A 56,572-nucleotide genomic window follows, 5' to 3' on the forward strand; every position below is an offset into this window, starting at 1 on the left:
AGCGCGCCGTGCTCCCGCAGCACGCGGGAAACGGCCGCCGTGTCGGTCAGAATCCCGGTCACATTCGAGGCCGCCGAAAAACTGCCGATTCGCAAAGGCCGATTCGCGTACGCCGTGAGCGCGCGCCCCAGGGCATCGATGTCGACATGCCCCGTGTGGTCGGATTCGATCTCCACCACGTCCGCGATCGACTCGCGCCACGGCAACTCGTTGGAGTGGTGCTCGTAGGGCCCCACGAAGATCACCGGGCGCTCCGCAGCCGGGATACGCGCGCTCAGGTCGTACGCGTCATCAAGGGCCTCCGGAACGCGGAGGCCGAGAATGCCGACCAGCTTGGCCACCGCGGACGTCGCCCCCGACCCGCAGAAGACGACCACGTGCTCCGGCCCCGCGCCCACGCTGCGGTGAATGATCGACCGGGCCTCCTCGCGCAGCGCCATCGTCTGCGCGCCGGTCGCGGACGCCTCGGTATGCGTGTTCGCATACCGCGCGAGCACCTGATCGCGGATGAAGTCCTCGATGAAATCGAGCGCCTGCCCGGACGCGGTGTAGTCCGCGTACGTGATGCGCCGCGGCCCGAACGGCCCGTCCAGCACCTGCCCGGCCCCGATCAGCCCGTCCCGGATGCGTCCCAGCATGTCTCCCACCCCGGAATTGAACGACGGTTAAGCCCATCAGGGCAACTCTTGCGGCGGCCGGCGCCCGCCCGCGATCGCGCGCCGCGGTCGATCCCGGCTCTGCCCTATGGCGCGGTGACGGGTGATCGGCTGCCGCCGTGGGAGGCGATCAGGGCGTCCGCCACGGCCGCGGCGTCCGCGTCGGCCACATCCGGCGGGTACTCCGGCAGGAGGTCGTCCCAGACGACCAGCCACGAGCCGTACAGCTGAGATTGACCCTCCGGGCGGGCGAAGAACCACAAATGCAAGTGCGCGGCGCCGTCGCCGATGCGGTAGACGTGGGCCCGGGTGATGTGCGGCAGGGCCTGCATGTGCCGGACGACGCGCGTGGTCAGCAGGCCCAGCTCGGCGGCGAGCTCGTCGGGCAGGTCCGCCATGTCGTGGTGGTCGCGCGGGTAGAGCATCAGCACGAGCGGCACGCCCACGCCGGGAATCCGGGCCAGGCGCCAGTTCTCGTCGAACCAGATCCCCTCGTCCCGCTCCCGGCAGATCTTGCAGTCCGCCGGATCCTCGCCGTGCCGCGCGGGCTCCGGCAGCACCGGGGGACGCAACGGCGAGGCCCGCAGGCCCTCCGCCTCGAACGGGCTGATGTCCCAGCCCGTCATGCGCGCCAGCGGTAGCCGGCGCTCGCCGTCCGCGGCGGCGAGCGCGCGGTCGTAGAACTCGTCGGGTGCCAATGCCATGGCGCGAAGACTAACGGGCAGCGAGTTGCACGCATTTGCAAGTGTCTATGCCAGGCCGGGAGGGGCCCGGCACGGGAGGCACCTGATGCGTCGACGAAGACTGCATGCAGCACTGCTTGTTGCGACACTCACCGTCACCGCAGTACAAGCGCCCGCGGCAGCGGCGCCGTCCACCGCCGGAGCAGCGACGGGAACAACTGCCAGTCAAGCAACGTCCGTCAAGCCGGCCACGGTCACGCTGATCACCGGGGACCGGGTCACGATCCGCGGGAAGAACGCCTCGATCACGCCGGGGCCGGGCCGCGGCAAGATCCGCTTCATGAGCCAGATGATCGACGGCCATCGGTACGTCATCCCGTCCGACGCGCTCGGACTGCTGCGGGCCGGGCAGATCGACAAGAGGCTTTTCGATATCGGCCTGCTGGAGCCGAACGGGGATCTGCGCCTGCTGATCTCGTACGGTAAAAACAGCGCAAGCGTCGCACGCAGCGCGGCCACGGCGGGTGGAGCGCGGGTGACGCGCGACCTTCCGGCCGTCACCACCCTCGCGGCCCGCGCGAACCTCACCGAGCGTATCTCGCTCTGGTCGTCGCTCACCAAGGGCGAGACGCTGCGCCCGGGCATCCGCAAGGTGTGGCTGGACGGCAAGCGCAAGGTCAGCCTGGATGTCAGCGTGCCGCAGATCGGCGCGCCGACAGCATGGCAGGCCGGGTACGACGGCGCCGGCGTGAAGGTCGCCATTCTGGACACCGGCATCGATCAGACGCACCCGGACGTCGCGGGGCAGATCGCGGCCACCCAGAACTTCACGACCACGGCGACCGTCGACGACGAGGTCGGGCACGGCACGCACGTCGCCTCGATCATCGCGGGGACGGGAGCCGCGTCGGGCGGGCGCTACAAGGGCGTCGCGCCGGGCGCCAAGCTGCTGATCGGCAAGGTGTGCGAGACCGAGTTCTGCGACGACTCCGCGATCCTGGCCGGCATGGCCTGGGCCGCCGCGAACGCGCCCGTGATCAACATGAGCCTCGGCGGCTTCGACACGCCGGAGATCGACCCGCTCGAGCAGGCGGTGCAGGACCTGACCGCGCAGTACGACACGCTGTTCGTGATCGCGGCCGGCAACGACGGCGGCAAGGGCACGGTGGGCTCGCCGTCCACCGCCGACGACGCGCTCTCGGTCGGGGCCGTCGACGACGAGGACCAGCTGGCCGGGTTCTCGAGCCGTGGGCCGCGCGCCGGGGATCACGCCCTCAAGCCGGACATCACCGCGCCGGGCGTGGACATCGTGGCGGCGAAGGCGGCGAACGGGTTCATCGGGGACCCGGCGCCGGTGGACGGGTACGTGTCGCTGTCGGGCACCTCGATGGCGACCCCGCACGTGGCCGGCGCGGCGGCGATTCTCACGCAGGAGCACCCGGCGTGGTCGTCGAAGCTGCGCAAGAACACGCTGATGGGCTCGGCGAAGCCGACCGAGGGCGTGAACGCGTTCGACCAGGGCGCGGGGCGGGTCGACGTGGCCCGGGAGATCACCCAGACGGTGACCGTGGATGAGGGCAGCCTCAGCTTCGGCCTCCAGCAGTGGCCGCACGGCGACGACTTGCCCGTCACCAGAACAGTGACATATCGGAATTCAGGCGATAAAGCTGCCGAGATTTCTCTACCACCGCCAGCCGCTCCCTTCGCCGTCGCCGACACCCACCTGACCGTGCCGGCCGGGGGCACCGCGTCCACCACGGTCACCGCGAACACCAACAACGCGGCCATCCCGGACGGCGCCATCGGCGGCTACCTCACCGCCACCGGCAGCGGCGGCATCCAGGTGCAGACCCCGCTCGGCGTCGACAAGGAGGTGGAGAGCTACGACGTCAGCATCGCGTTCACCAACCGCGACGGCACCCCGAACTCCGACCACTACATGGCCCTGTTCAACCTCGACGCGTTCGAGGCCTTCGACGTCTTCGGCGCCGAGCCGGTCGCCAAGCTGCGCCTGCCGAAGGGCCGCTACGGCGCCTTCGCCTGGATCAACAACGGCGAGACCGACACCAGCATGGTCGTCGCGAGCGAGCTGGTCGTCGACAAGGCCATGACGATCGCCGCGGACGCCCGCAAGGCCAAGCCGGTGCGGGTCACGCCGCCGCAGTCCGGGGCGGGCACGCTGCTGGCCGCGGTCAACGGCGACTGGTCGGGCGACGACTTCGGCGTCTCGGCCAGCCTGGTCAGCTTGACGTTCGACTCGGTCTACGCGGGCCGGATCAACGAGGTGTCCAGCCCGCTCTTCGTGGGCAGCGTGAACGGCTCCTTCGCCGACCCGGGAGCGGACGAGACCTATCGGAACAGTCCCTACACGGTGGATCTCGCCTACTTCAGTCCCGGCCGCATGTTCGCGGGCCTGGTCAGGGCGCCGAGGCTCAAGGACCTGGCGATCCTGAGGACGACGTTCGCCGCGGAGGCCACCGGCGCCGAGGGCGCGAAGGCCAACATGGCGCAGTACACCGAGAACAGCGGCGGCTGGATGACCTTCGTCCCGTTCGACCTGCCGTTCCGGCGCACCGAATACGTCAACACGGAGGCGCCGTGGATGGGCGACTTCATGCAGCAGTTGCCGGCCGTCGGCGACGAGTTCCCGGAGTGGCTCAGCGAGCAGACCAGCGGCCGCACGGCGTTGCGCGCCGGCCGCACCTACCCGCAGGCCTGGAACGGCGCCGTCTTCGGGCCCAACGTCACCCAGCCGCCGTGGGAGGGCTTCTGGGTCACCCGTCAACAAGATCACATCATCGCGTACGTGCCGATGTTCGGCGACGGTGCGGGGCATCCCGGAGGGTCGTCGGCGGACGAGGAGTCGATCGCCCTCTACCGCGGGAACACGAAGCTCGGCGAGGGCACCGACTACGACGTGCCACCGGGAACGGCCACCTACCGGCTCGAGGCCGCCTCGACCCGTAGCGCTCCGCACACGCTGAGCACCTCGGTGACTGGCGTGTGGACGTTCCGGTCGGGGCACGTCGACGGTGCGGCGTTCCGGCGGCTGCCGGTCTCGACCGTGCGGTTCAGCCCACGGCTGGACGCCCGGAACACGGCGCCGGGCGGGTGCCGGTTCGAGATCCCGGTGACGGTCGAGCGCCAGCCGGGCTCGTCGGCCGGGCCGGTCAGGTCACTGCGCGTCGAGGTCTCCTTCGACGACGGCAAGACCTGGAGGCCGGCGTCGCTGCGCGGCTCCGGCGATCACCGGGTGGCGGCCGTGCAGCATCCGCGGGGCGCGGCGTTCGCGTCCCTGCGGGCCGCGTCGACCGACACGAAGGGCAACACGGTGACCGAAACGGTCATCCGGGCGTACGCGTTGCGCCGATGATGCCGGTGACGGGCGGTCACCTCGGCAGGCCGCCCGTCACCTCTTCACGACCCGCCGCGGCGTTGTTCACGAGGTTTTGACGCCGGACCACACCGTGCGGGTGGCGCGGATCGTCAGCTCGCCGGGCGCCGGCGCCGTCAACGCGGCCAGCTCATCCGGACTGAGGCGGTCGGCGAGCCGGTCGCGCATGCGATGCAGGGTGACCTCGGCGTAGCGGACGGCGTTCGCGGGCAGCGGCGGCCGGAGCTCGATGTCGAAGCGGCGCTCGCCCCGCAGCTCGAAGCCGGCCTTGCGCAGGCGCGCGCCCCAGTCCTCGTGCATGTGCAGGCCGGCCTCGTGGCGCATGCGGTCGATCTCGGCATGGCCGCGCTCCTCGGCCTCGTTGTGCAGGAAGCGCGGGAACGCGTCGAGCTCGGTGATCAGGATGGCCCCGCCCGGTCGCAGCAGGTCGTGAATCTGACCGAGCGTTCGGTCAGGATCCTTGAGGTGGTGCATCGAGGCGGACGCCCACACGAGATCGGCCGGGCCCAGCTCGGGCCAGTCGCCGTCGAGGTCGGCCTGGACCGTGCGGATGCGGTCGTTGCCGCCGGCGCGGTGGCGCAGGTGCGCGAGCATCTCGTCGTCCACGTCGACCGCGATGATCTCGGCCTCGGGCAGGTGCCGGGCCAGGGCGAGCGTGCCGGTGCCGGTCCCCGCGCCGAGGTCGACGATGCGGGCCTTTGCCGGCACCAGGGCTCCGGCCCAGGAGATCACTTCGCGGTGGAACTCGTGCAGGACTTCGGCGTCGAGGTCGAGCATCTCGGTCATGTGCTGATGTGCCATGCCTTCGACGCTACCGTTTGCTTGCGCCTGAGGCATACAATCTTGCGTATGACGCAAGACGGTGAGCTGGACGCGGTGGTCCGGCAGCGCATCCGGGGTCTGCGGGTCGCGCGCGGCTGGTCGCTGGACGAGCTGGCGGCCCGCAGCTATCTGAGCCCCTCGACCCTGAGCCGCATCGAGACCGGCCACCGGCGGATCGCCCTCGACCAGCTGGCGCCGATCGCCCGGGCGCTGGGCACGACGCTCGACCAGCTGGTCGAATCGGGCCGCGACGAGGACGTGGTGATCCGGCCCCACTGCGACGACGCCCGCGGCATCACGACGTGGCTGCTGTCGCGGGAGGGCGCGCCGGCGACGGTCGCGAAGATGCGGGTGGCCCGCCCGGTGCCGGCCGACCTGCGCGTGCATCCCGGCCGCGACTGGTTCACCGTCCTGTCCGGGACGGTCGTGCTGCGGCTGGCCGAGCGCACGATCCTGGTCCGGGAGGGCGAGGCCGCGGAGTTCTCGACCATGGTGCCGCACGCTTTCGGGGTCACGGGCGGGGCGGCCGAGATCCTCTGCATCCTCGACCACGAGGGCGAGCGCACGCACCTGGGCCCGGCCTAGCCCGGCCCCCGCCTACGGAGTCAGCACGATCCGGCCGAAGACCTCGCCCGCATCCATCTTCCGGTGCGCCAGCGCGGCCCGATCCAGCGGCAGCACCTCGTGCACGACGGCTTTCAGACCCTCGTCGGCGAACTGCTCCGTCCGGACGGCGCGGCGGGCGGCCTCGGGCACCGTGGCGGCGCTGAAGGTGGCGAACGACATCGACTTCTGGAACGCGGCCATCAGCCTCGCGCCGAAGTCGGCCGGGGGCGGGCCGCCGACCGCGCCCACCGCGACGAGGCGGCCGTTGGGGTTGAGCCGGTCGAAGAACGACGGCATGGCCGGGCCCGCGACGATGTCGATGATGACGTCGTAGTGCCCCTCTCCCCCGGCCCTGTCCAGGACGTGGGTCGCGCCCAGTTCACGCAGCCGGCGGCCGCGCTCCGGGGAGGACGCGGTGACGGCTACGACGCCCGCCTTGCCCTTCACCGCCAGCTGGACCGTCATGATCCCGATGCTGCCGGCGGCGCCGCGGACCAGAACCGCCTCGCCGGGCTCGAATCTCGCGTGGGCGAGGCCGAAATGCGCCACCACACCGGCGCTGCCGAGCGTCACGGCGTCCACGGCGTCCAGGCGGCCGGGAAGCGGCACGAGCTCGCCGACGGGCGCGATCGCCTGCTCGACGTAGCCGCCGCCGGTCCCGGTGAACGCCCAGACCCGCTGCCCGAGCCAGGCGGGGTCGACGCCCTCGCCGACCGCGGCCACCGTTCCCGCGACCTCGCCGCCCAGGATGTGCCCCTCCTGGAAGCCGTAGGCGGCGAGATCACCGCGCCGGATCACGACGTCGACGCCGCCCACCCCGATCGCCTCGGTGGCGATCAGCACCTCGTCCGGTCCCGGCGCCGGGGTGGGGATGTCGATGACCGCGATCCCCTCGGGACCCCCGAACCTGGTGATCGCGACTGCCTTCATGGTGATCGACCCTAACGGACGGGGGCGTCCGTTTAGCTAAAGTGAGAGCGTGCCCGCCCCTTTGCCTCAGTCGCTGCGCTCGGACGCCCGCGACAACCGCGACCGCATCCTCACGGCGGCCCGCGCGATCTTCGCCGCCGCGGGCCTGGACGTCCCCCTGCGCGAGATAGCCCGCCGCGCCGGCGTCGGCCCGGCGACGCTCTATCGCCACTTCCCCACCAAGCAGGCGCTGGTCACCGAGGCATTCGCCGAGCAGATGCACGCCTGCCACGCCGTCATCGAGGAGGGCCTGGCCGCACCCGACCCGTGGCAGGGCCTGTGCGCCGCCATCACGAGCCTGTGCGAGCTGCACGCCCGCGACTGGGGTTTCGCGATGGCGTTCGCCTCGGCCTTTCCGCACGCCGCCGAGCTGGCGGCGGCCCGCTCACGGTCCGTCGCGGCCCTGGCCGGCCTGGCGCTTCGGGCCCGCCGGAGCGGCCGGATGCGTGCGGACGTGACCGTGGACGACCTGATCCTCATGCTGGCCGCCAACACCGGGCTGCGCGCCACCTCGCCCGAGGCCCGGGTAGCCGCGTCACGCCGCTTCGCCGAGCTGACGATCCGAGCCCTGAGCGGCCCTTCTGGCATGCTGTAAGCGGAATCGAGTTCCGCGAGCAAGGGGGACAGGTGGCCGAATCCACGAAGCGGGCCGATGCCCAGCGCAATGAGCAGTCGCTGCTCGCCGCCGCGGCCGCGGCGTTCGTCGAGGACGGCGTCCACGTGCCGGTGCGGGACATCGCCGCGAAGGCCGGGGTCGGCGTCGGGACGATCTACCGCCACTTCCCCACCCGGGCCGACCTCATCGTCGCCGTCTACCGGCACCAGGTCGAGGCCTGCGCCGACGCCGGGCCCGCTCTGCTGAAGCAGAGCGCGAGCCCGCACGCGGCGCTGGCCGCCTGGATCGACCTCTTCGTCGACTTCCTGGTCACCAAGCACGGGCTCGCCGAGGCGCTGCAATCCGACGACGCGGCCTTCCAGAGCCTGCACGCCTGGTTCCTCGACCGCCTCGTCCCGGTGTGCGCGCAACTTCTGGAGGCGGCCGGCGTCCGGGCCGACGTCGGGGCCTTCGAGCTCATGTACGCCGTCGGCAACCTCTGCATCGGAGCCGACAAGGACGAGCGCTACGACGTACGCCGGATGGTGGGTGTTCTGATCAGGGGATTGACCTAGCGCCTAGACCTCGATGTGCGAGCCCATGATGACCGTGCGGTCGCGGGGCAGGCCGAAGTGCTCGGCGGCGTCGGCGGTGATGTACGAGGTGGCGATGAACAGCCGCTTGCGCCAGGCGGCCATGGTGTGGGTGTCGCCCCGGCGCAGCTCGATCTTCGAGAGGAAGTACGAGGCGTTCTCGAGGTCGAGCCGGCCCTCGGTGGTGGCGGGGTCGAGCAACTTCAGCGCGGCCTGGAGGTCCTGGGTCTCGGCGTACCCGAAACGCATGCTCACGAAGAAGATGCCGTCGTCCTCGTAGCCGAGCGGGTCGACCTCGATCCGGTCCTCGTCGCGCAGGCGCGGCACGGGCAGCGTGTCGATCGAGATAATCAGGACGTGCTCGTGCCGCACGTGGTTGTGCTCGACATTGGCCCGCATCGCCAGCGGCGCGCTCTGGTTGCCCCGGTTGAGGAAGACGGCGGTGCCGGACACCTTGGCGATCGTGGCCGCCTTCTCGCGCAGCTGGGCGATGAACTCGCTGAGCGAGCCCTCGGCCTTGAGGCGCTGCTCGGTGACGACCTCGCGGCCCTTCTGCCAGGTGGTCATGACGGTGAACGCGATCAGCGCGATCAGCAGCGGCAGCCAGGCGCCGTGCAGCAGCTTGGTGAGGTTGGCCGCCACGAACAGCAGGTCGATCGAGAGCAGCACCACGGCGCCGGCGATCAGCAGCCACAGCGGCGTCTTCCACCGCTGGTGGGCGATGTAGAAGAACAGCAGGGTGGTGATGGTGATCGTGCCGGTCACGGTCATGCCGTACGCGTACGCGAGCGCGGCCGAGCTGCGGAACGCGAAGACCAGGGTCAGCACCGAGACCAGCAGCAGCCAGTTGATCCACGGCACGTAGATCTGGCCGACCTCCTGCTCGCTGGTGTAGACGACGCGCAGCCGCGGCAGGTAGCCGAGCTGAGCGGCCTGCGAGGTGACCGAGAACGCGCCGGTGATCACGGCCTGGGCGGCGATGATCGTGGCGGCGGTGGCGAGCAGGACCAGCGGCAGGCGCAGCGATTCCGGGGCGAGCAGGAAGAACGGGCCACTGATGTTCGCGGGGTTGTCGATGATCAGGGCGCCCTGGCCGAAGTAGCTCAGGATCAGGGCGGGCAGGACCAGGAACAGCCAGCCGCGGGAGATCGCCCGGCGGCCGAAGTGGCCCATGTCGGCGTAGAGGGCCTCGGCGCCGGTCACCGAGAGCACGACGGCGGCGAGCGCGAAGAAGGCGATGTGGAAATGACCGAAGAGAAAGCCCAAGGCGTACGTCGGGGAGAGCGCCTCCAGGATTGCCGGGTGCTTGGCGATTCCGGTGATGCCCAGCGAGCCGATGACCACGAACCAGGCGATCATGACGGGCCCGAAGACGCGGCCGACCGCCGAGGTGCCGCGCCGCTGCACCATGAAGAGCACGACGATGATCACCGCGGTGATCGGCACGACGGCCTTGTCGAACGACGGCTCCACGAGCTTGAGGCCCTCGACCGCGGAGAGCACCGAGATGGCCGGCGTGATCATGCTGTCGCCGAAGAACAGCGCCGCCCCGAAGATGCCGAGGCCCGCGAGCCACAGCGTCGCCCGCCGGCCGCGCTTGGCCGCGGAGCGCCGCAGCAGCGTGATCAGGGCCATCACGCCACCCTCGCCATCGTTGTCGGCGTGGAGGGCCAGGAAGATGTAGGTGATGGTCACGACGATCATGACCGACCAGAAGATCAGCGACACCACGCCGTAGACGTTGTCGGTGCTGACCGGCACCGGGTGCGGGTCGTCCGGGTTGAAGACGGTCTGGAGGGTGTAGATCGGGCTCGTGCCGATGTCGCCGAACACGACGCCGAGCGCGCCGATCACCAGTGCTAGACGCACCGTGTCCTTGGTGCCCGTTTGCACGGCGATCCTCCCTCATCCGGGTGACACCCGGGACACTACGGCCCGGCGGTCTCCCGGTTCGGGAGAACCCGCCGGTGGAGGATCTTCCTCCACCGGCGGGTGTGGATCAACGCAGCTGTGCCGCAGGTGACAGCGGGGCCGGCGTGGCGGATGCGGTGGCCGGAGTGACCGGGGTCACGGTCCAGTCGGGGTGGCCGGGCATCGGCGGCGTCTTGGCGCCGTAGAGCCAGGCGGTCATGAAGGCCTGCAGGTTCTGACCCGAGACCTTCGAGGCGAGGTCGATGAAGTCCTGCGACGAGGCGGACTCGCCGCGGTACTTCGCGACCCAGGCCCGCTCGAGCTGCTCGAACTTCTTCACGCCGATCTGCTGGCGCAACGCGAACAGGACGAGCGCTCCCCCGTCGTACACGTTGGGGTTGAAGACGTCCCAGATCACGTCGGCCTTGAGCGGGTGCGCGACCGGGCCGTAGCGGGCGCGGTACTGGTCGCCCCGGGCGTAGACGCGCTTGTAGTACTCGTCGAGGGTGGCGACGCCGGCGTAGTCGGGCAGGTTGCCGGTGTCGTACGCGTACGTCACCTCGTACCAGGTGGCGTGCCCCTCGTTCTGCCAGACATCGCTCCACTCCCAGGGCGCGACGCTGTCGCCGAACCACTGGTGGGCGAGCTCGTGGTTGAGGATCGGGTCGAGGATGAACTGCGGAAGGCTGAAGAACGACGTGTCGTAGAGCGACAGCCCCTGCGTCTCGAGGGCGAAGCCCAGGTCGCCGTCGATGACGAGCGAGCCGTACTTGTCGAACGGGTACTTGCCGACCTTGCTCTCCATGTACTTGATCTGGTTGCGCTCGTCGGCGGCCTTGGGCAGCAGCTCCGCGGCCAGCCGCGGCGGCACGACGTCGCGCACCGGCACCCCGTTGACCGGCTCGCGCCAGTAGATGCCGTAGTCGCCGACCGCGACCTGGATGAGTTCGCTGGCCATCTGGTGCGACTCGCGGTACGTCGAGGTGACGTAGCCGCCGTGCTGCGACTTGTGCACCAGCACGCCGTTCGCGAAGCCGTTCCAGCCGACCGGCGCGGTCATGCTGATCGTGTACGTCGCCATGTCGCGCGGGTGGTCGTTGCTCGGGAACAGCTGGTGCGACTGGTCGGGCTGCCCGGCCATCATGGTGCCGTCCGGCGTGACCACGAAGCCCGCCGGCGACGAAGCGTTGGGCGCGATCGGGGTGGCGGTGAAGCCGGAGACCGTCACGGTGAAGCGCTTGTGCTTGGCGAGCGGGTGCTTGGGCGTGATGACCACCTCGTCGCCGTCGCGGGTGAACGTGGCCGTCCGGCCGTTCACCGCGACCGTGCCGACGCTGTCGCCACCGAAGTCGAGGTCGAAGCGGGACAGGGACTGCGTGGCGACCGCCGTGATCGTCACGTTGCCCCGGACTTGCTGCGCCGGGTCTTTGGCGGGGTAGGTGAGGCGTAAGTCGTAGTTGAGGACGTCGTACCCGCCGTTACCGAGCAGCGGATACAGCCGGTCGCCGATCCCCGGGGCGCCGGGCGTGGGGTGATGCCCGCCGGCGTAGGCCGGACCGACCGCGATGGCGGAGCCCGCCAGCCCGAGCAGCACTGCCGATCCGGCGGCTACCAGGCGGGACCTGAGATTACTCATGTCAGCTCTCATGGCCGCCGAGCGTAACAATAGATCTAGATCAGTGAGTACGGCTTTTCGGGGCGAGCCACAGTGGTCGATCGGCGGGCACGCTTGACCGTGAACATGGCATGGTCGGCCCGGGAAAGAAGATCATCCCCGTCGATGCATTCTGCAGTCGAGGCCATCCCGACGCTGGCCCCGACGTGCACCACCGCGCCGTCGACGACGATGGGCTCGCGCAGGGCGTACTCGATGCGCTCGGCTTCGACCGAGGACAGGCCCTCGCCGAGGACGGCGAACTCGTCCCCGCCCAGCCGCGCGCAAAGGTCGGACGAACGCACCTGGCCGCGGATCCGCCGGGCCACCTCGACCAGCACCGCGTCGCCGGCCGCGTGCCCGTGCTCGTCGTTGACTGCCTTGAACCCGTCGAGGTCGATGTAGAGCAGCACGAGCCCGTCGTGGCCGAAGGCCGGTCGCTCGCCGAGCCCACGCCGGTTGGCCGGCCGCTCGCTGAGCGCGCGCCGGTTGGCCAGCCGCTCGCTGAGCGCGCGCCGGTTGGCCAGCCCGGTGAGGCTGTCGTGCCCGGCCAGGTGGATCAGGCTCTGCTGGGCCCGGACCTGCTCGCGCACGGCGCCGGTGAAGCGGGCCAGACAGAGCGCCACCGTGGTCACCGTGGCGAGAAGCAGCAGGAACCGCTCCCTCGCCGGCGCCGCGCCCTGCACGACCGCCATGATCGGCGCGGTGAGCAGGGCCAGCCCCAGGAAGACCAGCCGGGCCGGGTGCAGGCCGGCCACCTCGGCCTGGGCCGGCCGCACCAGCAGGTCGCGGTCGCGGAGCAGCAGCGGCGCCACCACCAGCCCGTTGGCCAGCAGCAGCGCGCCGTTGAGCCGGTCGACGGACTCGGCCGCCCAGTCGGCGGCGACCAGCGTGATCCCGGTGTCCAGGAACAGCATGAGCCCGATGCCGGTGACCAGCAGCTTGCCGGCCATGCCGGTGCGGCCGGGCGAGAGCACCAGGTAGAGCACCGCCGCGAGCAGCACCAGGTCGCCGACCGGGTAGAGCGCGCCGACGAACACCGCCAGCGCGTCGCCGTCGAGGTTGGGGGCGATGAACAGTTGCCAGGCGGCGACCGTGGCCGCCGTGGTGAGCGTGAGACCGTCCTGCAGCGCGGCGCGTCCGCGACCCGGCCCGCGCCGTCGCACGATGCTGAGCAACGCCGCGGCCAGCAGCGGATACCCGGCGAGCCAGAACAGGTCCTGCACGCCCACGTCGGTCTCGGCGTGGGTCAGCTGCAGAATCCCCCAGGTGACATCGCCGCCGAGCCACGAGGTCACGGCCGCGGCGATCAGAATCCATGGCGTACGGCCGCCGGCCGCCGGCCTCAGCGCGGCCGCCCACGCCGCGGCGGTCATCCCGACGAAGCAGGTCAGGTAGGCCGTCTGCCCGAGGACGGAGTCCGGGGTCAACGCGGTGATCAGCGCCCCGCACAGGAGCAGGATCGCGGCGACGGCTTTCCACACGCCAGGGCAATCGGCAGAGCCGTCACCCGTCTGAGTGAACCGCCGCCACGGCCTCGTCGGCGGCGGCGGAACTGCCGGACCGCGATCAGCAGCAACAGCACGCCGAGGATCAGCGCCACCCACCCGGCCCAGGCGGGCTTGCCGCCGTCGTCGCCGCTGGATGCCGGGCCGGCCAGCAGCAGCACCACCGTGCCGACTGCGGCCAGCCCGACCAGCCAGCCGAGCACGAACGCCGGTCCGTTGGTCCGCGCCCGGGGCGTCGTCAGCATCAGGATCACCGCGATGATCGGAACGGGGCTGAGCGCCGCACCGATCGCGGTCGGCAGGCTCTGCCCGATCGCCTCACCCATGCCTGCCACGATCGCCGCCCTTGACGATCGTGGCATCCCCCCGGCATGGATGACCAGGCCCCGCTGAGCCTCCCCCTCTGGCTCAGCGCGGCTCCTATACACGTTCTCCTGTCGGGCGAGTAGGCACCAGGAACTTCACCGGCACTTTGCTGTCGGCCGCTTGTCACCCGGGGATGCGCGGGCCTGAGACGATCGGGGCAGATCGATTGACTTTGGGGTGATTCGGTGTTCGGTGACCTGGTGCGCGCCCACCGCCGCCGGCTCGGCATGACCCAGGAGGACCTGGCGGACCGGGCCGGGGTCAGCGTGCGCAGCATCGGGAAGTGGGAGGGCGGGCAGGTCGCCGCGCCGCGCATGGTGACGCTGCGGGTGCTGGCCTCGGCGTTCGGCCTCACCGGCGCCGGCCTCGACGAGTTCCTGCAGTCCGCTTCGCAGGACATCACGCCCGCCCAGCTGCCGCTCGATCCGGCGGGCTTCACCGGACGGGATCGGGAGCTGGCCCGCCTCGACGCGCTGCTCTCGTCCGGCCTGTCCGGCGTGATCATCTCGGCCGTGTCGGGGACCGCCGGCGTCGGCAAGACCACGCTCGCCGTGCGCTGGGCGCATCGCGTGCGGCACCTCTTCCCCGACGGTCAGCTCTACGTCAACCTGCGCGGCTTCGGACCGTCCGGTCCGCCACTGGCTGCCGGCGAGGCGCTGCGCGGCATGCTGGACGGGCTCGGCGTGCCGCCTCAGCGGGTCCCGGCCGAGCTCGGCTCGCGCGCCGCGCTGTACCGCAGCGCGCTCGCCGGCCGCCGGATGCTGATCCTGCTCGACAACGCTGCCGACGCCGCCCAGGTGCGCCCGCTGCTGCCCGGCGTGCCCGGCTGCGTCGTGGTGGTGACAAGCCGTGACCGGCTCGCCGGCCTCACCGTCACCGACAGCGCTCAACTGCTGTTGCTCGACGTGCTCACCCCCGACGGCGCCCGGTCACTGCTGGCGCGAAGAATCGGCGCCGATCGCGTACGGGCGGAGCCGCGCGCCGTCGACGAGATCGCCTCGGTGTGCGCGTACCTGCCGCTGGCCCTCGCGATCGTGGCGGCCCGCGCGGCCGCGCACCCCGGGTTCGCGCTCGCCGACATCGCCGCCGAGCTGCGCGCGGCCCGGCTCGACGCGCTGGCCGGCCCCGACCCGGCGACCGACGTGCGGGCGGTGTTCTCCTGGTCGTACCGCAAACTCGGCCCCGCGGCCGCCCGGCTGTTCCGCCTGCTCGGCCGGCACCCCGCACCGGTCGCCGGGGCGGACGCGCTGGCCAGCCTGGCCGCGCTGCCGGTCGCCTCGCTGCGGCCGCTGCTGGCCGAGCTGGCCGGGGCCAACCTGCTGTCCGAACCGCAGCCCGGCCGGTTCGGCTGCCACGACCTGCTGCGCGAGTACGCCCGCTCGCTGGCCGCTTCGGAGCAGGACGCCGAAGTCCGGGTCCTCGACCACTACCTGCACACCGCGCTGGCCGCCGACCGGCAGCTCAAACGGCACCGGGGTCTCGGCGTGCCCCGGCCCAGCACCTACGCCCCCGGCGTCACGCCGACGCCGATCGCCGACGGGGCGCAGGCGATGGCCTGGTTCGCCGCCGAGCACCAGACGCTGCGGGCCGCCGCCGACCTGGCCGAGGAATCGGGACGGCACACGTACCAGTGGTGGCTCGCGTGGTCGCTGCAGACGTACCACGAGCGCCGGTGGGACAAGCGCAACTGGATCGTCTGGCAGATGCGCGCGGTGGCCGCCGCCGAGCGCGCCGGCGAGCCGCTGTTCGAGGCGGCCAGCCACTACAACGTCGGCTACGCCCAGTGCGAGGTCGGCGACCAGGAGGCGGGCCGCGGCCACCTGATCACCGCGCTGGCCCTCTACGAGAAGCTCGGGAACCTGGGCGGCATGGCCAAGGTGCACCTCAACCTGGGCATCATCGCCCGCCGCACCGGCGACCACGAGGGCGCGATCGCCGAGGCCTCCACCGCGCTCGACCTGTACCGCCGCGACAACGACCCGGTCGGCGAGGCCCGGGCCACCAACAACATCGGGTGGTGCCACCTCACGATGGGTGACTACCGCCGGGCGCTCGACTACTGCCGGCGCGCGGTGGCCGTACACGAGGCGGCGGGCAACCGGATGGGCGCCGGCCATTCCTGGGACAGCGTGGGAATGGCGCATTTCCGCCTGGAGGAGCACGACGAGGCGGCGGCCTGTTACCGCCGCTCGGTGGAGGCGTTCCGGGCCGAGCGGGACCGCCAGTACGAGGCGATAGCCCTGGCCCACCTGGGCGACGCCGAGGAGGCGGCCGGCCGGCAGCGCGCCGCCGGCGAGGCCTGGCGCGAGTCCCTGGCGATCCTCACCGAGATCGACCACCCGGACGCGGACGAGGTGCGCGAGAAACTGGCGGCCCGCGAGGTCCACCCCCAGGCCGGCTGACCGCACGTATCTTCCCAAGTCTGTCGGCCTTACTGACAGAAACTGTCAGGGGTAGGGGCCATGATCGTCGGCATGAACGACTTCGACTTCCTCATCGGCTCATGGCACGTCGTCAACCGCCGGCTCACGACGCTGTTTGCCGGCAGCGCCGACTGGGAGACCTTCCCCGGCACCACGACCTGCCAGCAGATCTTCGACGGCGGCGGCAACACCGACGAGATCATCTTCCCGACGCTGGGCAGCCGCGGCTTCACCGTGCGCCTGTTCGACCTCGAACGCAAGGAATGGTCTCTCTACTGGGCAAGCAGCCGCACCGGCTTGCTCTATCCACCGGTCGTGGGCACCTTCACCGATGGCCGCGGCGACTTCTACGGCGACGACACGCACGACGGGAAGCCGATCAAGGCGCACTTCATCTGGAGCGACATCACACCCACCTCGGCCCGCTGGGAACAGGAATTCTCCGCCGACGGCGGACAGACCTGGGAATCCAACTGGGTCATGGAATTCACCCGGGCATGACAGATCGGCTCGGCCCGCAAGGGCCGAGCCGCACAGCGGCGGCCGCCGCCGGTTCCGCGCCTTTGCGCCCGCTTTACGGCGTTGGATTCCCTCATCCTTCCCCGATGTTGGCCTTTGAGCGGGCCAAACGCCTACTCTCCATTCGCCGACGGCGAGTGGAAGGCCGACCTGAGTGTCCTTTGTCGAGACCCGGATCAGTGTTTGGGAGGCCCTGGCCGGGCGCGCGCCCGGTGAGCCCGCCGGACCCGCGGACCCCGGCCTGTGGGGCGCGGTCGTCGACCGGCTCAACCCGGCCCGGGCCCGGCCGGTGCTGCGCGCGGGCATCGAGACGGTGGAGCTGACGAGCGTACGCGGCTCCGGGTACGTGATGCTGCGCTCGCCCGACGACGGCGGTCGCGCCGGTTATCTGCGGCTCACCCCGCCGGAGTGGCAGCTCGCCCTGATGATGGACGGCACGCGCACGGTGGCCCGGCTGGTCGCCGAGTTCGCCCGCCTGGCCGGTCGCCTCGCTCCCGATCAGGTCCGCCGGATCGTGGCCGACCTGGCCGGCAACCGGATGCTCGACGAGCTGCCGGTGGACGCGTTCCGGCCATTGCAGCAGCTCCAGCGCAACGCGCTGCCCGAGCGGGTCGGCAGCGGGCTGCTCGCGGTCGTCCGCGGACGCCGGATGATGGTCGTCGACATCGACGGCTTCGTCTCGGGCCTGTACCGGACCGTCGGCCGGTTCTTCTTCACCAAAGCCGTCGCGACGGTGCTGTCGACCGTCGCGGTGCTCGGGCTCGGCATCTTCGTGGCCACCTGGTGGCGGGGCAGCCAGGCGGTCTTCGTCACCCACGGCTCGTATCTGCTCGGCGCGGTCGTGCTGCTGCTGCTCAACGTGTTCGCGCTGGCCTGCCACGAGCTCGGGCACGCGCTGGCCGCCAAGCATGCCGGCCGCGAGGTGCCCACCGCCGGCCTGCTGGTCTTCTTCGGAATCCCGTCGGTCTTCGTGGACACGACCGACGTCTGGATGGCCGGCCGGCGGGCCCGGCTCCTGGTCACCGCCGCCGGCCCGCTGACCGGCCTGGTGCTGGCCGGCTCGATGCAGGTGGCCGGCCTGGCGATCCCGGCGATCGGCCCGCTGGCCTTCAAGCTCGCCTTCGCCTGGTATCTGAACGCGCTGTTCAACCTGAACCCGTTCCTCGCGCTGGACGGCTACTACCTTCTGATGGACTGGCTGGAGATCCCGAACCTGCGAGCCCGCGGAATCTCCTGGGTGACCAGCCGGCTGCGCGGCCGGCCGCCGGCCTGGGCCGGCCTCGACATCGAAGGCAGAATCGTTGCCTTGTACGGGGTGCTCGCGGTGCTCTGGCTCGCCATCGCCGCGAATCTCGTGTATCGGGTCTGGGCCGATCGCGTCTCCGGACTGGTCACCGGCCTGTGGCACAACGGCGCCGGTGGTCAGGCGCTGCTCGTGCTCATCCTGATGGGGCTCTGCGCACCCGTCATCTATCTGCTCGCCGGCCGGCTGTCGGTGTGGTGGCGGCGCTACCGCGAGCGTTCCGCCGAACGCGCTCGCGAGGCCGATGCCCCGCGCCGGCTGGCCGCGTTGCGCGCCTCCGACCTCGGTGGTCTGCCGGAGCCGGCCCTGGCCGGCCTCGCCGCCCGGGCCCACTGGCTGCGCCCGCCGAGCGGCCGGCAGCTGGTCGTCGCCGGTGGCGTCCAGCAGGAGGTGTACGTCGTCGTCGACGGCGCCATGCAGGCCCGCCGGGCCGCCGATCCCGGCGGCACCATCCGGCACCACGTCGGCCCCGGCGGCGTCGTCGGCCTGGCGAACGCGCTGACCGGCCGCTCCACCCAGCTGAACTGGCACACCGCCGGCACCACGCTGCTGGCCGTGCCGACGGCTACCGTGGCGACGGTCGTCGGCCCGCTGGCCGGGCCGCCGCCGAAGGACCGCGCGGAGGCCGAGGCGCTGTTCGCCGACACCCCCGCGCTGGCCGACCTGGCCCACGACGCGCGGCTGGCGCTGATCGTCGCGGCGCACCCCGTCGACCTCCGGGCGGGCGAGTCGGTCATCCTGCCCGGGCCGACCCACGCGGTCGTCGTCGAGTCGGGGGTGATCGCCACGCCCGACGGCGTCGAGCTGCGCCGCGGCACCCTGGTCGGCCCGGTCGGCGACGGCGACCCCGGCACGGTGGCCCAGACGCGTACGCCGGTCCGGCTCTGGGTGATCCCCGACGCCTCCGACCTGCCGCCGCTGGTCGGCGCCGCGAGCTACATCGCCGGCCCGGCACTGCCCGCCGGTCGGGCGGCCGTGGCCTCCGGCGTGCACGGCGCCGGCATCTACCCGCCGCTCGCCGTGCCGCCCGGCCCGCCCGACGGCACCGAAGACCCCGAGGTGGACCGCCGGTTCGAGCGCCGCATGTGGTGGCTCGTCCTGCTCCTGCTCCTGCTCGCGCTGCTGCTCACCGTCGCCACCTTCGCGCCCGGCCCGGCCTGGGCCGAGATGCCCGCCGACCGGGTGCTGCTCGCGGCCGACCAGGGCCCGATCACCGTGGTGGGCGCCGGCGCCACGACCAGGCTCGCCGAGGGCGGCCGGCGCTACGTCGGCGACGGCTCGTGGATCGAGGTACCGGCCGGGTCCACCGGACGGCTCACCTTCTCGGGCGGATCCGTGGCCGTGCTCTGCGCCGGTTCCCGGACGAACGTGGGCCGGCTCTGGACCGACACGGGCCGGGTGCACGCGACGCACGGCACCGTCGGCGTCGACGCCGGCCGGCTGCTGGTCGACACCGCCAGCACCAGCGGCGCGTTCCGGCCGCTGTCGCTGGTCGTGCGGCGCCCGAGCGGTGACGTCAAGAACACGGGCAAGGCCTGGTACGCCGTCGAGCCGAGCGCCGTCACCGTGTCGACCGGATCGGCCGTCGTGGCCGGCGTGCCCGTCGCCGCCACGTCCGGCGATCTGACCTGTGGCGACGGTGTCGTCGTCACGCCGCCGGCGGCCGGCCCGAGCGGGTCGCCCTCGCCGGACGCGCCGACCCAGGTCACCCCGTCCGCGAGTGTCCCATCCACAACGGTGAGCGTTCCGGCTACGACCCCTCAGCCGCGCCGGGCCACGCAGCCGAACCCCGGGACCACCACCAACCCGCCGGCGACCACCACGCCGCCGCCGGCGACGACCACCACCCGGCCGCCGGCCACCACACCGACGCCTACGACCAGCCCACCCACCACCACGCCGACCACGGCGCCGACCACGCAGCCGACTACTCGGCCGACCTCGTCATCGACCTCGCCATCCACCTCGCCGTCGGTCTCGACGCCGCCGATCATCACCTGATATTCGAGGAGAAACGTGCTCTGCTGGTTCTGCGCCAAGGCGGCGCGGGCTTTGTGCCGCTTCTGCGGACGCGGGGTCTGCGAAGATCACGCGCGCTTCGGCCCGTACTTGCTACAGGTCACCCGGTCGCAGGCGCGCGGCCGGGCGGAGGCGCTGGTGGTGGAGGACGCCGTGCAGTGCGGCACCTGCCGGCCGCGGCCCCAGCCGGTGGCAATGCCAGAACTCGACTGACGGCCTGATACCCGGACTCGACGCGGGCTTCTAGCCTGGCCGGTATGAGCGACTTCGACGCCGTGCTGGAACGCCTGCTCAACGAGCCGTCGTTCGCGGCTGCGCTGGCGGCCGATCCCGACGCGACGTTGTCCGGCTACCGGCTGGACGCCGACGAGGCCGAGCTTCTGCGCAGCCAGGCATCGCCCGACTCCGGCGGCGGGCTGGCCGCGGTCGAGACGCGCACCAACAAGTCGAGCACCTTCGGGTTGTTCTCGGCGTTCGCCGACATCGGCCACACGCTGTCGACCGGCGCGTCAACGCAGCACGTTGCGGGCGCGGTCGGCGCGCCCGCGGCCGCGCAAGGGCTCGGTGACGCGCCGGGCGCCTGGGGCAGCGGTGGCGGCTCGGCGCACGAGCAGTGGCAGCCGTCCGAGCACAGCGGGTTCGGCTCGGCGCCCGTTCGCGACGGCGGCGCCGATCAGGACGGGTTGCCGCCCGCCTCCAGCGGGTTCGGCGACGCACCCGAGAACGGGCTCGGCGACGGCGACGCGCCCGACAGTGGGTTCGGCGACGCGCCCAGGAGCGGATACGGGGAGCCCGGGCGGTTCCGTGGCACGGCCGAGCAGATCGCGCCGCCGAAGGGCTACCACCCGCGGATCGACGCCAACGGCGACGGTCATTGGGACAAGGCGACCTTCACCGGCACGAGGGGACACGGCGTCGAGATCCGCGTCGACGTGAACCATGACGGCCACGCCGATTTCGTCGGGCACGACACCGACAGCGACGGGCTCGTCGACTACGCCGACTACGACAAGGACGACAACGGCACGTTCGAGAAGCGGATGTACGACGACAACGGCGACGGCTGGCTCGACCGCACGGTGCGGCACAGGAACGGATGACCCGCGTGGTCAGTGCCCGTCGTGCGCGAGCCGGGTCCGATCGCTGAGCAGCAGAGCGAGCACGGCGCCGAGCAGGCACACCGCGGCGGTGGCATGGAAGATCTCGCGGTACTCCGTCTGGAGGGCGGCCTTCACCGCCAACTCGTACGCGTCCAGCCGCTGCCGGTAGACGGCCGGGTCGACGCCGAACGGCAGCGGCGTGTCCAGCCGGGCGGTCAGCTCCTGGAACCGGTGCAGCCCCCAGGCGGTCAACGCGGCCACGCCGAGGAGCATGCCGACCATGCGGGCCACGACCACGCCGGCCGAGGCGACCCCGTGCTGCGCCGGCGGAGTGCCGCGCAGCGCGGCCCCGGCCAGTGGGGCGATCACCAGGCCCAGACCGAGACCGGCCACCACCAGGTCGGCGTCGAGGCGCGGCAGCACGCCGGCGTAGCGCGTGGCCAGCACGTCGAGGGGCCAGCGGGCGATCAGCACGTACCCGGCCGCGGCGATCAGCATGCCGCCGACCGTGACCCAGCGGTCGCCCAGGCGGGCGGCGAGCACGCCGCCGGCGACCGCGCCCACCGGCAGCGCGATCAGGAAGCGGGAGAGCAGCAGGGTGCCGCCGAACGCGTCCCGGCCGAGCAGCGTCTGGGCCACCAGCTGCACGTCGACCAGCGTCACCATGAGCGCGGCCCCGGCGCAGAAGCTGACGGCCAGCGCGACCAGGAAGACCCGGCCCGGCCGGTCCATGAGGCGGGTGCGGGCCCGCCGTTCCCACACCCCGAACAGAACGAGCAGCACGGCCGCCGCGCCCAGCGTGACCAGGCCCCACGACGGCAGGACCGCATGCTGCGGGTCGGGGTTGTAGAGGCCTGCCACCAGCAGCCCCAGGCCGGCGGTCAGCAGCGCGCCCCCGACGACGTCGACCCGTGGCCGGGGCCGCTGCGGCGCCGACCGGGGCAGCGCGACCAGGACCGCGACCGCCGCCAGCGCGGACAGCGGCACGTTGATCCAGAAGATGCCCCGCCACCCGATCAGGGCGGCGACGGCCGCGCCGTACAGGGGTCCGAGAACGCTGCCCAGCTCTTGCGCGGCGCCCACCGCGCCCAGCGCCGACGCCCGCGTCCGCCCGCTCGCCCACAGATCGCCGGCCAGCGCCATGGTGACCGGCAGCAGCGCGCCCCCAGCCAGGCCCTGCACCGCGCGCCCGGCAACCAGCAGCGACAGCGACTCGCCGGAGGCGGCGGTGAGCGCCGAGCCGACGGCGAAGCCGGCCAGGCAGCCGACGATGACCGGGCGGCGGCCGAGCCGGTCGGAGAGCGAGCCGAGCAGCGGCATGCCGGCCACATAGCCGAGCAGGTACCCGGTCACGATCGGGGTGGCCTGCTCGAGCCGGGTCAGTGGGATGTGGACATCGCGCAGGATGTCGGTGAGGACGCTGACCACGACGTACGCGTCGAGCGCCGCGAGCAGGACGGTGGCGCCCCCGGCGCCGATCGCCAGGCGCCGCCGGGCGGTCACGGGGCCTTGATGTCGACCGGCGCGTCGAACTCCTGGAAGGTCACGGTCACCGTGCCGGTTGCGCCGCCCTCCGCCGGCAGCGTGAAGACGGCCTTGTGCAGCCGCTTGTCCTGTTGGCCGAGCCACACCTTGCCGGGCGTGTCGCCGGTGACCCCGGGGATGATCGTGGCCAGGTCGGCGCCGTTCGCGGTCAGCGCCACCCGCCACGCATCCGTGCCGTCGACTGCCTCGGCGGCCTCGATCTTCGCGTCGGTGGCGGTGCTCAGCACCTTGGCGATTCCCTTGTCGGGGTCGAGGATGGCGGACGGGTCGTAGACGGTGGCGGCGAGGCTGAGCGGCAGCGCCTGGTATCCGCCGGTCGGTCCCTTGATGTAGATCTTGTCGCCGACGATGACGAAGGTCAGGTCGACGTTCGTGCCGGCCTGTTCGATCTGGGCGGTGCCCTCGGCGTCGCCCTCCCGGGTGAGCGTGCCCTCGGCCCGGCGCAGGCTGAGCCCCGAGATCGCGCCGTCCGCGGTGATCAGGAACTTCGCGGTCTTGATCTCGCGCATCGCGGTGGCGGAGTCCTTCAGCAGCGTTCCGGCGTCGGGCATGCCGGCGGCGGACTCGTCCTTCTTGTCGTTCTTGTCGCCGGAGCTGGTGCACGACGTCACCGCGACGAGGGCGGCGAGCAGTACCAGGACGGGCCGGATACGGAACATAACGCGGATGCTAGACGGTTGGCGGCAGCCGCAGGGACGCAGGACCGGACATGGTCCAGCCCACCAGCGATCCGCTCGACCCGGTCGCCGGCGCACATCAGTGCGCCGGCGACATGCCAGGATCGGGCGCATGGCGAACGTGTGGTCCGGTGTGACGATCGACTGCCTCGATCCCGAGCGGGTGGCGCGATTCTGGAGCGCATTGCTGGGTCGCACGCCCGGACCGTCGCAGGAGGGCTGGGTCTATCTCGGCGAACGGGACGACCCGGAGCCGCGACTCGTGTTTCAGCCGGTGTCCGAGCCCGCGACCGGGAAGGTGCGTATCCACCTCGACGTCTCCGTCGACGACATCGACGAAGCCATGGCGGCGGTTGTCGATCTTGGCGGCCGGTCCACTGGTGAACGCCACGAGTACGACGCGGGCGTGGTCGTTGTCATGGCGGATCCGGAGAACCACGAGTTCTGCCTGGTTCAGTACTACGAATGACAGTGGTCGGGGCCGACCGATGAATCCTCGGCAGCAGGGCGGTCTAACCCGGTAGACGCGCACGGAGGAGGAGATTTCGATGACTACCATGTTGACCGCGGCCCGGGCGGAAGCGCTCTTCACCAGCCAGCTGGCTACCGGCAGCGATCCGTCGTACGACGCCGCCGACAAGGCGATCCGGCTCGCCTTGCGCGCCCATGGCGGTGTGCGGGGCTGCGCCGCCGACGTCGCCGCCGAGTACGGCGACCATCCCGATCTTGCAGTTCCCCGGATGCGATGGGCGCTGGAGCTGATCGATCAGCTGTACGCCGCCCGGCGTACGCGTCGCCGTCGGGGCTGGGTGCTGGTCGCTTGATTCCCGGGCCGGCGGCTACTTGGGTCTGGTGGAGTCAGCACCCCAGACGGACGGGTGCTACCACGATGGACGGACCGTCTGACCGGCCGAAGAATGAGTAATGTGAAGGACGAGTCGATCGGCGTTGGATCGCCATGGGAGCGTCCTCCGATCCGCGGCTGGCTCATCGTCTACCTCGTCGTCCTGGCTGGGCTGGCCGCGCACGGCCTGGAGCTGACCGTCGCGTCGCTCATCATCGCCGCCGATCCTTCGCTGGCCGGCCTCACGTCATTCGTATCGGCGCCCGCACTGATCTTCTACGTCATTTCGAACACGCTGCTCATCCTCTACACCGTTCTCTTGTTCGTGCTCATCATCCGGAGAAAACGGTCCGCCATCGCGCACAGCATCATCTTCAATGCCTTGTCGGTGGCATTCCTGCTGGGCTGGCACGTCCTTCACATGAAGTCAACGCTGGGCGTCGCGATCGACGCCGCTCCGAATATCCTGTTGATTGCCTACATCCTCGCTTCTGAGCGAGTCAGGCAAACCCTCCGAAGGTGACACCAGCGCACAGCCTGGTGGCCTCGGCCCGGCCGGCTACTCGCGCTGACGCTGCCCACGCGGGCGGGCCGAGACAGGCGGCCAGAGACAGGCGGGCTAGGAAAGGTAGGCGTCCAGCGCGGCCGCGCCGGCGAGCATGGCGCGGCTGCGGGCCGTGAGGCGGGCATGCCAGTCCTGCAGCGTCGATTCGAGGGGTTCGACGCCCCCGGCCGCGCGGACCTGGGCGATCAGCGGCGCGATCCGCTCCAGCAGGTAGCCGCCCCGCCTGAGCTGATGAACAAGCAGAGCATCGCGTACGTCGGCCGCGCTGTAGACCCGGTAGCCGGTCCGCGGGTCGCGGCGCGGCAGCACCAGGCCGGCGCGTTCCCACTTGCGCAGGGTGGCCGGACGAACGCCGAGCCTGCGCGCCGGCGGGAACGGAGCAGGATTCGGCTCGGCGACGTGCCGCTGGAGTGGTGGAGCGCCGGCGCGATCGTCGACGCCCACCTGGGCGACGGGTACGCCTTCGTGGCCACCGCCCTCGGCACGATCCGTCGGCGCGGCGTCGGCGCCCCACCGCCGGACACGATCGAGGGGCGCCTGTACGCGATGCCGGGTGACCGATTCGTCGTCGACCCGCACACGCTCGGCGAGCCGACGCCCCGCGTGTCCCCCTGGTTCGGCTACTCCCCGCTCGACCCGGCCCACCTGGCGAGCATCGACGCGATCGTCTACGTCAAGGACACGGGCAGCGCGTAGAGCTCGACCAGCAGTTCCGAGAGGGCGGCGGCATCGCAGGCCCCCATCGGGGTACGCCGCGCCACCTGCCAATGGTCCGACCACGTGCCGTCGGCCCAGATCTCGGTGATCCGTTGCGCCTCCGTCGTGTTGTAGGACGTCTCCACGCCCGGATCCAGCTCGACCAGCAACGTCATCCCGCCGGGCAGCTCGTGCGCCAGCTGGGTGTTGGTGCTGCCGGCGAACCCGTGATACCCGTTGCCCTGCCACCGGTCGGACCGCAGCAGGCCCAGAACGCTGTCGGTCGGCACCGGCCCGAATCCCGCCAGGCTGGTCGCGGCACGCTGCGCCGCGGTCAGCACCACGGTGGGCCGGTGCAGCTGCGGGAACGGCTGCAGAACCTCGTAGTCGGCGAAGAGATGCGCCCAGCCGTCGAGATCCGCGCCCAGCTCGATCGGGTGCACGATCCCGAGTTCCGCGTCCCCGCCGACGGTCGCGGCCGTGTCGTGGAGGTCGGCGAAACTTCCGTCCTCCGCGACCCGCAGCGCCCGCACCAGGCGGCCCGCGTCGTACTCGCCCCACAGCAGCCGCCGCGCGACCGGCCCCAGGATCGGATGCGGAAGGAGAACCCCGGCGACGTCGCGGGCCGGGCGGATCCGGCGCTTCAGCATGTCCCGCTCCAGGCGGGCGATCTGCGCCGCCGCGGTTGTTCGCAGCTCCTTCTTGAAGGCCAGGAACTGCTGGTACGCCTCGGGTTTGGTGTCCTTGACGCCCGGCTTCGGCGGTCGCGCCAGCCGCCGCCCGTCCGCGGCCACGACGTACGCGGTGAGGTGATCGTCCGCGGCCACGGTGAACGTGCGCGGGCCGTAGTCCAGCGTCACCCCGGCGCGCAGCCCGTGCGTGATCGCCAGCCGGTCGGCCAGCTGCGTCCGCGAGAGCCCGCGCTGCTCGGCCGCCTGCGTCAGGTAGCCGATGGCGCGGTCGTTCGTCGGCCCGCCCGACATGTTCTCCTCGATCGCCAGGAAGTTTCGCAGCGACACGTCCGTGCCGACCGTGGCCAGCACCGCGAATCCGTCGGTCGCCCGGGCATACCGGCTTTTCGCCGGCCACGACCGGACCAGCGGCGAAAGTTTCTCGATGGTGGTGGCGTCGCCGATGTGCGCCTGCGCGAGCACCACCCACGCCTCCGCGGCCGGCATCCCGTCGGCCAGCCACTCGTCCAGCAGCGCCCGTCCGAACCGCGCGAGGCTCGGCCAGTCGCACTCCGCGATCAGCTTCTCCGCCTCGGGATCGGGCGCGGCGACCATCGGTTGCGCGGCCGCCGACGACTCGACGGCCGCCGGTTCCGCGGGATCTCCGGGCGCCGGTTCCGGCGCGTCGTCGAGGCGCGTCCGCCCCAGGGCGCCGACCAGCCGCGCGACCTCGTCGGCGGGCATGGCCCCACCCGCGGCCAGCAGGACCTCGGGCAGCCGCTCGGGGCGCGCCCAGGCAGGTGCTTTCGCCTTCCGCGCGACTCGCGCATCGTCCAGCGACATGGGAGACGTGGCGCCGGTCAGCCCCCGGGCGGAAGTCCCGAACAGCGCGGCGCAGGCCTCGGCCCCGTACCCCTCGGCGGCCCGGAGAACGGCCGGCTCGTGACCGGTCGCGGCCAGGTGGCGAAGCGCGTCCGCGGCGTTCTGCCGCGCCTTGCCCGCCCGGCCCACCGCCGCCGGGATCAGCGCACGAGCCGCCGCCGAAGCGTGCCGCGACAGCCACAGCCGCGCCCACAGCCGGGCGGACCCGAGGTGCCGCAGCCATCCCGCGATCAGCGTGGCCGCCTCGGGCCCGCGGAACGGCAGCACCAGCGAGCCCAGCAGGTCGGCGCTCTCCCCCGCCTCGCTGAGCACCAGCGGCAACGCGTCGAGCTCGAGCCGCGCGGCCGCGACCCGGCCCACATCGATCCGCTGCCGGTGCCGCAGCAACGCCGGCGTCGCGAGCAGCGCCCGCGCCGACGCCTCCGGCCCCTTCGCGACCAGCCACGACACCTGCGGCGCGCTCAGGTTGGAGAGCCGGTCCGCGCCGGTCGCCGCCGTGACCCAGTCGGGTTGCTCGCGCCCGTGGTCGAGCGCCGCGGCCCGCGACCACCACCGATCCCGCTCCCCGTCCTCCCACGCCATGACGGTCGGATCCGCGCAGACCAGTCCCTCGACCACGACCGGCTTGCGACCCTGACCCGCCGCCATCGCCCCACCTCCACGCTCGCTCCTGGATCGGTCCAGAGACGGTAGCGGAGCGACCCGAGCGCTCACCCGGGGCCCAAGTGCAGCTTCTTGTCGGCGGCGGTCGGCCCGAACGATTCCAGCGCCACCGGGGCGTCGAGCAGGTCCCCGATCGCGGCCGTCCAGTCGTCCGGCCGCACCAGCGCGCCCGGCCGGGCCCGGAAGAGCCGTTCGGTCAGCGCCGCCTGGTGGCCGAGGTCGCGAAACTCGCCGGGGACGATCCGCGTCCACGGAGCGCCGTCGAGCGTGTACGACGTACAGATGCGCAGGTCGGGACGGCGCGGCGGGACGTCGAGGTGGGTGACGGCCAGCCCGTCGACGCCGCCGGCCACCTCGATCGCGTAGCGGTGCGCCACCGCGTCGAAGTGCCCGACCCGGAACGCGCCCTGCCACTCGCCCACCCCGTTGTGCGGCTCGGGCAGGTCCAGCGCCGGATCCTCGGTGACGAACGGACCCGCGCCGTGCCGGGTCGTGTACGTGCGCACGACGCCGAGCCGCATCAGCGAGGGGCACAGCGCGAGGGCGTTGTCGAACGTCGTGGTCGACCAGGTCGTGTGCGGATGCCAGCCCCGCCACTCGTCGAGCAGCACACCCTGGGCGCCCTCGAAGACGCACGGCCCCTCGCGCAGCAGCCGCCCGGTGTGCGACTCGCCGACGATCCGCACCGTCCGTCCAAAGGCGACGAGCGCCGCCACGACATCGTCGGCCACGACACCGGGACCGTAGAAGTCGGCCAGCGCCGCCAGGCGGCGACGCAGACGCGAGGGGGAAAGGGCGTCCGACACGCGAGGCGCATCGGCGTGCGACAACGCGTACGCCATGGTCTCGCCCACGCCCATGCCGCACGAACCGTGACGGTGCGCCAGCTCGCGACGCCGATTGGCGATGCGATGCCACGGAGTGGCGAGCAGGGCGTCCCCCTCCACCGTGAGCAGCTCGTAGGGATTGCCCAGCGCGACCGCCTCGGCGGCCAGCGCCAGCGGGTCGACCACCGTGAACCGGGTCAGGTGGGTGGGCACGCCCCGCAGCGTGCCCGACCCGAACTGCGCGAACGTGTGATGCCGCCCCGACGGCGTGACCACGTTGTGCGCGGCCTGTGCTCCCCCGTTGAAGCGCAGCACCGCCCGCACCGGCGCGCTCGCGCAGAGCGCGTCCACCACCGTCCCCTTGCCGGCGTCGCCGTAGCCGAGGTCGACGACCGCGACGTGCCCGTTCACAGCCGCTCGTTGCCCGAGGCCGCGTCGCTCACCGCCAGCGGCCCGCGCGCCACCGTGCCGCGGTGCAACGGCGCGAGGGCCTTCCCGACCGTGCCGTGGTGTGTCGAGCCGGCGCCCACCAGATCGGCCAGCCCCGCGTCCAGGTCGATGGCGTCCTCGCCGAGACCCACCGTGAGCGCGATCGTCTCGCACACCGCGTCCAGGTCGTCGAGCTCCAGCACGTTCTGTCCCAGCAGCGAACGCCAGCGCGCGAGGATCTCCTTGTCGCCGCCCCAGCCGGCCGCGGTCGGCATCAGGTAGTAGACGTCGAAGCTGCGCCGCAGCTCGGCGAGGATCTGCTCGGTCGCGATCGGTCCGGGGAGCGCGTCGCCGATGTACCGGCCCACGGCGGACGGCGAGACCCGCGGATACGGCATCTCGTCGCCGATGAGGAACAGGTAGCCCCGGCGGCCACGCTTGACGAGCGAGTCGAGCGATGTGTGCCGCGCCATGAAGTACATGGCCAGCTCGTACGACTCCGTCTTCTGCCCGCCGCCGCCACCCTCCAGCACGATCCGGGCGAGGTCCTCGTCCATCCGGTTGTCCGACTCGAACTGTCCGATCTGGAGCGGGACCTGGTCGCAGGTGGCGTCCCCGACCGCGCCGAACAGGATGTGCGGGTCGGTCGCGTACCTCTTGCGGGTGAGCAGCCCGAGCAGCTGCGGCAGTTTCGTCTGCAACACGCGCGGCACCCCGCGCATCGACCCGGTCACGTCGAAGAGCACCGCGATCGGCGTGCTGAGCGGGTGCTCGGCGCTGTCGCGGCTCTCCCGCACGGTCACGCCGCGCGGGTCGAGCGCCGGGTGCGCGCGGCGGGCGCCGCTGTCGCTGTAGTCGAACGCGCTTTTTCCGTGCGCCGCGCGGTAGTTGGCGGCGGCGGTGTAGACGTCGGTGGACCAGAGTCCGCTTCCCATCGTGACCTCCTAGACGGTGAAGGGCCGGAACTTTCTCGGCCCGAGATGCTCGTCGAGCTCGCCCAGCAGGCGCCAGGCGTCCTGCGGCCGCATGCGCGGCGCGTCGTAGCGGCAGCCGTCCGCGAAACGCCGCAGCCGCGGCGGCATGCCGTCGCCGATGAGCCGGGCCATCAGCCCGGTGGCCATGTAGATGTCCGTGGCCGGCGAGGCCGTTTTCTGACGCAAGACCTCGGGCGGGTACGCGTCGCGCCGCGCCCGCACGATCGCCGTGACCCGGCGCCCCGAGTAACACCAGTCCACCAGCGCGACCCCATGGTCGGCCGGATGGATCAGCACGTGTTCCTCGAGGACCGCGCCGTGCACCACGCCGGCCCGATGCGCCCACCCGAGCCCGACCAGCAGCCGCCGCCACATCCAGGCCGCGTCCCGCCAGTCGAGCGGCGGCCGCACCCGGCTCAACGGCACGAACCCGTCGAGCCGTTCGAGGACGTTGACCCGCCGCCGCACCCGGTCCGCGCTTTCGTGCACATAGCTCGCGACCAGCCCCGGCGCGTAGGGCCGGAACTTCGGATCCCCCTTGTCCCGCAGCCGTTTCAGCGCCTCGGCCTCGGCTTCCATGAGATCGTTGTCCGCCGGGCTCCGCGGCACCTTCAGCAGCCCCTTCGCCGTGACGGAGAGGTCGGCGATGTCCCCCGACGCGAACCCACGCGCCTGGTAGAGCCGCGACAGCTTCGCGAAGGCCTTGGTGGCGGTCGCGCTTTCCGCCGCGCTCACGGCATCGGGGTGTACCAGCCGCACCCATTTCCGGTACGCCTCCGTCAGCTCCCGCCCGTCCGCGAGCTCCGCGAAGCTCGACGCCCGGTCGATGCGCTCGGCGGCGTCCGCGAACCTCATCGCACGCCCTCCTCCCGCGTCGGCCGCAACAGCGCCGGATGCAGCAGCCGCGCGTCCCCCGCCCGGTAGAGCTTCGCCCGCGGCCCGCCCCGTTCCCCGCCCCGCGCCGTGGTTTCCCCGGTGCTCTCGACGAACCCCGGCACCGACAGCACCTTGCGGTGAAAGTTGCCGGCGTGCAGTTCCTCGCCCCAGACCGCCGCGTAGATCTGCCGCAGCTCGGAAATCGTGAACTCGTCGCCCGCGAACGCCGTCGCCAGCGGCGTGTACTCCAATTTGGACCGCGCGCGCTCGAGCCCGTCGGCCAGGATCGCGTCGTGGTCGAACGCGAGACCGGCAGCCTCGTCGACCGGCACCCAGGAAGCCGCCGCCGCGTCGCTGCCGGCCCTCGGATCGGGCAGGCTGGGCGCGAAAGCCAGGTACGCGACCGTGAACACCCGCATACGCGGGTCACGCCCCGGATCGCCGTACGACTTGAGCTGCTCGAGATGAACCCGCTCGAGCGCGCCCTGCCCGGGCCGAAGGCCCGTCTCCTCACCGAGCTCGCGCATCGCGGCCTGGTCGAGCGCCTCTTCCCGCACGAAGCCACCCGGCAGCGCCGGGCGCCCGGCGAAGGGTTGCTCGCCGCGCTCGACCAGCAGGACGCAGAGCCGCCCATCGCGAATGGTCAGCGCCACCACATCAACCGTGACGGCGGCCGCCGGATAGGCCCGGGCGTCATACCCGGTCAGAAACTCGGACTCGCTCGGCATGCTTCGTTATCCTCAATTTGAGACTAACTCGAACTGAGAACAACCTAACCCGCACGACGACCGGCCGTCAAGGCCCGGCCCGCCCGTAAATGGCTGGCCGGGTGCCGGCTTCTGGGCGAGGATGCGGCTGTCCCAGCCGTGATCTCGCCAGGCCCGCCGAGGAGACGCCATGCCGGCAACGACCACCAGCTCGCCGCCGGAAGTCCGGGTGAGGCCGGGTGCGCTGCGCGGCCGCTGGGAGTCGGGTGTGGCGGTGTTCCGTGGGATCCCCTACGCCGCGCCGCCGGTCGGCGCGAGCCGGTTCGCCGCGCCGCGGCCGGCCGAGGGCTGGGACGGCGTGCGGCCGGCGGTGTCGTTCGGGCCGCCGGCGCCGCAGGTCGATGCGCTCGGCCGGGGCCCCTCCCAGGGCCCGGCGGGCGACGACTGGCTGACGGTCAACGTCTGGTCCCCCGGCCTCGATCCGGCGGCGAAGCTCCCGGTGATGGTGTGGATCCATGGCGGCGCCTACACGATCGGCATGTCGAGCTCGCCCGAGTACGACGGCGGCCACCTCGCCCGCGACGGCCACGTCGTCCTGGTGACCTTCAACTACCGCCTCGGGGTGGAGGGCTTCGCCCACATCACCGGAGCACCGGCCAACCGGGGCCTGCTCGACCAGGTCGCCGCCCTGGCGTGGGTACGCGACAACATCGCGGCCTTCGGCGGCGACCCGGAACGGGTGACGATCTTCGGCGAATCCGCGGGCGGCGGTTCCGTCGCCGCCCTGCTGGCCATGCCCCGCGCGGCCGGGCTGTTCCGTGCCGCCGTCGCGCAGAGCGTGCCGGGCACGTTCTTCTCCCCCGAGCTCGCCGCCGAGATCGCTGCCGCGTTCGCGGCCCAGGTGGGGCTGCGCCCCACGGTCGCGGAGCTCGCCGGGGTGGATCCGGCCCGGCTGGCCGCCGTGGGTGACGCCGTCACCGCCACGGCGGCGGACCGGGCGGACCGCTGGGGTCCGGCGGCCTACCGGTCGGTCCTGCTCTCGCCGATCGTCGACGGTGACATCCTGCCGGCGACTCCGTGGCAGGCCCTGGCCGGCGGCGCCGCCCGGGAGGTCGCGCTGCTCGCCGGGCACACCCGCGACGAACATCGGCTGTTCGCCGCCTTCGCCGGTCCGGCCACGCCCGGCCAGGCGGCGACCGCCCTCGATCTCCTCGCGCCGGCGCCGGACGGCGCCCAGCGCTACCGCGACGCCTATCCGGACGCCGGGCCCGAGCGGCTCCACGAGCTCGTCCACTCCGACTGGCTGTTCCGCATGCCGACCGTTCACCTCGCCGAGGCGCACACCGCGGGCGGCGGGCGGGCCCATCTCTACGACCTGACCTGGCCCGCCCCGGGCATGGATGGCATTTTCGGCGCGTGCCACGGCCTCGACGTCCCGCTCGTGTTCGGCAACCTCACCAGCGGCCAGCCCGCCCTGCTCCTCGGCGACCAGCCCGGCGATGACGCCGTCGAGCTGTCCGCGCGGATGCGGGCCGCGTGGACCGCCTTCGCCACCCACGGCGACCCGGGCTGGCCGGCCTACACGCCCGACCGGCGTCTCACCCAGATCTTCGACACTCCCGGCGCCGTCACCGCCTACCCGGAGCAGCACTCACATTCGATCTGGCAGAACCACTCTTTCGCGCCCCTGACCCCACGTGAGTGATCAGTCTCCATATTTCCCGAAATGCCGGGCCGGGCCGGCTCGCGGGCTGACCGGTACGGGCAGACCCTCCCAGGGCGATGGCGGCCGACGTAGCGTCGGAGGCATGGACCATCGCAGCGAGGCTCGCGACTTTCTCACCACCCGGCGGGCACGGATCACGCCCGAGCGGGCCGGCCTTCCGGCATACGGCGGGAACCGGCGGGTCGCGGGGCTGCGCCGCGAGGAGGTGGCGATGCTGGCGGGGGTCAGCGTCGACTACTACACGCGGCTGGAGCGCGGAAATCTTTCCGGCGTCTCGGAAAGCGTGCTGGAGGCGCTGGCGCGGGCACTGCAGCTCGACGACGCCGAGCGGGCGCACCTGTTCGATCTGGCGCGGCAGGCCAACCCCGGTCCGGGGGCGGCGCGGCGGCGACGGAAGGCGGCGCCCGCCCGGGTGCGGGCGGGCGTGCAGCGGATCCTCGACGGGATGACGATGGTGCCCGCCTACGTGCGCAACGGGCGGCTCGACGTGCTGGCCGCCAACCACCTCGGGCGGGCGGTCTTCGCGCCGCTTTTCGGGGCACAGACGCCGCCGAACATCGCGCGGTTTCTCTTCCTCGACCCGGCGGCGCCGGACTTCTACGTCGACTGGGAGGAGATGGCGGGAGACACCGTCGCGCTGCTGCGTGGTGAGGCCGGGCGGGACCCGTACGATCGGAATCTCTCGAATTTGATCGGTGAGCTCTCCACCCGCAGCGAAGTTTTCCGGGGTTGGTGGGCGGCACACAACGTGCGCCTGCACCGCACGGGCACGAAACGGCTGTGTCACCCGGTCGTCGGCGAGCTCGTCCTCGCGTACGAGTCGATGGAGCTCACCGCCGACCCGGGCCTGCGGCTGAACGCCTACAGCGCGGAACCGGGGTCCAGCGGCCAGGACGCGTTGAGCCTCCTGGCCAGCTGGACCACGGTGGCGGCCCCTTAGGAGCAGCCGAGCGCCTGCTGGTAGCCGCTCGGCTGCTTGCCGGCGGCGATCCGGTCGGCGTACTCCCAGAACACCTCGGGATAGTCGCCCGCGGCGTTCATGTCGTTGAGCACCTTCCACTGGTGGCTGCTGCTCAGGGCGTCCGCCGCTCGCTTGACGGCGCCCGCGTCGCCGGCCTTGCGGGCCCGCTCCCACTCGGCGATCCAGCCGCAGCCGACCAGGGCGACCACCTGCGCGCCGAACTGGTACGGGTCGTTGGCGCCGAGCGCTTCGATCTTCGACCGGTCGAACTTCGGCGGGATCGGGACGCCGTTCAGCACCTTGGTGGCGGCCTCGCCGGCCCGGCCGGGGGTCACGATCTCGGGCGGCAGCGCCTCGAGCCACGTCTCGACGTCGACCTGGACGACGTGGGTGAGCACCCGGTCGAACTCGGCCCGGTTCCACGTGCCGCCGGTGCGCAGCTCGACGAAGACACCGTCGCGCGGCTTGAGCTGCAGCGCGAAGTCACCGGCGCTGTAGGTGTAGACATCGCCGGACCAGCCCTGGATCTGGCCGGCCTCCGGCTTGCTCACCCCTTTGCGGTCGCGGCGGTAGTCCTGGTACTGGTCGGCGGGGTACCAGTTCATCTCCAGGGTGCGCGGGCCGTTGACGAAGCCGATGGTGCCGTTCTGCTCGGCGAAGCCGTAGACGGTCTTCGCCGTCCAGCCGGGCTCGTCGATGAGCAGCCGCGGGTTCTGCTCGGCTGCCTTCAGCGCGACGGCCGACCAGCGGGTGGAGACGCCGGGCGCCGCCTGGTCACGCGACGGCGCGGATTGATGACGGACGACCACCGAAACGGCGAGCACGGCGACCAGCACGGCCGCCGCGGCGACGGCGGTCACCAATCGGCGCCGCCACGGGTGAATGACACGGTCCTCGGACATGATCTCCTCGAGTAACGTCTGCTCGGCCCCGTCGAGGCGCTCGACGATCGAGGGGTGGTAGGGATCGGCATCGCGAAGCCGGTCGTCGGTCATCGGCCCTCCTCGGGGACGGGTGCGGTCAGGACGTCGAGCACATGTCCGGGCATCACCGGATCGTCACCGACGAGTTGGCGAAGCCGCGCACGGGCGCGCGAGAGACGCGTACGGACGGCGGCCGGGCTCACGTCGAGCACGGCCGCCGCCTCGCGCGGCTCGAGGCCCTCCCAGACGGTGAGCATCAGCACCTCCCGGTCGAGGTCGCCGAGCCTGGCCAGCGCGGCCCGGACGGCGAGCCGCTCGGGAACCTCGGTCGCGGGGTCGGGCGCGACGGCCGAGAGCCGCTGCCGCAGGCGCTGACCCAGCCGCTCCCGGCGTGCGAAGCCCCGATGGTGGTTGGCGAGGACGCGGCGGGCCACCCCGTACAGCCAGAGGCGGGCCTCCCCCTCGGCCGGGAGCTCCCGGCGCCGCCGCCACGCGACCAGGAAAGTCTCGGCGACGACGTCGGACGCGTCGGCGGGCTGCTCGACCCGGCGCAGGGCGTAGGCCAGCAGCGGGCCGAAGGTCGCGGCGTAGACCCGCCGATAGCGTTCCTCGATGTGGGTTTCTTCGTGGTCGGTCCCGGAGCTCACCCTCACCCCATGTCCGGCAGAGCCCTCATCGTGACAGACGAGTTGCGGGCGTTCGTGCGGCCGGTCCGGGCCAGCGGCAGCGTGGGCAGCATGGCCACCGCGGTGAGCAGGAACGCGACCGGGTAGCCGACCGACGGGATCAGCGCGCCGGCACCGAGCGCGCCGGCCGCCATGCCGAGGTCGTAGGCGGCGTTCCAGATGGCGCTGACGGCGCTGTAGGAGGAGCGCGGCACGCGGGCGTACATCATGGTCAGGGTGACGTTCTGCAGGATGCCGAAACCGGCGCCGAAGGCGGCCGCGCCGAGCAGGACGAGCGCGGTCGATCCGGTGGCCGCGAGCGCGGCCATGCCGGCGACCGAGAGGACCATGCCGGGCAGGAGCAGGGTGGACTGGCCGATGCGGTCGCCCACGCGGCCGGCGATCCAGCGGGCCACGGTGGTGACGGCCGGCTGCACGAGAAGGACGACCGGGGCGAGGGCCGGGGCCATGGCGAGCGGGGCGAAGGTGACCAGGACGCCGGCCGCGGAGGCGCAGGCCGCGAAGATCACCGGGAGCCGCCATCCTGGCCTGGCAAAGTTGTCTGATTTGTCGGTCACGGTGGCGTCGGCGAGGAAGGGCAGCGCGGCCAGCGGGGCAAGGGCGGTGACGACGAAGACCGGGGTGTAGCCGTAGCGGTGGGCGGCCCACAGGCCCAGCGGCAGGGCGGCGAGCGAGCCGGCGCCGCTGACCAGACCGACGAGGGCCACGCCCTCTCCGCGACGCCGTGAGGGAACGATCAGGGCGGTCAGCGCGCTTCCGGCAACCGTCGCGATGGCAAAACCCATGCCGCGTACGGCGTTCGCCGCGACCAGAGCCGCAGTGGCGTCGCTGACCAGGAACAGCAGCGACGGCAGGCCGAGCAGGACGAGCCCGGCGGCCAGCGTGCGGCGGTAGCCCAGCCGCGCCACGATCCTCGGGGTGACCAGCTCGAACAGCACGGTGGCGACCAGGAACGCGCCGGTGCTCAGCCCGGCGGCCTGGGCCGAGCCCGCCAGCAGCGGAACCACGGCGAGGGGCAGGTAGAAGCCGATCGAGGCGCCGGCGATCGGGGCAAGGGCGGCTGCGGTCTTCATGCCTCGAACGTTAGGAGCCAAGCGGCACACTGGTAAGGTCCGATTCCATGGCCATCGAGTGGTCCGGTTGGGGCCCGCAGCTGCTGCTCGAGCTCGACCGCGAGGCGGGGACGCCACTGAAGTCGCAGGTGGAACAGCATCTGCGGGCGGCGATCCGGGCCGGGCGGCTGGCGGCCGGCGAACGGCTTCCGTCGTCCCGGGCGCTGGCGCGGCATCTCGGGCTGTCCCGGGGGCTGATCCAGGAGTGCTACGCCCAGCTGCAGGCCGAGGGCTATCTCACGGCCCACACCGGCTCGGCGACGCGGGTGGCGTCGGCCGCCGCGGCACCGGCGCCGGCCGCCCGGCCCCAGCAGCGTGAACAGGAACCGGCGCTGATCGCCGATTTTCCGTCGGGGGTGCCCGATCTGCGGCTCGCGCCGCGCCAGGACTGGGCCTGGGCGGTCGCGCAGGTGTGCCGCACGGCGCCGAACAGCGCCTTCGACTACGGCCCGGCCAACGGCAATCCCCGGCTGCGCGAGGTGCTGGCCGCCTATCTGCGGCGGGTGCGCGCGGTCGACACGTACGCGAGCCAGGTCTTGATCTGCACGGGAGTGGCCCAGGGGCTCGGCTTGACCCTGCGGGTGCTGGCGAAGCGCGGGCACACGCGGGTCGCCTTCGAGAACCCGGGCGCGGTGCGAACCGTGAAGGACGCCGCCGCGGGCGCCGGCATCGAGCCGGTGCCGGTCGGCGTCGACGAGGACGGCATCGACGTCGAGGCGCTCGGGCGCAGCGGGGCGCGGATCGTGGTGGTCACGCCGGCGCATCAATGGCCGACCGGGGTGGTGATGGCGCCGGCGCGGCGGCACGCGCTGCTTGCGTGGGCTCGCGGAAACGACGGCGTGGTCATCGAGGACGACTACGACGCCGAGTTTCGCTACGACCGCGATCCGGTCGGGGCGTTGCAGGGGCTCGCGCCCGACCGCGTGGTCTCGCTGGGTACGGTCAGCAAGTCCCTCGCGCCGGCGCTGCGGCTGGGCTGGGCGGTGGTGCCGGTTTCGCTGGTGGACGACGTGATGGCCGAGAAGATGGTGGCCGACCGCGGGACGTCCGGCATCGACCAGCTCGCCCTGGCCGCGCTCATCGAGTCGGGCCGCTACGACCGGCAGCTGCGGCGGATGCGTGCCGTCTACGCCCGCCGCCGAGCCGTGCTGATGGACGCCGCGCCGGGCCGGATCACCGGGTTGGCGGCCGGTTTCCACGCCGTGTTGCACCTGCCGGCGTCCGTGGGCGAGCGCGAGGTCGTCGCCGCCGCCCGCGCCCGCGGGGTCGGCGTCTACGGCATGAGCGACTATCGCGCGGACGGCTCCCGCACGCCCGGACGCCTGGTCATCGGCTTCGGCAACACCGGCGAAGCGGCCATCGAGAGCGGCATGGCGGTCATCGCCGACCTGATTCAGCGCGTGTAGCGGTGCTTGACGCCCGGCGGGAAGAACTCCGGGTCGCCCGCCGCGCGCAGCAGCACCTCGGGCAGCCGGCGCTCGGCCGGGACGTAGTGGGCGAACTCGCTGTTGAGCCGCAGCAGCTCGGCGCGGATCGACTCGGCCAGCGTGGCGGCGAGCTCGTCGCTCGGCGCGGCGCCGGGCGCCAGCTCGACCACGATGGAAAGTTTCCGGTCGCGGTCGGCGTCCTCGAGCGTGCGCAGCACGAACTTGCCGGTCACCCGGTCGGCGACGTGTGGCCGTTCGAGGCCGACCGTGACGTTCTCCGGATAGACATTCGCGCCGAAGAACGAAACCGTGAAGAGCGAGCGGCCGAAGACGTACGCGAAGGGAAGCTCGGGCCCCTCGCCGTGCTCGCCGCAGATCGCCGTCATCCTCGAGTACGGGATCAGCCCGCCCTCGTCGGCGATGTGGTAGCGCAGCAGCGGCACTCCCCCGTCCGCGCTGAAGGCGAGTGTCCCGTCCACCACCTCGAACAGCCGGGTCCGCGGGTCGTACTGCACCAGCGTCGGCAGCCGGGAATCCCCGAACAGGGACGTCGCCACCTCGGGCCGATCGGCGAGAAACCGGCGGATCCGCACGCTCAACGGCGTCTCGTTGCCCAGCACCCCGGCATCGGCCGTGCCATAGAGCGAGGCCGAGTCGGTGACCGGGTCGTCCATCGCCGCCCGCGCCGCGACCAGGTCGCGCCACTGCTCGCTGAAGACCTCACCGGCCAGCACGATCTTGACGTGCAGCCCGGCCCAGTCCTTGCCGGCGTCGATGACGTTCTTCACGAACGGCGGGTAACCGAGCAGCACCACCTGGTCGAAGAGCGGCCCGAGCTCCCCCACCACCCGCAGGATCTCGTCAACGTTGTTGCCCGGCGTGGCCACGGTGATCGGATATCCCTTGGCCGCCAGGTGCCGGCAGGCGTCCGCCGTGTACATCCCACCCACCCAGTTCCCCAGCGCGAAACACACGACGGCGAGCGTCTTTCGCTCCAGGGCCCGGAACCCGCCGTCGAAAACCTGCTCGAACCGCGCCGCGACGGCCCTCTCGTCCAGCACCGACCGGGGCCACACGGTCGGCTTCCCCGACGACCCCGACGACACCGCCACCATGTCGCACCCGCTGAGCGTCCCGTCCCAGCACCGCGCGGCCAGGTCGTATCGCTGGTGATAGTTCCGCTTGGTCATCACCGGAATGTCCGCGAGCGACCGCACCGACCCGGGCGCAACCCCGTGGTCGTCGAGGAAGGCGCGATAGGCGGGCACCCGTTCCACCATCCGCCCGAACAGATCAAGAACATCAAGGCTTCGCGTACGGCCGGCGTAGAAGTCCCGCAGTCCCGAGGCGGTCCGCTCCGCCCGCGCTTCGTCGAACATGCTCCCGATCGTGCCAGCTTCGCGCGGCTCATTCGATTCGGATGATGTGACCGCGGCGCCGAGATGGCAATGTGTGCCGCTGGGTGAGTCGGGCCGGGGAACGGAGCTTGTGCGTGCTGCCGCTTGTCGCCGCCAAGACATCACGTCCTCGGATGATCCGGGCCGGCGTCGACCGGGCCCACCTGACCCGGCTGCTCGAGGAAGCCTCGGGCCGGCCGGTGACGATGGTCTGCGCGGGCGCCGGCTGGGGCAAGACGATGGCGGTGTCGGCCTGGGCCCAGGCCCGGCGCGAGCCCGTCGCGTGGCTGAGCCTCGACCCCCACGACAACGATCCGCAGATCTTCTGGGCGTACGTGCTGGCGGCGCTGCGCGTGGCCGGGGCCGTGACCGACGACAACCCCCTCGCCGACCTGGGCTCCGTCCCGGCCGATGACGCCGAGCGCGGCGGCCGGCTCGCGGCCGGTCTGGCCCGCCTGCCGTCCGGCACCGTGCTGGTGATCGACGACGTCCACGAGATCGACGACGCCGACGTGCTGCGGGAACTGGGCCGGCTGCTGACCCGGCTGCCGCCGGCGCTGCGCGTGGTGCTGGTCGGCCGGGCGGAGCCGGCGCTGCGCCTGCACCGCCTGCGGGCCGCGAGGCAGCTGGCCGAGATCGGCGCCGGGCACCTGTCCTTCACCCGCGACGAAGCGGCCGACCTCGTCGCCGGGCACGGGCTCACGCTGACTGGCGAGGAGTTGTCCACGCTGGTCGAGCGCACGGAGGGCTGGGCGGCCGGGCTCCAGCTGAGCGCCGCCTTCCTCGCCACCCACAAGGGGAAGGCGACGATCGCGGACATCGCCGGGGACGTGCGCTCGGTCGACGACTACCTGACCGAGGAGGTGCTGGCCGACCACACCCGGCGGCAGCGCCGGTTCCTGCTCCAGACCAGCATCTGCGAGAGCCTCTGCGCCGGGCTGGTCAACGCGATCACCCAGGGCGACGACGGCCAGCGCACGCTCGAACAGATGGAGCGCGACAACACCTTTGTGCTGCGCCTCGGCGCCAAACCGCTGTGGTTCCGCTACCACCACCTGCTGCGCGACGTCCTGCGGCACCGGCTGAGCCTGGAGACGCCGGGCACGGTGCCCGAGCTGCACCGCCGGGCGGCGCGCTGGCACGCGGCGAACGACTCGGTGCTGGAGGCCCTCGCCCACGCCGTCGAGGCGGGCGACTGGCCGTACGTCGGCAGGCTGGTGGCCACGAGCGCCGGCACCCTGATGGTCTCCGCGCACCGCGCGGCGCTCGTCCGGATCCTGCGGGCCATACCGGCCGAGCGGCTGCACGCGACGCCCGAGCTGATGATCTGCGCGGCGCTCCTGCTGTTCCACGCCGGCGACTACGACGCCATCCCGGCCCGCCTGGACGCGGCCCGCACGCTGCTGCGCACCCGGCCGTCCGGCCCGCGGGAACCCGTCGAGATCATGGCGTACGGGCTCCAGCTCGCCGCGGACCGGGCGGCCGGCGACATGCCGGCCGTGATCGCCGGCAGCGGCCGCCTGCTGGACCTGCTCGCCGTCGCGCGGTCGGCGCCCGCGCCGGCCCTGGCGCAGGGCCGGGCCATCGCGCTGAACAACCGCGGCCTGGCGCTGATGTGGACCGGGCGCCCGGACGAGGCGGAGCGTGACCTGTGGGCCGGATCCAGCGCGGCCCGCTCGGCCGGCGTGGAGCTGACCGAGATCAACGCGACCGGCCACCTCGCGCTGCTGCAGGCGATGCACGGCTCGGTCCACGAGGCGGCACGGCTCGCCGACAGCGCCGTCGACCTGGCCGATCGGCGGGGCTGGCGGTACACGTTGCAGACCGTCGCCGCCCACCTGGCCCGGGCCCTCGCCAAGCTGGAGCGCAACGACCTTGCCGCCGCCGCGCACGCCGCCCGGGACGGGGAGCGCGCCCATCTCAGCGACCCGGAGGCGGCCCAGCGCCTGGTCGTCCTCGGGGTCCGGGCCCGGCTCGCGACGGCACGCGGCGAGCACGCCGCCGCCCGCGAGCTGTTCGACGAGGCGCGCCGCGACCCGCCGCCGCGCCTGCGCGTGCCCGCGCTCGACACGTGGCTGGCCCTCGGCGAGGCCCAGCTCGAGCTCGCCGACGACCGGCCGCAGCTGGTCGAGCGGCGCGCCCCCGAATGGCTGCCGCTCGGCGCCGCCGCGCGGGTCTGCCTCGCCCGCGCCGCGTACGCCCTGGGCAACAACCGGCGCGCCGAGGTGATGCTCGACGGCCTCGCCGTCCCCGAGCGCGACACCGTCACCCGCGCCGAGGCCGGCGTGCTGACGGCGCTCGTCGCCGACGCGCGGGGGCACGGCGTCCGGGCCACCGACGTGCTCGCCGAGGCGGTCACCCTCGCCGCCGAGCAGGGCATCCGGCGTCCCTTCACCGTCCTGGCCAGCCCCCGGCTCGACGGCCTGCTCCAGCGGCTGCGAATGCTCGACCCGGCCACCGCGGAGCTCGTCGACGAGCTGCGGGGCGGGCGCGACGACGCCGGCACGCTCGCGGAGAGCCTCAGCGCGCGCGAGACCGAGATCCTGCGCTACCTGACGACGATGCTCACGGCGGCCGAGATCGCGGGAGACCTCGGCCTGTCGGTCAACACCGTGAAGGCGCACATGCGCGCGGTCTATCGCAAGCTGGGCGCCGGCCGCCGCACCGAGGCCGTGCTCGCCGCCCGCCGCAACGGCCTGCTCTAGCGTCCGGGTCGCGGCAGCAGTGGCCGTCGCGGATGGCGCGGCCGCGTTGTCAGCGCGCCAGCCAGCCCCCGTCGACCGGGAGGACGATGCCGTGGACGTAGCGGGCGGCATCCGAGGCCAGGAAGACGACGGCGCCGGCCAGGTCGCCGGGGGCGCCCCAGCGACCGGCGGGAATGCGGGCGAGGATCTCGGCGGAGCGGGACGGGTCGTCGCGCAGGGCCGCGGTGTTGTCGGTGGCCATGTAGCCGGGTGCGACCGCGTTGACGTTCACGCCGTGCGGGGCCCACTCGTTGGCCAGTGCCTTCGTCAGCCCGACGACCGCGTGCTTGGCCGCCGCGTAGGCGGGGACCCGGATGCCGCCCTGGAAGGACAGCATCGAGGCCACGTTGACGATGGCGCCGCGGCCGGCCGGGAGCATGTGGCGGGCGGCCGCCTGGGAGAGGTGGAAGACCGCGGTCAGATCGACGGTCAGGACGTCGTTCCAGTCGGCCGCGGTGACCTCGGCGGCGGGCGCGCGGCGGATGATTCCCGCGTTGTTGACCAGGATGTCGGGGCGGACCTCCTCGACCGCGGCGGCCAGGTCGGCCGGCGTGGCCGACGAAAGGTCGCAGTGGACGTGGGTCGCGCGGCGGCCCAGGGCGGTGATGCGGGTGCGGGACTCGGCGGGGTCGCCCCGGGTCAGCAGGGCGATGTCGGCGCCGGCCTCGGCCAGGGCGACCGCGGCCGCCTGGCCCAGGCCCCGGTTGCCGCCGGTCACCAGGGCCACGCGGCCGTCCAGGCGGAAGCTGTCGAGGATCACCGGGGTCAGAGTCCGAGGTCGCGCAGCGTCGGGACGGCGCGGCCCACCCACGACAGCGACGTGTCCTCGTGGGCGCCCTGGGTGCGTTGCGTGCCGGCCAGGAACCACAGGAAGTACGTGGTGTAGCCGGGCGCGCTCACGACGGTGTGGTAGCCCGAGGGCATCATCTGCATGGCGTGGTCGCGGACGGTGAAGTTCTCCTCGTAGCCGTCGTCGGTGTACACGCGGCTGATGCCGAAGCCGCCGCCGGGGTTGACGCGGAAGTAGTACATCTCCTCGTGGGCGGCCTCCGCCGGGAGGTTGTCGAACTTGTGGCGATGCGGCGGGTAGGTGCTCCAGTTTCCCGACGGGGTGTAGGTCTCGCCGACGATGAGCCGGCTCGCGGGCAGATCGGGCTGGGCGATCTCGGTGAGGATCTGGTGGTAGTCGCGGCCGAAGTTGGCGGCGCCCCAGCGGCCGGTGGCCACCCGGGCGGGCTCGATGACATAGGGCTCGACGGCCAGGTCGCTCGGCGCGCTGGGCAGGGCGATCTCGACCGGCGTCACGGCCTCGACGGTGAACGTGCAACCGGCGGGGAGGTAGACGGAGTGGGGCTTGCCGGCGAAGACGTCGGTGCGGCCGCCGACCGCGGGGAACTTCGAGCCGCCGACCGTGAAGTCGGCCCGGCCGCCCAGCACCACGGCGAGGATCTCGCGGTCGCCCGCCTCGCCCGTCCACGACTGGCCAGGCGAGAGCACGAGCAGGCCGAAGTCGAGCAGGCCGCACGGGTTGACGGGCAGTTCGTTGCGGCCGGGCGCGGCCGGGATGGCGCAGTGGTACCGGTAGTCCATCGCATCCTCACCAGGGGTCGTTCCAGTCGGGCAGGGTCACGCGGGTCAGCGCCTCGAGGTAGAAGTAGTCGCCCCAGAGGTTGCCCTCGTCGACGCCCACCCCCTTGGGCTTGTCGTAGACGCCGTGTGCCAGCAGGGCGTCGGAGGCGGGGTCGGCGTAGTCGTCCATGAGCGACCCGAGAATCCGCAGGGCCGCCTCACGGTAGCGGGGATCGCCCAGCTCCAGCAGGCCGCAGACGGCGATGGCGGCGGCCGAGCTGTCGCGCTCCTCGCCGCTGCCGTCGCCGAAGACCAGATCCCAGTAGGGCACGCCGTCGGCCGGCAGGTGGGCGAGGAAGCGGTCGGCGCAGCGCCGGGCCGCGGCCAGGAAGGTCGGGTCGCCGGTGTGCCGGTGGTTGAGGGCGAAGCCGTAGATCCCCCAGGCCTGCCCCCGAGCCCAGCAGGACTCGTCCGAGTCGCCCTGCTCGGTCTCGCCCCGCAGCGGGGCACCGGTCGCGGGATCCCAGTAGAAGGTGTGGAACGTCGTGTCGTCGGGGCGCAGGATGTGGTCGCGCAGCTGCGCCACGTGCCGCTGGGCGATGTCGGAGTAGCCCGCCCAGAACAGCAGCGGCGTGTTCATCAGGCTGTCGATGATGGTCCGGCCCTGCTGGCGAGGATCGCCGAGGTCGCCCCAGGCCTGGATGATCCCGGCGGCCGGCAGCACGCGGGTGACCAGGTGGGCCGCGGCGTCGACGGCCGCCGCCCGGGCGACCTGATCGCCGAGGCGCTCCCACGGCACCACGCACGAGAGCGTGTAGAGAAACCCGAGATCGTGGGTGTCGACGTCGACCTTCCCGGCGATGCGCGACGCGAACGACGGCACATGCGCGGCCGCGGCGTCCGAGTACCGGGCTTCGCCGGTCAGCGACGACGCCAGCCACAACACCCCGGGCCAGAAGCTCGTCGTCCACCCCACGTTTCCGTCCCGCGGCCGATACCGCCCGCGAATGGTGGTGTCGCCGGGGTACCGGTCGCCGAACGCCGCGAGGTTCGCGTCGATCGTGCGCAGGGCGGCCGCCACCGCGGCGGCCACCGCCTCGGCGTCGGGCGTTGGCCGGACGTCGATCGCCGTCATGAATGTCCTTTCGTCAGTACCGGATGGAGGGAGAACCGGCTCCCCGCCCACACCACGTAGAGCAACGGCGCCGCGGCGAGCCCCAGCGCGAGGGCCGGGCGTTCCGCGAGAAGCGCCTGGAAGACGGCCAGCACGGCGAGCGAGAACAACGTCAGGTACCAGTGCCGGACGGCCAGGTAGACGGAGACGCGTGCGGCATCCCGTACGCGAACGCCTGGTCTTTCGGAGAGAACCACCAGTGCCAGCAGGGTCGTCGCCACGGCCAGCACCATCGCCACGACCAGCAGCGGGATGGCCAGGGCGCCGGCGGGATGCCCGAGGGCCCAGCGGCAATCCACGGCCAGCACCACGACCATCGCCGAGCAGGCGCCGACCACGGCGAGAGCGCGGGGCGCCGACGCACGCCAGACCCTGATGAAGGTCCGGACCGGACTTCCCGCCCCAAAATCGGAGAGCACCGCGAAAGCCCCGCACAACGCCGGCCCGAGCAGCGGCGCCAGCAGCGCGAGCAGCGGCCACGACCGTCCCGGATCGGTGGTTGCCAGCAGCACCACCAACGGCAGGCAGGCCGCCGTGAGCAGGATGTTGGTCATCAGCCCGACGTAGACCACATCGAAGATCCGCCCGATCATCCCTTGAGTCCCGTCGTCGCGATGCCCTCGACGAAATATCGCTGCCCGAGCAGGAAGATCGCCGCGATCGGCAGCACCGAGAGCACCGACCCCGTCATGATCAGCGCGTATTCGGCGTTGTAGCTGGTCACGAACGTCTTCAGACCGATCTGTATCGTCCAGAGGTTGTGGTTGCGCAGGTAGATCAGCGGCCCGAGGTAGTCGTTCCAGGTGTTGACGAAGGTGAGCAGGCCGAGGCTGGCGATCGCCGGCACCGACAGCGGCAGCATGATCCGGCGCCAGATGCCGTACTCGCTCATGCCGTCGATCCGGGCGGCGTCGAGCAGCTCGTCGGGGATCGACTCGTAGTACTGCTTCATGAGGAAGACACCGAAGGCGCTGAACGCCTGCAGCGCGATGATCGACCAGAGGGTGTCCGACAGGTGCAGCTTCGAGAACAGGATGAACTGCGGGATCATGTACGACTGCCAGGGCACCGCGATCGTGCCGATGTAGGCGAGGAACAGCACGTTGCGGCCGGGGAAGCGCACTTTCGCGAAACCGTACGCGGCGAAGCTGCCGGTCAGCACCTGCAGGAACGTGACCGCGACCGAGAGGACCAGCGTGTTTCTGAGCCAGGTCGTCATGTCGGACTTCTGCCAGATGTCGAGGTAGTTCTTCCAGACGACTGGGTCGGGCAGCCACTGCACCGGGATCGTGTAGACGTCGTTGTTCGCCTTCAGAGACGACATGAGCATCCAGTAGAACGGCAGCAGCACGGCCGCGGCGGCGACGATCAGCGCGACGTATCCCAGAATGCGGGTCTTCAAGGAACGCGCCGGCCGTCGGGATTCCAGCGGCGGAGAAGGCTGGGGCGGGGCCTGCAGCAACGTCGTCATCGCACGCTCCCTCGCCGGTTGACCAGGAACTGCACGACCGTGACGCCGAAGCAGATCGCGAACAGCACGATCGAGATCGCCGACGCGTAGCCGAGCTGGTTCTCGATGAAGCCCTTCTGGTAGATGTACTGCGAAACCACCAGCGTCGACTGGCCGGGCCCGCCGTTGGTCATCACCAGGATCAGGTCGAAGACCTTGAAGCTGCCGATGGTGAGCATCACGACCACGAAGAACGTGGTGGGCCGCAGCCCGGGGAGCGTCACGGCGCGCAGCCGCTGCCACGCGTTCGCGCCGTCCACCTTCGCCGCCTCGTACAGCTGGGTCGGGATCGTCTGCAGGCCGGCCAGGAACAGCAGCATGTAGTAGCCGGCCTCGCGCCAGGTGCCGACGATGATGACCGCCGGCATCGACCAGTCCGCCGACGTGGTCCAGCCCGGCGGGTGGTCGACGCCGACCGCCCGCAGGAACTGGTTGATCGGGCCGTAGCCGGGGCTGAACAGCATGTTCCACACCTGGGCCAGCGCCACGATCGAGGTGATGTAGGGGAAGAACGCGACCGTGCGGAAGAAGGCGACGCCGCGCAGTTTCCGGTTGAGCAGCAGCGCCAGCCCGAGCGCGGCGACCAGGGTCAGCGGGATGTGGAAGACCGTGTAGTAGACGGTGTTGGTCAGCGCGGTGCGGAAGCTGCGGTCGTGCAGCAGCTGGCGAAAGTTCTCGAGGCCGGTCCACTCCGCGCCGCCGAAGACGTTCCAGCTGGTGAACGCGTAGTAGAAGAGCAGCGCCAGCGGCACGAGGGTGAGCACCGCGAAGCCGGCGAAGTTCGGCAACAGGAACGACCAGCCCACCGCCGTGTCGCGCAGCACCACCCGGCCGCTCCGGCGGCGGTGGGCCGATCGCATCGTCATTTGTTGAGGACCTCGTTCTTGGCTCGGTCCTGCGCCTCGGTGATGGCGGCGCCGACGGGCTTGCTGCCCGACATCACGGCCGTGTGCAGGTCGTTCAGGATGTTCTGGAGCGCCGCCGTGTACTTGCCCGGCGGGTTCTCCGGCTTGGTGTCGTGGGTCGCGAACGTCCACTTCGTCAGCTCGTCCTGCGGCACGCCCTGGAGCTGGAAGAAGGTGTCCTTGACCGCGTCGGTGTCGGCCGGGGTGATGCCGATGCCGGCGAGCGCTTTCGCGCCGTCGACGCCGGCCGCGTACGAAAGGAACGCCTTTGCCGCCGCGACCTTGTTCTTGCCGAGCTTGGGGTTGATCCCGAGGCCGGTCGGGTCGCCGAAGGTGACCGGCGTGGCCGACTTCCCGGTCGTGGCCTTGGTGAGCTGCGGCGCCGGGGCGACGCCCCAGTCGAACTTGTCGGCATCGCCGCCGGCCTGCTGCTTGAGCAGGGTGGCGATGAACCACGAGCCCATCAGCATCATGGCGGCCTGCTGCTTGCCGAACTGCGCCTGGTAGGTGAGGTTGTTGGTGGTGGCGTCGCCGAACTTCACCTGGGCGCCGGCGTTCTGCAGGTCGACGGCCCGGGTGTAGTAGGGCTCGAGGTACGAGAAGTCGGCGCTCTCGATGCTCGCGCCCTGGCTCTGGGCCAGCGCGAAGCCCTGCACGGTCGACTGCCACACGTGCTCGTAGTCGCCGACCGCCTTGGAGCCCGCGGACTTCAGCTTGCCGGTCAGATCCTTCGAGGCAGTCGCGTAGTCGTCCCAGGTCCACGACCCGTCCGGCGCCTTGACGCCGGCCTTCTCGAAGAGGGTCTTGTTGTAATAGAGGACCCAGGAGTCCTGCCGGTACGGAATGGCGTAGGTCTTGCCGTCGACCTGGTAGTTGGCCATGCCGCCGACCTTGTCGCCCAGCCCCTGCGCGACATCGCTCACGTCGAGCAGCTGCTTGCCGTTCTGGTACGTGTAGAAGTTCTTGAGCGTCTTCTGGGCGTAGATGTCGGGGGCCTTGCCGGCGGCGAGGTCGGCGATCATCTGCGTGTCGTAGTTCGCGGCGTCGTACTCCTTGAGCTCGACGGTCACGTCGGGGTGGGTGGCGTGGAAACCGTCCGCGAGGGTCTTGAACTCCGGCGTGGTCGCGAAGCTCCAGCCGGCCAGGGTGAGCGTGATCGGCCCGGAAGCGGAGTCCTCGTCGTCGCCGCTGCAGCCGGACAGGACCAAGGGGATCGCCACGGCGGCGCCGAGGAGCGCTGCGAGTGAGCGTTTCATCCTTTCTCCTTTGTCAGAGGGGTGCTTGTGCGCACGCCGTCGGGCCAGGTGACCTCGACGTCGTCCGCGGTGAGCTGCGCCTCGCAACGTGGTGGGGAGGCCTCCGTCGACAGGGCGATGAGCGCCGCGACCCAGACCCCCGGCAGCACCGGGTGGTCGAGCCACGGAACCGTGACCGGCCCGCCCAGCGGACCGTCGTCGTGCGTGTCGTGTCCTTGCGTCCCCTCGCCCAGCACCGGCACGAGGTGGCTGTGGTGGTGCCGGGTGACCGCCCAGCCGCCGATCCGCAGGCGCTCGGCGGCCGGGGCGGGCTCGTCGACCCGGGCGAGGCGCAGCTCCCAGGGGCCGCGGACGAGCGAGAGGACGGTGATCCGCCCAGCCGGCTCGGCGATGCCGCACCGGCCGGCGCCGTGGTCGGGCTGAGCGGGATCGGCTTTGACCCAATGCGCGTACGAGGCGGAGCCCGCGACCCCGTGCCGCAGGACGAGGGTCGTCATGCCGGTGCGGTGGGTTCGGCGGCCCTCGGCGTCGATCAGCACCACCGACTGGTCGAGGGGGTCGGTCCAGCCGCTCTCGTCGAGCACCGGGGCGGTGGCCGTGGAGTAGCCGATGCGCGCGTAGAGCGGGGAGTCGCCGGTGGTGGCGCCCTCGACGTTGTGGTCGGTGCCGTGGTTGACGACCCGGACGACGCCGTCTTCTTTGCAGCCGGTGATCAGCCAGCCGGGGGCGCGGGCGATCCGCTGGTAGTCGCCGGTCTCGATCGGGAGCGGCTCGGCCGGGGCCGTCCACACTGGATGGTCGGCGGGCAGGGCGAGGCCGAGCAGCCCCTTGCTCGCCCAGTACGGCGAGCCGGGCCCGGAGTAGGACTGGGCGAGCCGCGGCCACGGGCGGTGCCAGCCGAGCGGGAGCAGGCCGTCGGCATCGGGAGCGCCGCGGTCGGCGAAGTGGCGGACGATCCGGTCGGCGGCGTGCCGCAGCGCGCCCGGCGAGTGCGTGGGCACGCCGGCGAGGATGCCGGCCCAGAACGGCGCGGCGGCGGCGAAGCGGTAGGCGAGGCTGCGGCCCTGGATCAGCGGGGAGCCGTCCGCGCCGACCAGCGCGAGCGCGTCGGCCAGGTAGCGGTCGAGGGCGGCGACGTCGCGGGCGCGGCGGGAGGCGGCCAGGTCGGCGGCGCCGGTCATCCGGGCCCAGAGAACCGGGTACGTGTGCAGCGCCCAGCCCGTGTAGTGGTCGAACGCGCGGGCCGGGCCGTCGGCGAGCCAGCCGTCGGCGCGGTGGAAGCTGTCGTGCGTGGCGAGGTCGGCGACCATCTCGGGCCCGGACCACGGGCCGCCGACGCTGCGCAGGAACGTCTGCACGACCAGCCGGAACCAGACCCAGTTGATGCGCGGGTAGGTGTCGTCGCCGACGGCCGGTGACAGGTAGTCGACGACCCGGTGGCGGGTGGACTCGTCGAGGCGGTCCCAGATCCAGGGCCGGGTCTGGTCGAGGATCAGCGCGATCGAGGCGGCTTCGACCTTGGCCTGGGCGTGCTCGTCGAGGCGGGGCCAGCGCTCGCCCTCGGGGGCGTGCGGGTCGGTTCCGGTGGCGAGGCCCTTCGCGTACCGGTCGGCGAGCTCGTCCATCCCGTGGCCGCGCTCCCCCGCGATGCGGAAGCCGGCGAGCAGGAACGTGCGGGCGAAGCCCTCGAGGCCGTCGATCGCGCGGCCGTAGCCGCCCACGGGGCCCGGGAACGTGATGCGGGCGTGGCCGGGCGAGGCGTGGCGGCGGGCCGCGGCGAGCATGCGGTCGGCGAGCCTGACCCAGTCGTCGCGCGACCAATCGGCGCTGTTCTCGCTCACGCGTCACGCTCCGGAGGCTCGTACCGCTCGGTTTCCGGGACGTTAAGCGCTCAGAATCGGTCGTGTCAACGCCATGTTCAGACTTTGTCGAACCTTTCTCCGCCGAAGTGATCTGATACGATCACGTTCGATCATTCGGAGGTGACATGGGTCCGCTCGCCGCCGCCTGGCCACCCATCACCGCTCGCCTGTTGGCGCGGTCGCTACCGCCGGTCGGCAACCTCGAGCCGAGCGCTGCGCTGCGGGCCCGCGCCGAGGCCGAGCGGGGCACGCCCTGGCCTACGCCGCTGGCCAGCGCCTACGCGAGGTATTTCCGCGACGGTGACCGGGCCGGCTACGAACAGGTCGTCTGGGAGCGGGAATACCGGGTGAGCCGGGCCGCGATCATGGCAGCCGTGACCGCCGATCCGGCGTGGATCGACGAGGTCGCCGACGGCGTGACCCTGCTGTGCGAGCAGAGCAGCTGGTGCTGGCCGGCGCACGACGACACCCTCCAGCGGCACGGCGCGGTGGTGCCCACGGTCACCGACCCCTGCCTCGACCTGGGCGCGGGCGAGGTCGCCGGGCAACTGGCCTGGCTCGACCACCTGCTCGGCGCTCAGCTCTCCGCATCGTTTCCGGGGCTGCGGGAGCGAATCCGCCACGAGGCCGATCGCCGCGTGCTGACGCCGTTCGAGAGGCGGCTCGACTGGCATTGGCTCGGGCTCGTCGGCGACGTGCACAACTGGAATCCGTGGATCCACTCGAACGTGCTGGTGGCGGCCCTGCAGCTGGTCGACGATCCGGTGCGGCGGGCGGCGATCGTGGCGCGGGTGGTGGAGGGCCTCGATCGGTACGCGGCGTCGCTTCCGCCGGACGGGGCGGTCGACGAGGGATACTCGTACTGGTGGCAGGGGGCTTGCCGGTTGTTCGAGGCGCTCGACCTGCTCATCTACGCGAGCGGCGGCACGCTGGGCGATGAGCCGTTCCATGCGCTGCGCGAGGTGGTGGCGTTCCCGCATCGCGTGCATCTGGGCGGGGACTGGTATCTCAATTACGCCGACGGGCCGGCGCGGCCGTCACGCGAGCAGCCATGGGACGCGTTGCATCGGGCGGCGGTGCGGGTCGGGGACAGCACGGCGGCGGCGCACGCGCTGGCTCATCGTGCGGACGCCACCGAGACGTGGGGTCTGGGTTTTCTGCTGCGGGCGCTCACCGATCCGGCGTGGGCGTCGGCGAAGCCGGGCCCTTACCGACCGGTCGGTAGGGGGTGGTTCCCGTCGACCCAGGTGCTGATCGTGCGGTCGGAACGGCTCACGCTCGCGGTCAAGGGCGGGCACAACGGCGAGAACCACAACCACAACGACGTGGGCAGTTTCGTGGTGGCCCTGGGTGGGGTGCCGGTGCTGGTCGACCCGGGAAGGCCGACGTACACGGCGCAGACGTTCGGGCCCCGGCGGTACGAGATCTGGACGATGCAGAGCTCGTGGCACAACACGCCGACGATTCGTGACTCGGCGCAGTCTCCGGGGCGATCCCACGGCGCCGGACACGCGGGCGCCACCGAGGCCTCCCTGACGTTGGAGCTTGCGCCGACGTACGAAAAAGGTCTGGTGAAGAGCTGGAAGCGGACCGCCCGGCTGGACCACGACGTGGTTGTCGTGCGCGACTCGTGGGAGCTGGCGCCGGGCCCGGGGCGCACGGTGCTGCATCTGGTGGTGGCCGGGTCGGTGACGCTGGGTGAAGGTGGCGCGGTGATCGAGTCCGACGGCGGGACGCTGCGGCTCGATTGGGCGCCGGCCGTCCCGTGCACCCTGACCGTGCGCGAGCTCGACGACCCGATGCTGAGCGCCGTGTGGGGTCCGCGCCTGGTCAGGATGGACGTGGACGTCACCGGCCTGGGCCCGATCGGTACCCTCGACCTGACCATCAAGGAGCAGCGGTGAGCACCTCAGACAAGCGCGGGCCACTCCAGGTCGCCCGGCGCGCCCGGCTGCTCGAGGCGTTGCAGCGCTACGGCGTGCTGCGCATCTCCGACCTCACCGGCGAGCTCGGCGCGGCGGCCGTCACGATTCGCCGCGACATCGCGCAGATGGCGTCGGAAGGCCTGGTGCGGCGGGTGCACGGCGGGGTGGCGCTGCCCGGCGCCGACGCCTCCGACCTCGCGGAAGGCGGCGGCGGCGAGTCGATCGGGATGCTGGTGCCGTCGCTCGACTACTACTGGCCCGATGTCGCGCGGGGCGCCGAGGAAGCGGCGCGCGAGCTGGACATGAAGGTGGTGCTGCGCGGGTCGTCCTACGAGTCGGAGGACGACCTGCCGCTGCTGACCCGGCTGGTCGAGCAGGGCGTCGACGCGCTGATCGTGGCGCCGCGGATGGACGCGCCCACGTCGGCCCGGACGATCGAATGGCTGGCGGGGACGGGGGTTCCGGTCGTGCTGCTCGAGCGGACCGCGACCGTGGGGCCGCATCATGAGGTGCTCGAGTCGGTCGTTACCGATCACGCGCTGGGCGCCGAGATGGCGGTGCGGCATCTGCAGTCGCTCGGCCATCGACGCATCGGGGCGGTGCTCGCCGAGCACAGCCCGACCACGCCGCATGTCCGCCGAGGATGGCTCGCGGCGCTCGAGGTCGACCCGGTGGAATTCCTCGTGCCCGACGCGGCCGTGCCCTCGTGCGCGGCGGCCCTCGACGCGGCGCTCGACCGCTGCCGGGCCACGGGCACGACGGCGCTGATCGTCCACGCCGACGCCGAGGCGATCGCGCTGGTACAGCGGTGCGAAGATCGCGGGCTCACGGTGCCGGGTGACCTCTCGGTGGTGGCCTACGACGACGCAGTGGCGGGGTTGTTCAGCCCGGCGCTGACGGCGGTGCGGCCGCCGCGGGGGTCGATCGGGCGGGCGGCGGTGCGGCTGGCCGCGGATCGGCTCGCCGACCCCGACCGCCCGGCCCATCGGGTGGTGATCAGTCCCTCGCTACGGATCCGCCAGTCGACGGCCGCACCGCCGGCGCCGGCCGGTTCAGTACGCCCGTGACCAACCCTGGTTCGGGGAGAGATTGCAGGTGAACAGAATCACCGCGGAGCCCCGGCCCCAGTCGGAGACGTCCAGGCACTCGCCCGGGTAGCGCACGCTCTCCAGCACCATCTCCCACGGCTCCGAGCCGCGCTGCCGGAAACGCTGCCCGGTGGTGCGGTCACAGGTCCACACGGTCAGCTGCTGGCCGTGCCCCGCCACCCCGTCCAGGCACTTCTTCACGCCGTTGTAGGTGTAGAAGACGTCGAACGTGCCGTTGCCGTAACCCTTGTACAAGGTCCAGTACTGGTTGGCGCCGCCGTGGCACGGATACATCTGCACCCACGGCCCGGCGCCCCAGTTGTAGGCGTCCAGGCATTTGCCGGCCGCGTCGGCATCGAGGCTGCGCATGACCGGCACCGAGAAGGCGGCCGTTGCCGCGGCCGCGCCGGCCGGTGCGCCCGGTGGCGCGGCCGCCGCCGGTGTGGCGAGCGCGAGCGATCCGAGGGTCGCCAGGACGGCGAAGAACCGAGAAACACGCATGATGATGCCTCCGCTTCGGCAGGTTCGACGATGACGGTCGCAGCGTGCGTCCAACCACTTCGGACGGTCAACGAATGCGTGCCGGGCGCGGCGGATTTGCGGGATGCCGCAATCAGCTCTTCTTGCGGGCGCGGTAGGCGGCGACCGCGACCCGGTTGGCGCAGGCGGTGCTGCAGAAGCGGCGGGAGCGGTTGCGGGTCAGGTCGAGGACGACACCCTCGCATGTGTCGTCGGCGCAAACCGAGAGACGGGACATCTCGTCGCCGCGCACCAGGTCGGCCATCGCCATCGCGGTCTCGACCACCACCCGGCGCACCAGCGGCTCGTCGGCCGAGACGGCATGGATGTGCCAGTCGATGCCGTCGTGGCGCAGCAGCCGGGGCACGGCGTGGGCCTGGGCGAGCATGTCGTTGACGATCGCGGCGGCGGTGTCGCGGTCGGCCGTGAGCAGGCGACGCAGCACCGGGCGGATCGCGCGCAGGTCGTCGAGCTCGGCGTCGTCGCGGTCGCGGCGGCCGGTGTAGCGGTGCCTCGCGTACCAGAGGTCGACCGCCTCCACCGTGAGCAGCGTGTCAGGGTCCTCCCCCGTATTGACCAGCTCGACGGCGGCCGTGAGGGAGGCCTCGGTGTCATGGGCCAGAAGCACCTTGACATATTACGCCCATGTCCATAGCGTCATTGTCTATGACGCAGATAGCCAATGACAGACCCACGGTGCATGCCGGCTCGGTTGTCGGCGGCGGCCTGCTGCTCGCCGTCGTGTCGGCGACCACGTTCGGCCTCTCCGGCCCGCTCGCGTCGGGCCTGCTCACCGAGGGGTGGAGCCCCGGCGCGATCGTCCTGTGCCGCATGACGATCGCCGCGCTCGCGCTGGCGCCCTTCACGATCGCCGCGCTGCGCGGCCGGTGGCATCTCCTGGCACGACAAAAAGGCCAAATCATGGTGTACGGGGTGCTGGCCGTCGCCGGGGCCCAGTTCTGCTACTTCTCGGCCGTTGCCGCGATGGACGTCGCCCCCGCCCTGCTGATCGAGTACACCGCGCCCGCCGCCGTGGTCGCCTGGATGTGGATGCGGCACGGCCAGCGTCCCGCCCGGCTCACCGTCATCGGCGCCGCCATCGCCGCGGCCGGCCTCGTGCTCGTGCTCGACCTGACCTCGGGCGCCCACGTGGCCTGGTCCGGCGTCGCCTGGGCCCTGGCCGCGATGATCGGCGCCACGGCCTACTTCCTGATCTCGGCCGACACCGACAACGGCCTGCCCCCGCTCGCCCTGGCCGGCGTCGGCCTGACGGTCGGCGCGGTCACGCTGGGCGCGCTGGCGGCCACCGGCCTGCTGCCGATGCACGCCAGCACCGCGCCGGTGACGTTCGCGGTCGGCAGTCCACCGTGGTGGGTGCCGCTGCTGCTGCTCGGCCTGGTGACGGCCGCGCTGGCGTACGCGACGGGCATCGCCGCCTCGCGCCGGCTCGGTTCCCGGGTGGCGTCGTTCGTGGCGCTGCTCGAAGTGGTGGCGGCGGTCGTGTTCGCGTGGCTGCTGGTCGACCAGCTGCCGGGCCTCATGCAGCTGGCCGGCGGCCTGCTCATCATCGGCGGGGTGGTCGCGGTCAAGCTGGGCGACCGCCGGATCGCCACCTGATCAGCCGGCGATCGAGGCGGCGGCGCGTTCCTGACGACGGACGCGCACGATCACGGCGGCGACGACGGCCAGGCCGATCAGCGGGTCGAGGGCGGGCAGCACCACGCCGAGAACGGCGTCGAGGCGTACCTGGCCGGTGGTCGCCGTGATGCCGACGCCGTTGCGGGCGTCGTAGCGCTGCATGGCCGAGCCGGTCAGGTGCAGGGTGAGCCAGGCAGCGGCCAGGCCGGCCGCGTCCCAGAGGGCGTGCAGCACGGCCACCAGGAGGTAGGCGCCGAGCACCAGCTTGGACCGCAGCCTGATCCCGCCGCGGCGGGCGGCGACGGCGAAGAGAGCGGCGCCGGCGATGGCGGTCCACAGTCCGTGGCCGAACGGGGTGAGCACGCCGCGCAGGATCTCGGTCTCGACGACGTTCAGCAGCGACAGGCCGCCCGGCTGGGTGAACAGCGCTTGGAAGGCGTAGCCGGCGCTCTCGAAGGCGGCGAAACCGAACCCGACCGTGGCGCCCAGGACGAGACCGTCGCGCACGGTGTACCGGCCGAGGCGGCGGGCCATCAGCCACAGCACGAGCAGTTTGACGCCTTCCTCGATCAGGCCGACGACGAGAAAGCCGTGTATCGAGGTGTTGTGCACGAACGCGGCCTCGAGGACCGAAGCGCCGAGGACGCCCATGACGCCGCCGTAGAGGAACGCG

At 72.1% G+C, this 56,572-nt stretch carries 49 protein-coding genes and 1 pseudogene (2 of these 50 only partly in view); 19 read left to right on the forward strand and 31 right to left on the reverse strand.

Going from position 1 to position 56,572, the window contains the following annotated elements; translation table 11 throughout:
- Together ACIA5D_RS39905 and ACIA5D_RS39910 are read right to left on the reverse strand one after the other, a co-directional pair.
- On the reverse strand, positions 1 to 638 hold the start of the coding sequence (locus ACIA5D_RS39905) for an aminotransferase class V-fold PLP-dependent enzyme (protein WP_396035711.1). It extends 1,012 nt beyond the left edge of the window; the window shows 638 of its 1,650 coding nt (coding positions 1-638); it begins with the start codon at positions 636 to 638; its stop codon lies off the left edge, out of view.
- Positions 639 to 742: 104 nt separating this feature from the next.
- Positions 743 to 1,360, reverse strand: coding sequence for a hypothetical protein (locus tag ACIA5D_RS39910; RefSeq protein ID WP_396035712.1), 618 nt, complete (start codon positions 1,358 to 1,360; stop codon positions 743 to 745).
- Between the two features lie 319 nt (positions 1,361 to 1,679).
- Here ACIA5D_RS39910 and ACIA5D_RS39915 point away from each other — a divergent pair, with 319 nt between their 5' ends.
- Positions 1,680 to 4,712 carry a S8 family serine peptidase gene (locus tag ACIA5D_RS39915; RefSeq protein ID WP_396035713.1) on the forward strand — a complete coding sequence of 1,011 codons (3,033 nt, stop codon included), beginning with the start codon at positions 1,680 to 1,682 and terminating at the stop codon, positions 4,710 to 4,712.
- Between the two features lie 66 nt (positions 4,713 to 4,778).
- Here the strand turns inward: ACIA5D_RS39915 and ACIA5D_RS39920 are convergent, their stop codons facing one another.
- Positions 4,779 to 5,534 (reverse strand): class I SAM-dependent methyltransferase, encoded by a 756-nt coding sequence (locus ACIA5D_RS39920; RefSeq protein ID WP_396035714.1) that lies wholly within the window; start codon positions 5,532 to 5,534, stop codon positions 4,779 to 4,781.
- A 48-nt stretch (positions 5,535 to 5,582) separates the two neighbouring features.
- On the opposite strand from ACIA5D_RS39920, the gene ACIA5D_RS39925 reads away from it, so the two are divergent.
- Positions 5,583 to 6,140, forward strand: a complete 558-nt coding sequence (locus tag ACIA5D_RS39925) for a helix-turn-helix domain-containing protein (RefSeq protein WP_396035715.1) — start codon at positions 5,583 to 5,585, stop codon at positions 6,138 to 6,140.
- 12 nt (positions 6,141 to 6,152) lie between these two features.
- On the opposite strand, the gene ACIA5D_RS39930 is transcribed toward ACIA5D_RS39925, so the two are convergent.
- Positions 6,153 to 7,091, reverse strand: a complete 939-nt coding sequence (locus ACIA5D_RS39930; protein ID WP_396035716.1) for a zinc-dependent alcohol dehydrogenase family protein — start codon at positions 7,089 to 7,091, stop codon at positions 6,153 to 6,155.
- A 49-nt stretch (positions 7,092 to 7,140) separates the two neighbouring features.
- Between ACIA5D_RS39930 and ACIA5D_RS39935 the strand changes: the two genes are divergently transcribed.
- Positions 7,141 to 7,725 carry a TetR/AcrR family transcriptional regulator gene (locus tag ACIA5D_RS39935; protein WP_396035718.1) on the forward strand — a complete coding sequence of 195 codons (585 nt, stop codon included), beginning with the start codon at positions 7,141 to 7,143 and terminating at the stop codon, positions 7,723 to 7,725.
- Positions 7,726 to 7,757: 32 nt separating this feature from the next.
- Positions 7,758 to 8,300, forward strand: a complete 543-nt coding sequence (locus tag ACIA5D_RS39940) for a TetR/AcrR family transcriptional regulator (protein WP_396035719.1) — start codon at positions 7,758 to 7,760, stop codon at positions 8,298 to 8,300.
- 3 nt (positions 8,301 to 8,303) lie between these two features.
- Here ACIA5D_RS39940 and ACIA5D_RS39945 read toward each other — a convergent pair whose 3' ends face one another.
- The 4 genes from ACIA5D_RS39945 to ACIA5D_RS39960 form a co-directional block, all read right to left on the reverse strand.
- Entirely contained in the window at positions 8,304 to 10,211 is a 1,908-nt protein-coding gene (locus ACIA5D_RS39945; protein WP_396035720.1) for a potassium transporter Kup, read from the reverse strand.
- A gap of 106 nt (positions 10,212 to 10,317) precedes the next feature.
- Positions 10,318 to 11,865 (reverse strand): M1 family metallopeptidase, encoded by a 1,548-nt coding sequence (locus tag ACIA5D_RS39950; RefSeq protein ID WP_396035721.1) that lies wholly within the window; start codon positions 11,863 to 11,865, stop codon positions 10,318 to 10,320.
- A gap of 35 nt (positions 11,866 to 11,900) precedes the next feature.
- Positions 11,901 to 13,367, reverse strand: coding sequence for a diguanylate cyclase (locus ACIA5D_RS39955; protein WP_396035723.1), 1,467 nt, complete (start codon positions 13,365 to 13,367; stop codon positions 11,901 to 11,903).
- On the reverse strand, positions 13,322 to 13,717 hold the full coding sequence (locus ACIA5D_RS39960) for a GAP family protein (RefSeq protein WP_396035725.1): 396 nt from the start codon (positions 13,715 to 13,717) through the stop codon (positions 13,322 to 13,324). The genes ACIA5D_RS39955 and ACIA5D_RS39960 overlap by 46 nt, the downstream gene beginning before the upstream one ends.
- A 225-nt stretch (positions 13,718 to 13,942) precedes the next feature.
- On the opposite strand from ACIA5D_RS39960, the gene ACIA5D_RS39965 reads away from it, so the two are divergent.
- From ACIA5D_RS39965 to ACIA5D_RS39980, 4 genes are all read left to right on the forward strand, one after another.
- The gene (locus ACIA5D_RS39965) at positions 13,943 to 16,159 is read left to right on the forward strand and encodes a tetratricopeptide repeat protein (protein WP_396035726.1); all 2,217 of its coding nucleotides are present in this window, start codon (positions 13,943 to 13,945) and stop codon (positions 16,157 to 16,159) included.
- Between the two features lie 72 nt (positions 16,160 to 16,231).
- Positions 16,232 to 16,681, forward strand: a complete 450-nt coding sequence (locus ACIA5D_RS39970) for a hypothetical protein (protein WP_396035728.1) — start codon at positions 16,232 to 16,234, stop codon at positions 16,679 to 16,681.
- 172 nt (positions 16,682 to 16,853) lie between these two features.
- Complete coding sequence (locus tag ACIA5D_RS39975; protein ID WP_396035729.1) at positions 16,854 to 20,003, forward strand: cyclic nucleotide-binding protein; 3,150 nt, start codon at positions 16,854 to 16,856, stop codon at positions 20,001 to 20,003.
- A gap of 275 nt (positions 20,004 to 20,278) precedes the next feature.
- Positions 20,279 to 21,121, forward strand: coding sequence for a hypothetical protein (locus tag ACIA5D_RS39980; RefSeq protein ID WP_396035730.1), 843 nt, complete (start codon positions 20,279 to 20,281; stop codon positions 21,119 to 21,121).
- A gap of 9 nt (positions 21,122 to 21,130) precedes the next feature.
- On the opposite strand, the gene ACIA5D_RS39985 is transcribed toward ACIA5D_RS39980, so the two are convergent.
- Together ACIA5D_RS39985 and ACIA5D_RS39990 are read right to left on the reverse strand one after the other, a co-directional pair.
- A complete protein-coding gene (locus tag ACIA5D_RS39985) occupies positions 21,131 to 22,624 on the reverse strand; it encodes an MFS transporter (protein ID WP_396035731.1) in 1,494 nt (497 codons plus the stop codon).
- The gene (locus ACIA5D_RS39990; protein ID WP_396035732.1) at positions 22,621 to 23,325 is read right to left on the reverse strand and encodes an LppX_LprAFG lipoprotein; all 705 of its coding nucleotides are present in this window, start codon (positions 23,323 to 23,325) and stop codon (positions 22,621 to 22,623) included. The genes ACIA5D_RS39985 and ACIA5D_RS39990 overlap by 4 nt, the downstream gene beginning before the upstream one ends.
- A gap of 130 nt (positions 23,326 to 23,455) precedes the next feature.
- On the opposite strand from ACIA5D_RS39990, the gene ACIA5D_RS39995 reads away from it, so the two are divergent.
- The 3 genes from ACIA5D_RS39995 (at position 23,456) to ACIA5D_RS40005 (ending at position 24,710) form a co-directional block, all read left to right on the forward strand.
- Complete coding sequence (locus ACIA5D_RS39995) at positions 23,456 to 23,812, forward strand: VOC family protein (protein ID WP_396035733.1); 357 nt, start codon at positions 23,456 to 23,458, stop codon at positions 23,810 to 23,812.
- Between the two features lie 79 nt (positions 23,813 to 23,891).
- Entirely contained in the window at positions 23,892 to 24,167 is a 276-nt protein-coding gene (locus tag ACIA5D_RS40000; RefSeq protein WP_396035734.1) for a hypothetical protein, read from the forward strand.
- Positions 24,168 to 24,269: 102 nt separating this feature from the next.
- Positions 24,270 to 24,710, forward strand: a complete 441-nt coding sequence (locus ACIA5D_RS40005; RefSeq protein WP_396035735.1) for a DUF2569 family protein — start codon at positions 24,270 to 24,272, stop codon at positions 24,708 to 24,710.
- 96 nt (positions 24,711 to 24,806) lie between these two features.
- Here the strand turns inward: ACIA5D_RS40005 and ACIA5D_RS40010 are convergent.
- A pseudogene (locus tag ACIA5D_RS40010) lies at positions 24,807 to 25,118 on the reverse strand (MerR family transcriptional regulator); the annotation flags it as partial.
- 33 nt (positions 25,119 to 25,151) lie between these two features.
- Between ACIA5D_RS40010 and ACIA5D_RS40015 the strand changes: the two are divergent.
- Positions 25,152 to 25,448, forward strand: a complete 297-nt coding sequence (locus ACIA5D_RS40015; protein ID WP_396035736.1) for an erythromycin esterase family protein — start codon at positions 25,152 to 25,154, stop codon at positions 25,446 to 25,448.
- On the opposite strand, the gene ACIA5D_RS40020 is transcribed toward ACIA5D_RS40015, so the two are convergent.
- The 5 genes from ACIA5D_RS40020 to ACIA5D_RS40040 all read right to left on the reverse strand — a co-directional run bounded on the left by ACIA5D_RS40020 (position 25,421) and on the right by ACIA5D_RS40040 (position 31,498).
- Positions 25,421 to 27,649 (reverse strand): DUF4132 domain-containing protein, encoded by a 2,229-nt coding sequence (locus tag ACIA5D_RS40020; RefSeq protein WP_396035738.1) that lies wholly within the window; start codon positions 27,647 to 27,649, stop codon positions 25,421 to 25,423. The two genes, ACIA5D_RS40015 and ACIA5D_RS40020, sit on opposite strands and share 28 nt — an antisense overlap.
- A 62-nt stretch (positions 27,650 to 27,711) precedes the next feature.
- Positions 27,712 to 28,902, reverse strand: a complete 1,191-nt coding sequence (locus tag ACIA5D_RS40025; RefSeq protein ID WP_396035739.1) for an adenylosuccinate synthetase — start codon at positions 28,900 to 28,902, stop codon at positions 27,712 to 27,714.
- Positions 28,899 to 29,855 (reverse strand): hypothetical protein, encoded by a 957-nt coding sequence (locus ACIA5D_RS40030; RefSeq protein ID WP_396035740.1) that lies wholly within the window; start codon positions 29,853 to 29,855, stop codon positions 28,899 to 28,901. The genes ACIA5D_RS40025 and ACIA5D_RS40030 overlap by 4 nt, the downstream gene beginning before the upstream one ends.
- Before the next feature lie 9 nt (positions 29,856 to 29,864).
- On the reverse strand, positions 29,865 to 30,749 hold the full coding sequence (locus ACIA5D_RS40035) for a molecular chaperone DnaJ (RefSeq protein WP_396035741.1): 885 nt from the start codon (positions 30,747 to 30,749) through the stop codon (positions 29,865 to 29,867).
- Positions 30,746 to 31,498, reverse strand: coding sequence for an NUDIX domain-containing protein (locus tag ACIA5D_RS40040; RefSeq protein ID WP_396035742.1), 753 nt, complete (start codon positions 31,496 to 31,498; stop codon positions 30,746 to 30,748). Before ACIA5D_RS40040 ends, ACIA5D_RS40035 begins: the two co-directional genes overlap by 4 nt.
- Before the next feature lie 169 nt (positions 31,499 to 31,667).
- Here ACIA5D_RS40040 and ACIA5D_RS40045 point away from each other — a divergent pair, with 169 nt between their 5' ends.
- On the forward strand, positions 31,668 to 33,182 hold the full coding sequence (locus tag ACIA5D_RS40045; protein WP_396035743.1) for a carboxylesterase/lipase family protein: 1,515 nt from the start codon (positions 31,668 to 31,670) through the stop codon (positions 33,180 to 33,182).
- 103 nt (positions 33,183 to 33,285) lie between these two features.
- Positions 33,286 to 34,143 (forward strand): helix-turn-helix transcriptional regulator, encoded by an 858-nt coding sequence (locus tag ACIA5D_RS40050; RefSeq protein ID WP_396035744.1) that lies wholly within the window; start codon positions 33,286 to 33,288, stop codon positions 34,141 to 34,143.
- Here ACIA5D_RS40050 and ACIA5D_RS40055 read toward each other — a convergent pair.
- Genes ACIA5D_RS40055 through ACIA5D_RS40065 form a run of 3 tightly spaced genes read right to left on the reverse strand, consistent with a single transcriptional unit; the run spans position 34,140 to position 36,846 of the window.
- On the reverse strand, positions 34,140 to 35,159 hold the full coding sequence (locus tag ACIA5D_RS40055; RefSeq protein ID WP_396035745.1) for a hypothetical protein: 1,020 nt from the start codon (positions 35,157 to 35,159) through the stop codon (positions 34,140 to 34,142). The genes ACIA5D_RS40050 and ACIA5D_RS40055 overlap by 4 nt on opposite strands.
- A complete protein-coding gene (locus ACIA5D_RS40060; protein ID WP_396035746.1) occupies positions 35,156 to 35,734 on the reverse strand; it encodes an RNA polymerase sigma factor in 579 nt (192 codons plus the stop codon). The genes ACIA5D_RS40055 and ACIA5D_RS40060 overlap by 4 nt, the downstream gene beginning before the upstream one ends.
- A gap of 2 nt (positions 35,735 to 35,736) precedes the next feature.
- Positions 35,737 to 36,846, reverse strand: a complete 1,110-nt coding sequence (locus ACIA5D_RS40065; RefSeq protein WP_396035747.1) for an MFS transporter — start codon at positions 36,844 to 36,846, stop codon at positions 35,737 to 35,739.
- A 47-nt stretch (positions 36,847 to 36,893) separates the two neighbouring features.
- Between ACIA5D_RS40065 and ACIA5D_RS40070 the strand changes: the two genes are divergently transcribed.
- Entirely contained in the window at positions 36,894 to 38,291 is a 1,398-nt protein-coding gene (locus ACIA5D_RS40070) for a PLP-dependent aminotransferase family protein (protein WP_396035748.1), read from the forward strand.
- On the opposite strand, the gene ACIA5D_RS40075 is transcribed toward ACIA5D_RS40070, so the two are convergent.
- Complete coding sequence (locus ACIA5D_RS40075; RefSeq protein ID WP_396035749.1) at positions 38,279 to 39,691, reverse strand: phenylacetate--CoA ligase family protein; 1,413 nt, start codon at positions 39,689 to 39,691, stop codon at positions 38,279 to 38,281. The genes ACIA5D_RS40070 and ACIA5D_RS40075 overlap by 13 nt on opposite strands.
- Positions 39,692 to 39,804: 113 nt before the next feature.
- Here ACIA5D_RS40075 and ACIA5D_RS40080 point away from each other — a divergent pair, with 113 nt between their 5' ends.
- Positions 39,805 to 42,414, forward strand: a complete 2,610-nt coding sequence (locus ACIA5D_RS40080) for a LuxR C-terminal-related transcriptional regulator (RefSeq protein WP_396035750.1) — start codon at positions 39,805 to 39,807, stop codon at positions 42,412 to 42,414.
- Positions 42,415 to 42,463: 49 nt separating this feature from the next.
- On the opposite strand, the gene kduD is transcribed toward ACIA5D_RS40080, so the two are convergent.
- From kduD to ACIA5D_RS40120, 8 genes are read right to left on the reverse strand one after another with little or no spacing between them, the layout of a single operon-like run.
- Positions 42,464 to 43,213, reverse strand: coding sequence for a 2-dehydro-3-deoxy-D-gluconate 5-dehydrogenase KduD (kduD, locus tag ACIA5D_RS40085; protein ID WP_396035751.1), 750 nt, complete (start codon positions 43,211 to 43,213; stop codon positions 42,464 to 42,466).
- Between the two features lie 5 nt (positions 43,214 to 43,218).
- Positions 43,219 to 44,043 carry a 5-deoxy-glucuronate isomerase gene (iolB, locus tag ACIA5D_RS40090; RefSeq protein ID WP_396035752.1) on the reverse strand — a complete coding sequence of 275 codons (825 nt, stop codon included), beginning with the start codon at positions 44,041 to 44,043 and terminating at the stop codon, positions 43,219 to 43,221.
- A 7-nt stretch (positions 44,044 to 44,050) separates the two neighbouring features.
- The gene (locus tag ACIA5D_RS40095) at positions 44,051 to 45,157 is read right to left on the reverse strand and encodes a glycoside hydrolase family 88 protein (RefSeq protein WP_396035753.1); all 1,107 of its coding nucleotides are present in this window, start codon (positions 45,155 to 45,157) and stop codon (positions 44,051 to 44,053) included.
- On the reverse strand, positions 45,154 to 45,789 hold the full coding sequence (locus tag ACIA5D_RS40100; protein WP_396035754.1) for a hypothetical protein: 636 nt from the start codon (positions 45,787 to 45,789) through the stop codon (positions 45,154 to 45,156). The genes ACIA5D_RS40095 and ACIA5D_RS40100 overlap by 4 nt, the downstream gene beginning before the upstream one ends.
- A complete protein-coding gene (locus ACIA5D_RS40105; RefSeq protein ID WP_396035755.1) occupies positions 45,786 to 46,667 on the reverse strand; it encodes a carbohydrate ABC transporter permease in 882 nt (293 codons plus the stop codon). The genes ACIA5D_RS40100 and ACIA5D_RS40105 overlap by 4 nt, the downstream gene beginning before the upstream one ends.
- Positions 46,664 to 47,572 (reverse strand): carbohydrate ABC transporter permease, encoded by a 909-nt coding sequence (locus tag ACIA5D_RS40110; RefSeq protein WP_396035756.1) that lies wholly within the window; start codon positions 47,570 to 47,572, stop codon positions 46,664 to 46,666. Before ACIA5D_RS40110 ends, ACIA5D_RS40105 begins: the two co-directional genes overlap by 4 nt.
- On the reverse strand, positions 47,569 to 48,867 hold the full coding sequence (locus ACIA5D_RS40115; protein ID WP_396035757.1) for an ABC transporter substrate-binding protein: 1,299 nt from the start codon (positions 48,865 to 48,867) through the stop codon (positions 47,569 to 47,571). The genes ACIA5D_RS40110 and ACIA5D_RS40115 overlap by 4 nt, the downstream gene beginning before the upstream one ends.
- Complete coding sequence (locus tag ACIA5D_RS40120) at positions 48,864 to 50,708, reverse strand: DUF2264 domain-containing protein (protein WP_396035758.1); 1,845 nt, start codon at positions 50,706 to 50,708, stop codon at positions 48,864 to 48,866. Before ACIA5D_RS40120 ends, ACIA5D_RS40115 begins: the two co-directional genes overlap by 4 nt.
- A gap of 146 nt (positions 50,709 to 50,854) precedes the next feature.
- On the opposite strand from ACIA5D_RS40120, the gene ACIA5D_RS40125 reads away from it, so the two are divergent.
- Together ACIA5D_RS40125 and ACIA5D_RS40130 are read left to right on the forward strand one after the other, a co-directional pair.
- Positions 50,855 to 52,633: a heparinase II/III family protein gene (locus ACIA5D_RS40125; RefSeq protein WP_396035759.1), complete on the forward strand. Its 1,779-nt coding sequence runs from the start codon at positions 50,855 to 50,857 to the stop codon at positions 52,631 to 52,633.
- Positions 52,630 to 53,721, forward strand: a complete 1,092-nt coding sequence (locus tag ACIA5D_RS40130; protein ID WP_396035760.1) for a substrate-binding domain-containing protein — start codon at positions 52,630 to 52,632, stop codon at positions 53,719 to 53,721. Before ACIA5D_RS40125 ends, ACIA5D_RS40130 begins: the two co-directional genes overlap by 4 nt.
- Here the strand turns inward: ACIA5D_RS40130 and ACIA5D_RS40135 are convergent.
- Complete coding sequence (locus ACIA5D_RS40135) at positions 53,707 to 54,243, reverse strand: RICIN domain-containing protein (RefSeq protein ID WP_396035761.1); 537 nt, start codon at positions 54,241 to 54,243, stop codon at positions 53,707 to 53,709. The genes ACIA5D_RS40130 and ACIA5D_RS40135 overlap by 15 nt on opposite strands.
- A gap of 112 nt (positions 54,244 to 54,355) precedes the next feature.
- The gene (locus ACIA5D_RS40140) at positions 54,356 to 54,889 is read right to left on the reverse strand and encodes a CGNR zinc finger domain-containing protein (protein ID WP_396035762.1); all 534 of its coding nucleotides are present in this window, start codon (positions 54,887 to 54,889) and stop codon (positions 54,356 to 54,358) included.
- Between the two features lie 38 nt (positions 54,890 to 54,927).
- On the opposite strand from ACIA5D_RS40140, the gene ACIA5D_RS40145 reads away from it, so the two are divergent.
- Complete coding sequence (locus ACIA5D_RS40145) at positions 54,928 to 55,878, forward strand: EamA family transporter (RefSeq protein ID WP_396035763.1); 951 nt, start codon at positions 54,928 to 54,930, stop codon at positions 55,876 to 55,878.
- Here the strand turns inward: ACIA5D_RS40145 and ACIA5D_RS40150 are convergent, their stop codons facing one another.
- Positions 55,879 to 56,572: the 3' portion of a PrsW family intramembrane metalloprotease gene (locus ACIA5D_RS40150; RefSeq protein ID WP_396035764.1), read on the reverse strand. It continues 269 nt past the right edge of the window; 694 of the gene's 963 nt are visible here — the last part of the coding sequence; its start codon lies off the right edge, out of view; it ends in the stop codon at positions 55,879 to 55,881.

Origin of the sequence: Actinoplanes sp. NPDC051513 (assembly GCF_044454685.1) — a bacterium.
GTDB lineage: Bacteria > Actinomycetota > Actinomycetes > Mycobacteriales > Micromonosporaceae > Actinoplanes.

Coding starts and splice junctions, on each gene's coding strand:
- ACIA5D_RS40035 (WP_396035741.1), bottom strand. CDS start 30,749: ATGAGGTTCGCGGACGCCGCCGAGCGCATCGACCGGGCGTCGAGCTTC.
- ACIA5D_RS39915 (WP_396035713.1), top strand. CDS start 1,680: ATGAGCCAGATGATCGACGGCCATCGGTACGTCATCCCGTCCGACGCG.
- ACIA5D_RS39995 (WP_396035733.1), top strand. CDS start 23,456: ATGGCGAACGTGTGGTCCGGTGTGACGATCGACTGCCTCGATCCCGAG.
- ACIA5D_RS40145 (WP_396035763.1), top strand. CDS start 54,928: ATGACGCAGATAGCCAATGACAGACCCACGGTGCATGCCGGCTCGGTT.
- ACIA5D_RS40115 (WP_396035757.1), bottom strand. CDS start 48,867: ATGAAACGCTCACTCGCAGCGCTCCTCGGCGCCGCCGTGGCGATCCCC.
- ACIA5D_RS40050 (WP_396035744.1), top strand. CDS start 33,286: ATGGACCATCGCAGCGAGGCTCGCGACTTTCTCACCACCCGGCGGGCA.
- ACIA5D_RS39960 (WP_396035725.1), bottom strand. CDS start 13,717: ATGGGTGAGGCGATCGGGCAGAGCCTGCCGACCGCGATCGGTGCGGCG.
- iolB (WP_396035752.1), bottom strand. CDS start 44,043: ATGGACTACCGGTACCACTGCGCCATCCCGGCCGCGCCCGGCCGCAAC.
- ACIA5D_RS39950 (WP_396035721.1), bottom strand. CDS start 11,865: ATGAGTAATCTCAGGTCCCGCCTGGTAGCCGCCGGATCGGCAGTGCTG.
- ACIA5D_RS40065 (WP_396035747.1), bottom strand. CDS start 36,846: ATGAAGACCGCAGCCGCCCTTGCCCCGATCGCCGGCGCCTCGATCGGC.
- ACIA5D_RS40045 (WP_396035743.1), top strand. CDS start 31,668: ATGCCGGCAACGACCACCAGCTCGCCGCCGGAAGTCCGGGTGAGGCCG.
- ACIA5D_RS39930 (WP_396035716.1), bottom strand. CDS start 7,091: ATGAAGGCAGTCGCGATCACCAGGTTCGGGGGTCCCGAGGGGATCGCG.
- ACIA5D_RS40135 (WP_396035761.1), bottom strand. CDS start 54,243: ATGCGTGTTTCTCGGTTCTTCGCCGTCCTGGCGACCCTCGGATCGCTC.
- ACIA5D_RS39925 (WP_396035715.1), top strand. CDS start 5,583: ATGACGCAAGACGGTGAGCTGGACGCGGTGGTCCGGCAGCGCATCCGG.
- ACIA5D_RS40020 (WP_396035738.1), bottom strand. CDS start 27,649: ATGGCGGCGGGTCAGGGTCGCAAGCCGGTCGTGGTCGAGGGACTGGTC.
- ACIA5D_RS40000 (WP_396035734.1), top strand. CDS start 23,892: ATGACTACCATGTTGACCGCGGCCCGGGCGGAAGCGCTCTTCACCAGC.
- ACIA5D_RS40125 (WP_396035759.1), top strand. CDS start 50,855: ATGGGTCCGCTCGCCGCCGCCTGGCCACCCATCACCGCTCGCCTGTTG.
- ACIA5D_RS39990 (WP_396035732.1), bottom strand. CDS start 23,325: ATGTTCCGTATCCGGCCCGTCCTGGTACTGCTCGCCGCCCTCGTCGCG.
- ACIA5D_RS39920 (WP_396035714.1), bottom strand. CDS start 5,534: ATGGCACATCAGCACATGACCGAGATGCTCGACCTCGACGCCGAAGTC.
- ACIA5D_RS40110 (WP_396035756.1), bottom strand. CDS start 47,572: ATGACGATGCGATCGGCCCACCGCCGCCGGAGCGGCCGGGTGGTGCTG.
- ACIA5D_RS40095 (WP_396035753.1), bottom strand. CDS start 45,157: ATGACGGCGATCGACGTCCGGCCAACGCCCGACGCCGAGGCGGTGGCC.
- ACIA5D_RS40075 (WP_396035749.1), bottom strand. CDS start 39,691: ATGTTCGACGAAGCGCGGGCGGAGCGGACCGCCTCGGGACTGCGGGAC.
- ACIA5D_RS39980 (WP_396035730.1), top strand. CDS start 20,279: ATGAGCGACTTCGACGCCGTGCTGGAACGCCTGCTCAACGAGCCGTCG.
- ACIA5D_RS39970 (WP_396035728.1), top strand. CDS start 16,232: ATGAACGACTTCGACTTCCTCATCGGCTCATGGCACGTCGTCAACCGC.
- ACIA5D_RS39910 (WP_396035712.1), bottom strand. CDS start 1,360: ATGGCATTGGCACCCGACGAGTTCTACGACCGCGCGCTCGCCGCCGCG.
- ACIA5D_RS40055 (WP_396035745.1), bottom strand. CDS start 35,159: ATGACCGACGACCGGCTTCGCGATGCCGATCCCTACCACCCCTCGATC.
- ACIA5D_RS40040 (WP_396035742.1), bottom strand. CDS start 31,498: ATGCCGAGCGAGTCCGAGTTTCTGACCGGGTATGACGCCCGGGCCTAT.
- ACIA5D_RS40105 (WP_396035755.1), bottom strand. CDS start 46,667: ATGACGACGTTGCTGCAGGCCCCGCCCCAGCCTTCTCCGCCGCTGGAA.
- ACIA5D_RS40070 (WP_396035748.1), top strand. CDS start 36,894: ATGGCCATCGAGTGGTCCGGTTGGGGCCCGCAGCTGCTGCTCGAGCTC.
- ACIA5D_RS40030 (WP_396035740.1), bottom strand. CDS start 29,855: ATGGGAAGCGGACTCTGGTCCACCGACGTCTACACCGCCGCCGCCAAC.
- ACIA5D_RS40100 (WP_396035754.1), bottom strand. CDS start 45,789: ATGATCGGGCGGATCTTCGATGTGGTCTACGTCGGGCTGATGACCAAC.